The 48,333-nt window shown below is 53.6% G+C and carries 38 protein-coding genes and 2 pseudogenes; 23 read left to right on the forward strand and 17 right to left on the reverse strand.

Annotated elements, in window-relative coordinates; translation table 11 throughout:
* From J4D97_RS20475 to J4D97_RS20485, 3 genes and pseudogenes are all read right to left on the reverse strand, one after another.
* Positions 1 to 229, reverse strand: a pseudogene (locus J4D97_RS20475) (NrfD/PsrC family molybdoenzyme membrane anchor subunit); the annotation flags it as partial.
* Between the two features lie 81 nt (positions 230 to 310).
* On the reverse strand, positions 311 to 3,346 hold the full coding sequence (locus J4D97_RS20480) for a TAT-variant-translocated molybdopterin oxidoreductase (RefSeq protein WP_208309195.1): 3,036 nt from the start codon (positions 3,344 to 3,346) through the stop codon (positions 311 to 313).
* A 140-nt stretch (positions 3,347 to 3,486) separates the two neighbouring features.
* On the reverse strand, positions 3,487 to 4,836 hold the full coding sequence (locus tag J4D97_RS20485; protein WP_208309196.1) for a cytochrome c3 family protein: 1,350 nt from the start codon (positions 4,834 to 4,836) through the stop codon (positions 3,487 to 3,489).
* Between the two features lie 382 nt (positions 4,837 to 5,218).
* On the opposite strand from J4D97_RS20485, the gene rpsF reads away from it, so the two are divergent.
* The 4 genes from rpsF to J4D97_RS20505 all read left to right on the forward strand — a co-directional run bounded on the left by rpsF (position 5,219) and on the right by J4D97_RS20505 (position 8,812).
* Positions 5,219 to 5,593, forward strand: coding sequence for a 30S ribosomal protein S6 (gene rpsF, locus J4D97_RS20490; RefSeq protein ID WP_185281020.1), 375 nt, complete (start codon positions 5,219 to 5,221; stop codon positions 5,591 to 5,593).
* A gap of 4 nt (positions 5,594 to 5,597) precedes the next feature.
* Positions 5,598 to 5,849 (forward strand): 30S ribosomal protein S18, encoded by a 252-nt coding sequence (rpsR, locus tag J4D97_RS20495; protein ID WP_185281021.1) that lies wholly within the window; start codon positions 5,598 to 5,600, stop codon positions 5,847 to 5,849.
* Positions 5,850 to 5,960: 111 nt separating this feature from the next.
* On the forward strand, positions 5,961 to 6,404 hold the full coding sequence (gene rplI, locus J4D97_RS20500; RefSeq protein WP_185281022.1) for a 50S ribosomal protein L9: 444 nt from the start codon (positions 5,961 to 5,963) through the stop codon (positions 6,402 to 6,404).
* Positions 6,405 to 6,646: 242 nt separating this feature from the next.
* Positions 6,647 to 8,812, forward strand: a complete 2,166-nt coding sequence (locus J4D97_RS20505) for a GSCFA domain-containing protein (RefSeq protein WP_208309197.1) — start codon at positions 6,647 to 6,649, stop codon at positions 8,810 to 8,812.
* Positions 8,813 to 8,877: 65 nt separating this feature from the next.
* Here J4D97_RS20505 and J4D97_RS20510 read toward each other — a convergent pair whose 3' ends face one another.
* Complete coding sequence (locus J4D97_RS20510) at positions 8,878 to 9,756, reverse strand: ferritin-like domain-containing protein (RefSeq protein WP_208309198.1); 879 nt, start codon at positions 9,754 to 9,756, stop codon at positions 8,878 to 8,880.
* 48 nt (positions 9,757 to 9,804) lie between these two features.
* Entirely contained in the window at positions 9,805 to 10,569 is a 765-nt protein-coding gene (locus J4D97_RS20515; protein WP_243900439.1) for a ferritin-like domain-containing protein, read from the reverse strand.
* Between the two features lie 360 nt (positions 10,570 to 10,929).
* Between J4D97_RS20515 and priA the strand changes: the two genes are divergently transcribed.
* A complete protein-coding gene (gene priA, locus J4D97_RS20520; protein ID WP_208309199.1) occupies positions 10,930 to 13,470 on the forward strand; it encodes a replication restart helicase PriA in 2,541 nt (846 codons plus the stop codon).
* A 656-nt stretch (positions 13,471 to 14,126) separates the two neighbouring features.
* On the opposite strand, the gene J4D97_RS20525 is transcribed toward priA, so the two are convergent.
* On the reverse strand, positions 14,127 to 14,696 hold the full coding sequence (locus J4D97_RS20525; protein WP_208309200.1) for a hypothetical protein: 570 nt from the start codon (positions 14,694 to 14,696) through the stop codon (positions 14,127 to 14,129).
* A 369-nt stretch (positions 14,697 to 15,065) separates the two neighbouring features.
* Between J4D97_RS20525 and J4D97_RS20530 the strand changes: the two genes are divergently transcribed.
* From J4D97_RS20530 to J4D97_RS20540, 3 genes are all read left to right on the forward strand, one after another.
* Positions 15,066 to 15,854, forward strand: a complete 789-nt coding sequence (locus J4D97_RS20530) for a class I SAM-dependent methyltransferase (RefSeq protein ID WP_243900440.1) — start codon at positions 15,066 to 15,068, stop codon at positions 15,852 to 15,854.
* 99 nt (positions 15,855 to 15,953) lie between these two features.
* Positions 15,954 to 17,198, forward strand: a complete 1,245-nt coding sequence (locus tag J4D97_RS20535) for an S-adenosylmethionine:tRNA ribosyltransferase-isomerase (protein ID WP_208309201.1) — start codon at positions 15,954 to 15,956, stop codon at positions 17,196 to 17,198.
* A gap of 95 nt (positions 17,199 to 17,293) precedes the next feature.
* Positions 17,294 to 17,707 (forward strand): hypothetical protein, encoded by a 414-nt coding sequence (locus J4D97_RS20540; RefSeq protein ID WP_185281028.1) that lies wholly within the window; start codon positions 17,294 to 17,296, stop codon positions 17,705 to 17,707.
* A gap of 90 nt (positions 17,708 to 17,797) precedes the next feature.
* On the opposite strand, the gene J4D97_RS20545 is transcribed toward J4D97_RS20540, so the two are convergent.
* Both J4D97_RS20545 and J4D97_RS20550 read right to left on the reverse strand, forming a co-directional pair.
* Positions 17,798 to 20,386 (reverse strand): M14 family zinc carboxypeptidase, encoded by a 2,589-nt coding sequence (locus tag J4D97_RS20545; RefSeq protein WP_208309202.1) that lies wholly within the window; start codon positions 20,384 to 20,386, stop codon positions 17,798 to 17,800.
* A gap of 239 nt (positions 20,387 to 20,625) precedes the next feature.
* Positions 20,626 to 20,907 (reverse strand): hypothetical protein, encoded by a 282-nt coding sequence (locus J4D97_RS20550; protein WP_208309203.1) that lies wholly within the window; start codon positions 20,905 to 20,907, stop codon positions 20,626 to 20,628.
* A 166-nt stretch (positions 20,908 to 21,073) separates the two neighbouring features.
* Between J4D97_RS20550 and J4D97_RS20555 the strand changes: the two genes are divergently transcribed.
* Positions 21,074 to 21,550: a hypothetical protein gene (locus J4D97_RS20555; protein ID WP_208309204.1), complete on the forward strand. Its 477-nt coding sequence runs from the start codon at positions 21,074 to 21,076 to the stop codon at positions 21,548 to 21,550.
* Between the two features lie 119 nt (positions 21,551 to 21,669).
* On the opposite strand, the gene J4D97_RS20560 is transcribed toward J4D97_RS20555, so the two are convergent.
* Both J4D97_RS20560 and J4D97_RS20565 read right to left on the reverse strand, forming a co-directional pair.
* Positions 21,670 to 23,151, reverse strand: a complete 1,482-nt coding sequence (locus tag J4D97_RS20560) for a SusD/RagB family nutrient-binding outer membrane lipoprotein (RefSeq protein WP_208309205.1) — start codon at positions 23,149 to 23,151, stop codon at positions 21,670 to 21,672.
* Positions 23,152 to 23,173: 22 nt separating this feature from the next.
* Positions 23,174 to 26,308 carry a SusC/RagA family TonB-linked outer membrane protein gene (locus J4D97_RS20565; RefSeq protein WP_208309206.1) on the reverse strand — a complete coding sequence of 1,045 codons (3,135 nt, stop codon included), beginning with the start codon at positions 26,306 to 26,308 and terminating at the stop codon, positions 23,174 to 23,176.
* A gap of 422 nt (positions 26,309 to 26,730) precedes the next feature.
* Between J4D97_RS20565 and J4D97_RS20570 the strand changes: the two genes are divergently transcribed.
* Both J4D97_RS20570 and mltG read left to right on the forward strand, forming a co-directional pair.
* On the forward strand, positions 26,731 to 27,903 hold the full coding sequence (locus J4D97_RS20570; RefSeq protein ID WP_208309207.1) for a ribonuclease D: 1,173 nt from the start codon (positions 26,731 to 26,733) through the stop codon (positions 27,901 to 27,903).
* Positions 27,904 to 27,995: 92 nt separating this feature from the next.
* Entirely contained in the window at positions 27,996 to 29,060 is a 1,065-nt protein-coding gene (mltG, locus tag J4D97_RS20575) for an endolytic transglycosylase MltG (RefSeq protein WP_208309208.1), read from the forward strand.
* A gap of 186 nt (positions 29,061 to 29,246) precedes the next feature.
* On the opposite strand, the gene J4D97_RS20580 is transcribed toward mltG, so the two are convergent.
* Positions 29,247 to 30,764 carry a hypothetical protein gene (locus tag J4D97_RS20580; RefSeq protein ID WP_208309209.1) on the reverse strand — a complete coding sequence of 506 codons (1,518 nt, stop codon included), beginning with the start codon at positions 30,762 to 30,764 and terminating at the stop codon, positions 29,247 to 29,249.
* Between the two features lie 64 nt (positions 30,765 to 30,828).
* On the opposite strand from J4D97_RS20580, the gene dtd reads away from it, so the two are divergent.
* Both dtd and J4D97_RS20590 read left to right on the forward strand, forming a co-directional pair.
* A complete protein-coding gene (gene dtd / locus J4D97_RS20585) occupies positions 30,829 to 31,269 on the forward strand; it encodes a D-aminoacyl-tRNA deacylase (protein ID WP_185281036.1) in 441 nt (146 codons plus the stop codon).
* 95 nt (positions 31,270 to 31,364) lie between these two features.
* Positions 31,365 to 31,691, forward strand: coding sequence for a nucleotide pyrophosphohydrolase (locus tag J4D97_RS20590; RefSeq protein ID WP_208309210.1), 327 nt, complete (start codon positions 31,365 to 31,367; stop codon positions 31,689 to 31,691).
* Positions 31,692 to 31,830: 139 nt separating this feature from the next.
* Here the strand turns inward: J4D97_RS20590 and J4D97_RS20595 are convergent, their stop codons facing one another.
* Positions 31,831 to 32,544, reverse strand: a complete 714-nt coding sequence (locus J4D97_RS20595; RefSeq protein WP_208309211.1) for a 2-phosphosulfolactate phosphatase — start codon at positions 32,542 to 32,544, stop codon at positions 31,831 to 31,833.
* 106 nt (positions 32,545 to 32,650) lie between these two features.
* Complete coding sequence (gene gcvT / locus J4D97_RS20600; protein WP_208309212.1) at positions 32,651 to 33,754, reverse strand: glycine cleavage system aminomethyltransferase GcvT; 1,104 nt, start codon at positions 33,752 to 33,754, stop codon at positions 32,651 to 32,653.
* A gap of 200 nt (positions 33,755 to 33,954) precedes the next feature.
* On the opposite strand from gcvT, the gene J4D97_RS20605 reads away from it, so the two are divergent.
* Together J4D97_RS20605 and J4D97_RS20610 are read left to right on the forward strand one after the other, a co-directional pair.
* Positions 33,955 to 35,493, forward strand: coding sequence for a sensor histidine kinase (locus J4D97_RS20605; protein ID WP_208309213.1), 1,539 nt, complete (start codon positions 33,955 to 33,957; stop codon positions 35,491 to 35,493).
* Between the two features lie 56 nt (positions 35,494 to 35,549).
* Positions 35,550 to 35,993, forward strand: coding sequence for a response regulator (locus J4D97_RS20610; RefSeq protein ID WP_185281040.1), 444 nt, complete (start codon positions 35,550 to 35,552; stop codon positions 35,991 to 35,993).
* Between the two features lie 157 nt (positions 35,994 to 36,150).
* On the opposite strand, the gene J4D97_RS20615 is transcribed toward J4D97_RS20610, so the two are convergent.
* Positions 36,151 to 36,726, reverse strand: coding sequence for a ribonuclease HII (locus tag J4D97_RS20615; RefSeq protein WP_208309214.1), 576 nt, complete (start codon positions 36,724 to 36,726; stop codon positions 36,151 to 36,153).
* Between the two features lie 102 nt (positions 36,727 to 36,828).
* Positions 36,829 to 37,092, reverse strand: a complete 264-nt coding sequence (locus J4D97_RS20620; RefSeq protein ID WP_185281042.1) for a hypothetical protein — start codon at positions 37,090 to 37,092, stop codon at positions 36,829 to 36,831.
* Between the two features lie 388 nt (positions 37,093 to 37,480).
* Here J4D97_RS20620 and J4D97_RS20625 point away from each other — a divergent pair, with 388 nt between their 5' ends.
* From J4D97_RS20625 to prfB, 8 genes are all read left to right on the forward strand, one after another.
* Entirely contained in the window at positions 37,481 to 38,068 is a 588-nt protein-coding gene (locus J4D97_RS20625) for an NUDIX domain-containing protein (protein ID WP_185281043.1), read from the forward strand.
* A 96-nt stretch (positions 38,069 to 38,164) separates the two neighbouring features.
* Positions 38,165 to 39,022, forward strand: coding sequence for a lysophospholipid acyltransferase family protein (locus J4D97_RS20630; protein ID WP_208309215.1), 858 nt, complete (start codon positions 38,165 to 38,167; stop codon positions 39,020 to 39,022).
* Positions 39,023 to 39,087: 65 nt separating this feature from the next.
* On the forward strand, positions 39,088 to 39,375 hold the full coding sequence (gene gatC / locus J4D97_RS20635; RefSeq protein WP_185281045.1) for an Asp-tRNA(Asn)/Glu-tRNA(Gln) amidotransferase subunit GatC: 288 nt from the start codon (positions 39,088 to 39,090) through the stop codon (positions 39,373 to 39,375).
* Positions 39,376 to 39,490: 115 nt separating this feature from the next.
* Positions 39,491 to 42,523, forward strand: a complete 3,033-nt coding sequence (locus tag J4D97_RS20640) for a hypothetical protein (protein WP_208309216.1) — start codon at positions 39,491 to 39,493, stop codon at positions 42,521 to 42,523.
* 11 nt (positions 42,524 to 42,534) lie between these two features.
* Positions 42,535 to 43,251, forward strand: coding sequence for an ABC transporter ATP-binding protein (locus J4D97_RS20645; RefSeq protein ID WP_243900441.1), 717 nt, complete (start codon positions 42,535 to 42,537; stop codon positions 43,249 to 43,251).
* Between the two features lie 74 nt (positions 43,252 to 43,325).
* Positions 43,326 to 43,874, forward strand: coding sequence for a cob(I)yrinic acid a,c-diamide adenosyltransferase (locus tag J4D97_RS20650; protein ID WP_208309217.1), 549 nt, complete (start codon positions 43,326 to 43,328; stop codon positions 43,872 to 43,874).
* 44 nt (positions 43,875 to 43,918) lie between these two features.
* Complete coding sequence (locus J4D97_RS20655; protein WP_208309218.1) at positions 43,919 to 44,983, forward strand: branched-chain amino acid aminotransferase; 1,065 nt, start codon at positions 43,919 to 43,921, stop codon at positions 44,981 to 44,983.
* 171 nt (positions 44,984 to 45,154) lie between these two features.
* A protein-coding gene (prfB, locus tag J4D97_RS20660) for a peptide chain release factor 2 (protein ID WP_185281049.1) occupies positions 45,155 to 46,232 on the forward strand; the annotation gives its coding sequence in 2 pieces (ribosomal slippage) (positions 45,155 to 45,205 and positions 45,207 to 46,232; 1,077 coding nt in all).
* Positions 46,233 to 46,314: 82 nt separating this feature from the next.
* On the opposite strand, the gene J4D97_RS20665 is transcribed toward prfB, so the two are convergent.
* Positions 46,315 to 47,760: a SusD/RagB family nutrient-binding outer membrane lipoprotein gene (locus J4D97_RS20665; RefSeq protein WP_208309219.1), complete on the reverse strand. Its 1,446-nt coding sequence runs from the start codon at positions 47,758 to 47,760 to the stop codon at positions 46,315 to 46,317.
* An 8-nt stretch (positions 47,761 to 47,768) separates the two neighbouring features.
* Positions 47,769 to 48,333: pseudogene (locus tag J4D97_RS20670) on the reverse strand (hypothetical protein); the annotation flags it as partial.

Raw genomic sequence — 48,333 nt, forward strand, 5'->3', positions numbered from 1 at the left:
CCCAGGCCCAGCCAACGGTTTTATTGAGGCCCCATTCCCCGATACCATACCACAGGGTGCGGTATACAGAGTAGAGAAATACACCAAGGAAGAATAGAGCAACGGCCAGGGCCGCCATCCACCGAATATTCGGCTTGGCTTCTACCTGCCGGCACACGTCCTGCGTGATGTCGTGGTACGTTTTCCCCCCGGTTACGAGCGGCTCCCGTACAGGCGATACGTGCTGCATAGTGGTTTATTTAAAGGAAGTGGCAGGAAGCAGGAAGCTTGTAACGTTTGTTAGCAAACTACCTATTCCTATTCTCAATGGCTAGATCACAAATTCATTTCCGTTCTCCACGTTCCGGATCTTGGTCAGGTACGTGATATTCGGCTGCACGTTGATCTGGTCGAGGACATGGAAAGCCCGTTCGCCGTCTTCACGACGCAGGAGCTTCGAAATCCGCGACTCCGGGTCACGCATATCACCGAATACGATGGCTTCAGTGGGGCAAGACTGAGCGCAAGCCGACACAATTTCACCGTCCTTCGGACGACGCTTCTGCTTCTTCGCTTCCAGCTTACCCAGCTGAATACGCTGCACGCAGAGCGAACATTTCTCCATTACACCGCGGGCCCGAACTGTTACGTCAGGGTTGAGAACCATACGGCCAAGGTCAGTAAACATGTGGCCGTTCACGTTTTCAAACTTCTCGTTGGTGTAGTAAGAGAACCAGTTGAAACGACGCACTTTATATGGGCAGTTGTTTGCGCAATAACGCGTACCTACGCAACGGTTATAGGTCATCTGGTTGAGGCCTTCCGAGCTGTGGGTAGTAGCTAGTACTGGGCAAACCGTTTCACAAGGAGCGTGGTTGCAGTGCTGGCACATCAGCGGCTGGAAAATCACTTTCGGATTTTCAGCCGGATTTTCCATTGCAGCGTATGTGGCCAGCTTACCTTCCGTCTCGAACTCGTCACGGTGGTGGTCGGAGCTGTAGTAACGGTCGATGCGCATCCAGTGCATCTCGCGGCGGTTGATTACCTCTTGTTTGCCTACTACAGCTACGTTGTTTTCGGCCTGACACCCAATCACACACGAGCCACAGCCAATGCACGAGTTGAGGTCGACAGCCATACCCCAGTGGTGGTTTTTGTACTCATAGTCCTGCCACAGCGATACACGGGCGGGAGCTTCCAAACCATCAGGGGTAGCTACTTTTTCGTACTCGGTTACCTCTTTCGGATTCTCGATGTACTTCGCCAGAGTTGCTTCCTGCACCACGGCCTTGCGGTCCATGATGGTGTGGTGCGTCTGGGTCTGAGCGATTGGCTCGTTAGCGCCGGTTTTATCTAGTTTAGCAGTGGTAGCATACACGATGCTGTTGCCAACCATTGTGGCTAATGGTAATACGTTGGCCCCTACCCCGTCGCCTACTTTACCAGTTTGCTTACGGCCATAGCCAACGGCAATAGCTACAGTGCCTTTTGCCTGGCCTGGCTGTATCAGTAGTGGCAGTTCCACCGACTTGCCGTTGGCGGCAGTCACTTTCAGTACATCACCTTGCTCCCAGTCATTAGCTTTTGCCATGTCGTAAGGCACGCATACATAGTTGCCCCACGTGGCTTTAGAAACTGGATCGGGTAGCTCTTGCAGCCATGGGTTGTTGGCTTCTGAGCCATTACCAATGCCTACTTTCTCGTACAGAACCAGTTCCACTTCGCCTGATTTTGTTGGCGCACTCAGCGCAGCAGCAGCAGAACCAGCATCCACAGCAGTAGTAGGAGCAGTTGCGGGCGAAGCAGTGCCCATTACTACCCCATCGTGTACGGCTTTGTCCCAAGCGGCTTGGAAGCCACTAGCTCCTAACACACCGCTCCATTGAGCACGCAGATAGTCGTAGTAGCTTGTGTTGTTACCTGCCCAAGTCAGTAAGCTTTCTTGCGCCTGGCGAGTGGCAAACAACGGCGAAATAGCAGGCTGAGCCAAGCTCAGATAGCCGCGCTTCGGCTCATAATCATTCCACGACTCTAGGTAATGATGGTCGGGAGCAGCGTATTTGCATAAAGAACCGGTTTCGTCGAGACGGTCGTTGAGCGAAATCGTTAGGGGTAGACCAGGCAGAGCTGAGGCAATGTCCGCCCCCATGGGATGATCGTAGACCGGGTTGGCGTTGTAGAAAATAACAGCACCGATGCTCTTGTTCTTGATATCGTTTACCAGTTGCGTCATACGGGCATCGCTGCCCTGACGAACCAGTGAAGGATTAGCCAGATCAACCGTGGTGCCTACGTTACCGAGCGACTGGTTGATAGCTGCTACCAGCGCCTGTACGTTTGCATCGTTGGAACCCGACACAACAAGGCTACGGCCGCGGTTTGCCTTCAGTTCGTTAGCGGCCTTAGTGAGAGTAGCGTTCTTATATGAACCGTCACCACCACCTACTACTGCGTTGTACAGTGCCAAAGCTACTGCACCCATTTCAGAAGGTTTCACTGGCACGCGCGTGTCGGCATTGGCACCCGTCAACGACATTGTCGTTTCAAACTGATAGTGCCGCGACATCGTTTTCTTGTCGCTCGATACTTTGCGCGTGGTAGCATACTGCTTAGCAAATTCCACCGGCGACAGCCAAGTGCCAAGGAAATCGGCGCCAAGGCTTACGATTACATTGGCCTGACTGAAATTATAGCTCGGCAACACACCGCCATTTGCTTGCAACAAGCCGCTAGCCGAAACTACGTCGTACTGCACGTGCTCCGTGTTGGGGTAGCGCGATGCAAACTCAGCAATAACTTTCTTGGTCGAAGGGCTGATGATTGTGGGCGACACGATAGCAATACGACCGGCTTGAGCCAGTTTCGTGCGGATTTCGCTGTCTACTCGATTTTTATCAGCCTTCTTACGGTCGATGGTAAAATGCTGTAAACGAGCACCGTCGTACAGACTCAGCACCGACGCCTGGGCACGGGCCGATAGGCCACCACGCGTGATCGGCGATTCAGGGTTGCCTTCCAACTTGATTGGTCGACCGTCGCGGGTCTTTACCAATACGCTGTTGTAGTCCTGACCCGTGAAGTAGGTAGAAGCGTAGAAGTTAGCAATGCCAGGGTCTACTTCCTGTGGCTTATTCAGGTACGGAATAGCCTTGCGAACCGGGGTTTCGCAGCTGGCGAGGGTAGCGGCAGCAATACCGAAACCCATCAGTTTGAGGAAGTCGCGGCGCGGGGCTACCGCAGCGTCGGAAGAGCCATAGGTTTCTTTCACCGGTAGGAAGTCCGCGAATTCTGTCAACGCGTTCTTCACAAACTCCGGCGAGCTCTCCAGTTCCTCAATTCCCTTCCAGTACTTAGGCGACTCTTGCATTTGTGTATGGGGACTTAGGGTCTTGAAGACTGGAGTCGTGATGTTGACTCCACATTATCTTCAAGTAAGGCTTATTTAATATCTTTTGGTTGTCGCGGAGTTTGACCGTTAAGAATAAGGTTTCCTCCGAGACGTACAATTTAGTAGTGGCACTTCGAGCACTCGGTACCACCGTTCGATGACACCGTGAAAGGCACAGCACTGTTCTTGGTGTCGTGCAGCTTCACGAGGTTATCGTAGTATGCGTTGCCCTTCGTGTTGAGAGGCGTCTCGCGGTGGCAGTTGATGCACCAGCCCATGGTTAGAGCAGAATACTGATATACTACATCCATGTTCTGGATCGGACCGTGACAGGTCTGGCACTCCAGGCCGCCCACTTGGGTGTGCTGCGAGTGGTTGAAGTAGGCCAAATCCGGCAGGTTGTGAATGCGTACCCACTGGATAGGCTGCTTGCGCTCGATAGCCCGGTAGATTTTCTTGATTTCCGGCGATTCTGTCTTGATCTGCGAGTGGCAGTTCATACAGATGTTAGGCGACGGAATGTTGGCCGATTTGCTCTTGTATACCGACGTGTGGCAATAAGCACAGTTGATCTGGTTTTCACCGGCGTGCAGTTTGTGCGAGAAAGCGATAGGCTGCGTAGGCTGGTAGCCTTGTGTCAAGCCAATGCCCATAGCCGCCTGTACTGATTCATAGAGCACGACTAAGATGAACACTGTTACAGCAATGCCACGTACAGCTCCCGACTTGTAAATTTTCGAAAAGTCGTAACGCTGATTGAGTTGCTCTACGTCGCGGCCGCTGAGGTCTTTGCGACCACGCAGCACATCCTTCATTAGGTTGGCAATGATAACCAGTGTCACTACCAGTACAATCAGTACTACTACCAACACAATCATCAGTAGGTCGATATACTGACCAGCTTCGGTGCTGCCTTGAGCGTTGGTAGGAGCTGCACCATCAGTTCCAGCTGTTGCTCCTGGTGCTGGGGTAGGATTAGCGCTACCTTCCTGCGAAACAGTGTAGGCTATAATTGACTTAATCTCATCATCCGACAAGGCAAAGCTGGGCATTTGCTGCTTGCCATACTCATTGAAGAGTTTCACAGCATATGCGTCGCCGCTGGCAACTACTTTGCTGGAGTTTTTAATCCATGGAATGATCCAGGACATCGGACGACGCTTAGTGATGCCTGCTAGCGCAGGACCTACCACTTTTTCGTTGACAGCGTGGCACTGGGCGCAGTTACCTTTAAACAAAGCATCGCCAGCCTGAATGGCAGCAGCATCGCCTCCGCCAGCGGCAGGGGCAGCACCTTCCGCAGCAGCGGGGGCACCATCGGCGCCGGCAGTGGCGCCGGGCGTTACACCTTCTTTGCTAACCGCTGGCGCGGAGCCAACCTCTTGCGCCAGAGACTGGCCCACGGTGGCAACCGTCAGGAAAAGAGCAAGAAGCAGTTTGGGGAGAGTACGAAATCGGATGCTATCCATAGCACAAATTGACTGGGAAGAAAGAAACGCAGGCGTGCATCAAGGCCACAAATGTAGGTTGGGAATCGCAGACAACAAACCAGAAGAGGCGAAAATTAGCCCTCGTTAGCTTGGTTAGAAAGATTCTAAACTACCTCACATTCTAGTAGTTATACTTATATAATATTATATACACTACTAAGTAGCTGTTACTTAGCAGAGTTATATTGATTCCTATACTTAACTTAAAGCATGTTTCGGAAGGACAGGCAAATTCTGACGCACAGTCAGTTAAGTCTTATCCTTCCGCAATAAATAATAACTAGGTCGTAGGCATCGGGCAAGAAAAAGCGTATCTTTGCCGCCTCATTTAGTTTTCACACACAATTTTCACCCCGTCGTAATGGAAGTAAGAAATTACGAGACGGTCTTCATTTTGACTCCCGTACTGAACGAGAGCCAAGTGCAAGAGACGGTCGAGAAGTTCACCCAGGTGCTTAAGGAAAATAGCGCCGACATTATCAATCAGGAAAGCTGGGGCCTGCGCAAGTTGGCCTACCCTATCCAGAAGAAATCAACCGGTTATTATTTCCTGGTTGAGTTCACTGGTGAGGGCAACATCGTGGATACGCTGGAGCTGGCGTTCCGTCGTGACGAGCGCATTATCCGGTTCTTGACCACTGTGCTGGATAAGCACGCTGTGTCTTACAACCAGCGCCGCCGCAATGGCGAGATGAATCAGCAGAAAGCCAAACAACAATCGGAAGCCGCCGCCTAGTATCATGAGCCTAGCCAACGAAAGAATCCACAAGCAGGAGCAGCGTAAGAAATACTGCCGCTTCAAGAAAAACGGCATCAAGTATGTCGATTACAAGGACCCGAACTTCCTGCTGAAGTTTGTGAACGAGCAGGGCCGCGTGCTGCCCCGCCGCATCACTGGTACCAGCCTGAAGTTTCAGCGCAAGGTAGCCCAGGCCGTAGCTAAAGCTCGTCACTTGGCGCTGATGCCGTACGTAACCGATTCGTTAAAATAGTTTCTAGTTATTGGTTTTTTGTTTTTGGTTACTTGGCCGTTTCCTCTATTCACTAGAAATTGAGGAGACCACCAAGAAACCAAAAACCAACAACCAGAAACCAACAAAGTCATGGAAGTAATTCTGAAAGACCACGTAAAGGGTCTGGGCGAGAAGAACGACATCGTAACGGTGAAGGCCGGTTACGGTCGTAACTACCTGCTGCCCCAGGGTCTGGCTATTCTGGCCGACAAATCGAACAAGAAAATCGTAGCTGAGAACGTACGTCAGGCTGCGCACAAAGCCGATAAGATTCAGGGCGACGCTCAAGCCATTGCCGACAAAATTGGTGATATGGTGCTGGAAATTCCAGCGAAAGTGGGCGAAACCGGCAAGATCTTCGGTCGCGTAACCACGCTTCAGTTGGCTGACGCACTAGCTAACAAGGGCATTGAGGTAGACCGCAAGCGTATTTCGTTTGACCAAGAGCCTTCGACGGCTGGCGAGTATACCGCTACCTTGAACTTGCACAAAGAAGTGAAGCACCAGGTTCGCTTCAACGTAGTAGCTGAGTAAGCAACTACTTTTTAACTAAGAAAGCCCGACTGCTTTGGTAGTCGGGCTTTTTCGTTGCTGATAGAACACCTTTCTGGCCAACATGCGCTACCCTCCGTATTAGCTAACTCGTTTATATAAGCAATTTACTCCCATCTTTGTCCATGAGTGCTTTGTTTTTGAAGTTGCCGCGCTTCGGTGGCGCGCGATTCAGGAGCGGCGCAGCGTATTTGTTGGCCGGCTATCGGTCCTAGCTTCCTTGCATGTTTCGTACTGAAATTCCTCTTACTCCTTATCCGCAGCAGCTGCCACACGCAGCACGGGTGCTGACGGTGGGTTCCTGCTTCGCAGAGACAATTGGCGCGCGCCTGACCGAGAATAAGGTCGCGGCCGTTGTGAATCCCTTCGGCACCGTGTTTAATCCGCTCACGGCTTGCCAGTTGCTGCGTGCAGCGGCTGGTGAGGATATGGATTGGCAACAGCACTTAGTAGAAGCCCGCGGCCGCTGGCAGAGCTACGACCTGCACGCTACCCTTGGCGCCGATTCGCCGGTGACGTTATTACAGCAGATTCAAGAGCTAGTGCAGCAAACCGGCGAATTCCTGCGCACCGCCGATGTGGTGATGCTGACGCTGGGTACCGCATTTGTCTACCGGCTGCGCGCTACAGGCGAGTTGGTTAGCAATTGCCACAAAATTCCGGCAGATCAGTTTGAGAAGGAATTGTTGACACCGGACGAAATCATCAACGCCGTAGCGGAAACCCACGCCTACTTACGGCGTCATAATCCGAAGCTGCGATTTATCTTGACGGTAAGTCCCGTACGCCATTTGAAGGATACACTCCCTCTGAATGCTGTCAGCAAATCAGCTCTTCGATTGGCTTGCCATTACTTGAGCGAGCTGTTACCCGATGTATCGTATTTCCCGGCTTATGAGTTGCTGCTAGACGATCTACGTGACTATCGTTTCTATGCCGATGATATGCTGCACCCTTCCGTGGTGGCACAAGATTACATCTGGGAGCGGTTTACGCGTACGTATTTCGATGCGGCGTTTGGTCGCTTCAAAAAGGAGTGGCATTCTGTACAGCAGGCGTTACATCATAAGCCGCTGTATGCAGGCGCTCCTGAGCATCGCCAGTTTTTAGAAAGTACGCTGGAGCGCCTGCGGCGTCTGGGCCAGCAAGTTGATGTAACAACTGAGATAGAAGCCGTAGAGCAGCAATTAGCAGCGCTACCTATCCCTTCTGTGCCAGAACCGGAGCCAGAGTCGGATGACGATGAGGAACGAATTGATATTGGCGAGTATGCTGAGCAAACTCCCGCAGTTGCCACGGAATTAGCGTTGGCGTCTATTACGGAAGAGGAGGTTGCTTACTCAGAGGAAGCACTGGCCGACCTGCCTGCTACACCTGTGGTAGAAGAAGCTGAGCAGGTTGTGGATGAAGCAGTTACTCAACTTCCCAAGAAAAAACGACGGAGCCGAGGCGGAGCCAAGCGCACGGCCCGCAAACGTGCTGCGCTAGAGGCTTTAGCAGCCCAGGAGGCGGGCTCGGCGGAGCCCAATGAAGATGCAGAAATAGCTGTTGAAGCTGATCTACGTCCTTCCGTTGAGGTAGTTGACGAGCAATCTACAATAGTAGAACAGTCTGTGGAGGAATCCGTTGAAGAAGCAGCGGATGCAGAGGATGTTGATATTGTGCCAAAGCCCCGCAAGGGCCGTACAGCTGGTCAGATATTGGCCGACAAGAAAAAGGCACGGCGCTCGGGTAAAAACCGTGGCCGCCAACTGGCACCTCTCTACGCTACCCCGGAAAACGCCTCCACAGAGCTCCCCGAGACAGCTCCTGAATTGATTCAGAGCGAAGCCTCGGACCCAATAGTTACAGAAACAGCTTCTGCGCCCTCCCCTACCCTGCTACCAGCTGAAGAGGAAGCACCTGTTGCCGCTGTCTCAGCTGTTACTGCTACTACTGAGCCAGAGCCAACTGTACCAACGCCAACGCCTGAGCCATCTGCGCCGCCAATGGAGCTTCCGGAGGTTGCCCCCGTGGCCGATGATGAGGCCGTTTCTACCCTGTCAGCCGATACTGAAGCAACGCCTACCCACAAAGCTGCTAAGCCTAAAGCACCAGCTAAGCCAAGGGCTTCCCGCAGCAAAAAAACGACTGTCACTCCGGCGCCGGTTGATACGACTGCACCGGAACCGGCTGCAACGCCTACCCCTACTGCATCCAAGCCGAGGGCACCCCGGAAGAAAGCTGTTAAGGCTTCTACCCCACCAGCTTCCGATACGGCACCGCAGCCGACTGTGGAGCCAACCACTGAAACTGCGCCCACAACGGAACCCACACCTACGACGCCTAAACGCCGCAGTAGGCCGCCGCGCAAAAAGCCAGCAGCACCCGACGATACGTCGGCTACCTAGGATAGTAAAAATAAAAAGGGGCAGCCGATAAGGCTGCCCCTTTTTTCTTCGCTTAAACCTGAGTGCTATTTGAGGAAGTTGCTAGCAATATTGAGTACGGTAGCCATATCCAGCGGCTCGTCGAATGCCTCGGAGGCTTGGTCGGCTGTCACGTTGGGGATAGACGTGAGGTCGATACCGGCTTGCGTGACGTTCGCTTCGGAGGGGAACATGTCGGCTGGCATGCCGGGGCCGTATACGGGAGCCGTTACGCTAGGCAAGGGACCTCCGCCGTCATTACCGGTAATCCAGCTCTTGGGTAGGCCGTTGGCCTGCGTACCTCCGCGGCGCATGGTGCGGATGTGCGAGGCATGACGGGCTTCTACAGAGTGAATGTTTAGAGCAGCTTCGAGCACCGTATTATTTTCGATCAGCAGCGGAGCGCCGCCTTTGTAAGCGCGCACGCCAGTGTCTTCGAAAGCCTGCGCCAGCGCCAGGAAGTTCTGCCGGTAGCGGAACACTTCTGAAATCAAGGGAGCACGTGTGCCGCCTTTAGAGCCCGTGAAATCAAAATCGTTGGCGCTGAGCGGTGCAATGGCGCTGCTACCCAACACGGTCTTGAGGAAGTTGACGTGCTTCATCTCGTCGTCGCGGATAATCGTGATGGCGGCAAGATCGGCCTGCACAAACAGATTACGCGTCTTCACGCCCATATCGTAAAAGTAGTATTCCAGGTATTCCAGCGTGAGGGCGAAGTTCAGAACGTCGGTTACCTGCTTGCTCAGGCCCGAAGACTGCCCGTAGGCTTTCTGGAACATAGAACCCATGGCCAACGGCACAGCGGCTGTGGCCAGCTTTTTACCGAAACCAGCAAAGTGCTTGAAAACCTGACGACGCTGGTCGAGCCGCTCATAGACTTCCGGGTCTACCTTCTCGATTTCGGCGAGTATGTTGAGAATATTCATGGAGTAGTGGTTTACAAAACAGAAAGATGTGAGAATGTTAGGTGATGCTTATTCTGTGGGCAGATTGCTCACATTCAGCTTCGAGCCTTCTTTGAGGAAATTGTTGGCCACTGCCACTACTTGGGCGGGCATCATTGATTTCTCCAGAGCGTTGGTCTGGTCTACCACATCAGGACCCACAAAGGTGTTGTACTCCAAGAAGTCGCGGACAATAGCAGCGTGGCGCGCTTCTACCGATACAATCTTGCCGGCAATGGTCAGGTAAGCAGGGTTTTTGATAAGTTTACCAGCGCCGTTGTACGCGGCTACCCCCAAGTCTTCGAAGGCTTTGGCTACGCTCAATACCCCGTTCTTGGTACGGAAATCAATACTGGAAAAATCTACCTCCAGGTCTTTAATAGGGGTAGCACCAGCGGCCGTAATGGCCATCTTGAAAAATTCCCGGTGAATACGCTCATGCGCCTCAATATCGCGCAGGAATACTCTCTGTGGGGCCGATGTACTGTTGTAATATTGGGTTTGCAATACTTGTGCGTAGAAAGCAGCCTCAAGCTGCTCCAAGGCATACGCATAATTCAGAATACCTACGTCGCCGCTACCTACATCTACCATATTAGCCATATCAGCGGCGGTGGCACTGGCGCTTTGTGTCTGCGACATGTCCTCCATCACGTCGTTGCAGCCAGCTAATGCCAGACCGCCTACTGCCAAGCCCAGACCTGTATAGCGCAGAAAGTTACGCCGCTCCAAAGGCATCTTCAGCCCTTCACTAAGACCTTTCGCCTCAGTGTCATTGTGCATCACTTTAGACATATTATTTTGGGTTAAAAGGTGAGAATACAAAGCTTACGCAAACCATTGCGGAACTGGATTTACCCCTTTTTCTCAATTATCTATAATACCCGAATTATGCACACAACCAACAGGATTATAATAAGTTGACATGCTTTTTACAAGACAAAAGGGCGTTTTCCACGAATTCAATTCTGGAAGAAAAGCCTTTAAATTCAACCTGGTAAAGCCGACACATTGCGGAGCTTACTAGGCTGAGTTACTATATGCATCACCTACACTCCACTGTTGGGCTAAACTCAGCGTGTCGGCAACCACGCGCCCGCGAAACGGTTATCTTTGTAGTCCGCTTTTTGACTTTCGCCTGATAGCTTCCTTCTTTTGAGCCTTTCGTTTGATTTTGTGCAGCCGGAGCCGGTGGCCACCGACCGCGTCACGCTATTCGCGGACGTGATTTTGCCCCTTCCTCTGCCCAAACTATATACCTACCGCGTACCCTATGAGCTGAATGACCACGTAGTCATTGGCGGGCGCGTGATTGTGCAGTTCGGCGCTAAGAAAACGCTGAGCTGCATTGTAGCCGCCGTACACGAAACGCCGCCGAAGGAGTACCAGGCGAAGTACATTCTGGAATTCATCGACGATGCGCCAGTAGTGACGCAGCCACAGTTGAAGCTGTTTCGCTGGATGGCTGATTACTACATGTGCACGTTGGGCGAGGTGATTAATGCTGCCCTACCCGCCGCGCTCAAGCTTAGCTCTGAGAGCCGCATTCAGTTTCACCCCGCCTTTGGGGTCGAGGAAAATCCCTACCCACTCAGTGAGCAAGAGGAACGCATTGTAGAGGCCTTGCGTACGGGCGAGGAGGGTAAGTCGATGACGTTTACAGAGGTAGGCGAGCTACTCGGCATTAGTTCGTTTCACCGTGTTATCAAGTCGCTGATGCAGAAGGAAGTTATCTTTCTGTTTGAGCACTTGAGCGATAAGTACTCGCCGAAAGTGGTGAAGAAAGTGCGGCTGGCGCATACGTTTGTGGCCGAAGCGGCACTAGAAGAACTGTTTCAGCGGCTGGCAACGAAGCCCAAGCAGTTGGATGTGCTGATGCGCTTTTTGCAGAAAGTGCCTATCTATCAGAACGAGCACGCCAACCACCAGGGAATTGAGAAAGCCTACCTTTCCAGCGCCCCGCACCTGTCGGCCTCGGCCGTGAATACGCTGATTAAAAACGGTATCCTAGAGCAGTTCGACGTGATTGTGTCGCGCTTTCCGCTGGACCATACGGCTGAAACCCGCCTGAACTTTACTCTGAGTGAAGCGCAAAACACGGCCCGCGGGGAGATTCTGCAACAGTTTGCCGAGAAAGACATTGTACTGCTGCACGGCGTGACAGGCGCAGGCAAAACCGAAATCTACATTGACCTCATTCAGCAGGCCATGCAGGGTGGCGGACAGGTGCTCTATCTGCTACCCGAGATTGCCCTCACGGCCCAGATCGTAACGCGCTTGATGCGGGTGTTTGGTACTAGGCTGGGCGTGTATCACTCCAAATTCTCCGACAACGAGCGGGTAGAGGTATGGAACGGCGTGCTGTCGGGGCGGTTTCAGGTGGTGGTAGGAGTGCGCTCGGCCGTGTTCCTACCCTTCGACAATCTGGCGCTAGTGATTGTGGATGAGGAACACGAATCGAGCTACAAGCAGTATGACCCAGCGCCGCGCTATAATGCCCGCGAAGTGGCCCTGATGATGGCCAATTTTCAGGGCGCCAAAACCTTACTGGGCTCGGCTACTCCTGCTGTGGAAACCTATTACCAGACCCGCGCTGGTCGCTATGGCTTAGTGGAGCTTACCAAGCGCTATGGTGAGGCCGGCCTACCCGAGATTGAGCTGGTAGACACCCGCAAAAGCCGGGAGCAGAAAACCATGCTCAACCATTTCACGCCGGAGCTGATGCAGGAGATGGAGCGCAAGCTGGGCGCGCAGGAGCAGGTGATTCTGTTTCAGAACCGGCGCGGCTACTCGCCCTTCATCAACTGCCTCGACTGCGGCTGGATACCCAAATGCAAGAGCTGCGCCGTGAGCCTGAGCTACCACAAGCATGTGCACGAGCTGCGCTGCCACTACTGCGGCTACCACGAGCGTATGCCGGTGGAGTGCCCGGCCTGCGGCTCACGCAACCTCAAAACGGTAGGCTTCGGCACCGAAAAGCTGGAAGACGACCTAAAAATCATGCTACCCGAGGCCCAGGTGCAGCGCATGGACCTGGATACGACTCGCGCTAAAAATTCCTACCAGCAGATTATCAGCGACTTCGAACAGCAGAAAACCAACATCCTGGTAGGCACTCAGATGGTAACGAAAGGGTTGGACTTTGCCAACGTGAGCTTAGTGGGCATCATCAATGCCGACAGTATCATTCACTACCCCGATTTTCGGGCGCATGAGCGGGCCTACCAGATGTTTGTGCAGGTGAGTGGTAGGGCCGGCCGCAAGGGGAAGAAAGGCAAGGTAATTATTCAGACCGGCGACCCATTACAGGTGATTTTCGATAAGGTGATTCGCAACGATTACTTGGAGTTCTACGAGTACGAAATCACGCAGCGACGCGAGCATGGCTACCCGCCGTTCATGCGCGTGATTCGCCTAACGGTGAAACACGTAGATCAACTCCTGTCTGAGCAGGCGGCTATTCTACTCACGCAGGAATTGGTGGACCGTCTGGGCCGTGAGGCCGTGTTGGGGCCGGAAGCGCCGTACATCTTCCGTATTCGTAACTTCTACTTACAGGAAATTACCATCAAGCTCAGCCGAGAGCATACGGTACTGAAATCGGCCAAAAGTGATATTCGCGACGCCATCAACATCGTGAAGGACCAAAAGGAGTTCAAGCAAGCTCGCATTGCGGCCGATGTGGACCCGATGTAGGAGGTAGCTTAGCTCCTACCCTGCGCTCGGCGCTGGTCTTCGCGTAGCCGCCGCACACGACCATTTTTACCTTGGGCAAACAGTAGTGCAATACCAACAAGTAGCGCTATCAGGCCTGTAGTACCAATAATCAATCCCCCTAGACCGCCCCATGGCGTACTAGAATTTGCAGATTTCCCTGCTTGCACCAAGCGTACTACCCCTATACTAGCAACAACTGCTCCCGTAACGTTAACTATTGTGGTGTTACGGTCGGGCTTGCCGTATGCTCGCAACGGGTTATCTGGATAAGTGATTGTAGGAGCTGGCTTTCGGATCATAGTCGAATCCAACGATTGCTCTATAACGGCACTATCGCGCTGTTCCGACAAGGTCACAGAAGTGGGTGCACTAGATGTCAGCGTGTCCGTAGGTTTTGTATAGATGGAAGACGAAGTAGGCAGTGTTCCTACCCGGCTGCTCCGGCAATTCACTGTACTCATTAACAGTACAGTCATGAACAAATAAAAAAGGACACGCATAAATTGAAGTAATAGTAGATGACACCATAACGCCTAATGCTCTCTAAGTAAAGGATGTATATTGGTATATAAAAACAGCAAGCCCCAATCAGTAATTGATTGGGGCTTGCTGTTTTAGATCTATTTGTCTTGAGCTTACGCCATATCGAGTAGACCCAATACGATGAATACAATACCCACGATGGCAATAATACCACCCAGTACACCGAAAATGCCGCTGATGAAGGACAGTAAGCTCACTAGCAAACCAACCAGCACCAGGATAATACCTGTGCGGATGTTACCATCCAAGCGGTTGGTTTCAGCAGTTTCACTCTTCTGCTTCACTTGCATTTTGCTGGCTACTTTTTGGGCCTGCTTGGCTACCTTGTTCACCAATGCTTTCTGCATCAGATTCAATTTAGGTGCTTTGGCGGGCTTGGCAGCGGGTGCAGGCTGAGCCACTGGTACCGGTGCAACTGCTACAGCGGGGGCAGATGCAACTACGGGAGTTTCAGTAGCTACGGATGCTGCTTCAGGTGCAGTAGCAACGGCTGTAGGAGCTTCAGCTACTGGTTTGGGCGCCGTTACGGTATACTGCGTACCGTGGTAAGCCGACGTTTTAGGCAACATAGCGTACTCAGCGCGGTTGCAGCTTGTGAGAGCAGTAGCAGTTACCAGCAAGGCAACAAAGCCACGTTGCAGAGAGAGAAGTTGTTTTTTCATACAGGCAAAGGTAGAATGAATATCGCCCTATACGAATAAAGTGCTGCTTAGGGTAAATTTTCAGCAGATTTAAATCTTAATAGTGCGGTGGACATATACAACTAGTTGCCATTCGTTAGCCAAAGCACATTCTTTTCATGGCTGTTCTTATATTTTTTTCTGGTTGCCATCGTTAAGTCTTTATCACCATAGCTGATTCACACACAGGATTAAAGCGTGCGGCATGTGATGGAGAGGATGTAACCGTCGAGCTGCTATGGGCGAGTAGATCGGCTTTTTCAGCGTAATTCAAGTAATACATTGTCTCGGCAGAACGCTTCTCAACTGCCAGTCGTTTTGGAGGCTATTCCCACCAATTTATTTGACTTTATGTCTTTATCTGCTCTTCCTACACGGTGGTTGCTGCCTATGTGCGGCAGTGTTCTTCTGTTGGGTGCCTGCACGCAGCTGCCCACTGAAAGCGTCAATACCACGAGCCTAACTGCGGAACGCCATACCTTGGTGGCACCCGACACTACGGGCTACGAGTTTCGGCCAGCCGCCGACCCCAATGGCATCAGTAAATATTACCAAGGCCGGCAGATTGCCCACGTAATGGGTCACGAGGGCGCTGACTGGCTGGAGCGCCCCGACCGCAACCAGGAGGAAGGCACAGATATTTTACTGCGGGAGCTACAGCTAAAGCCTACCGACGTGGTGGCTGACCTAGGGGCCGGTACGGGCTACTTTACTTTTCGAATGGCGCCACTGGTGCCGCAGGGAAAAGTGCTGGCTGTGGATATTCAGCCCGAAATGCTGGCTGCTATTCAACAAAACAAAGTCAAACAACATGTTACCAACGTGGAAGCTGTGAAAGGCACCACGCAAAATCCCAATCTCCCTGCTAATCAGGTTGATCTGGTGCTGCTTGTGGATGCCTACCACGAGTTCGACTATCCACGTGAGATGATGCGTGCCGTCCGCGCCTCACTTACTCCAACGGGTAGGGTGGCTTTAGTGGAGTACCGTGCCGAGGACCCAAGCGTGCCCATCAAGCGCTTACATAAGCTCAGCATCGACCAGGCCCGTAAGGAGATGGCAGCAGTAGGTCTAGAGTTTGTAGAAAGCGTGGAAGCGTTGCCTCAGCAACATTTAATGTTTTTTAGAAGAGCGAAATAGTTGATGCGCAAGCCACTATAGCTGCACGCACAGTGCTTGAGTGGTAGTAGCCATTTGCATAGCATTGCTCGTAGTCACCTGATTGCAGACCTTTGCAGGATGTCCGCTGTCCCTACCCCTGATCCACGCCAGCTTTCCATTCAGGATTTCACCTATCAGCTGCCACCGGAGCGTATTGCGCCGGAGCCCCTCGCGCACCGCGACCAGTCGTGCCTGCTGGTGTACCGCCAGGGCAACATCACTGACCAACGCTTTCACGCCCTACCCGCCGAATTGCCTGCCGATTCGCTGTTGGTCTTCAATGATACCAAGGTAGTGCGGGCCCGCCTGTTTGCGCACAAGCCCACAGGTGGGGTGGTCGAGCTGTTTTGTCTGGAGCCGGTAGCTCCGCACCGCGCCATTGAGCCCGCCATGCAGCAAACCGGCAGTTGCGTCTGGAAATGCTTAGTAGGCAACGGCAAACGCTGGAAATCCGGACCAGTGCAGGTGGAGTTTCAGGTAAATGGCGAAACGGCGGTGCTTATGGCCGAGCGGCAGGAGGTAGCAGAGGGCTACTCGTTGATTGCTTTTCGCTGGACGCCCCCTACCCTACCCTTTGCCGAGGTGTTGCGTGCGGCCGGCCATTTGCCGCTGCCGCCCTACCTTAATCGCGCCGATACGGACCTCGATGCCGTGCGCTACCAGACGGTGTATGCTGCCCATGAAGGGGCCGTGGCGGCCCCCACTGCCGGCCTGCATTTCTCCGATGCAGTGCTGGCTGAGCTAGATGCACGCGGCATTCAGCGGGCCACCGTAACGCTGCATGTGGGCGCGGGCACCTTCCAGCCGGTGAAGGCCGATCACATGGCCGACCATCCCATGCACGCCGAGCCTATCAGTGTGGAGCGCGACTTTCTCCACCAGCTGCTTGCGCACGCGCCGCGGCCGGTTATTGCGGTGGGCACCACTAGCTTGCGCACCTTGGAAAGCCTATTCTGGCTGGGTGCGCAACTGGTGCGCCAGCCAGAGGCGGCTTCGGCGGCGTTGCACCTCACGCAATGGGAGCCGTACCAACCTGTGCCTACCCCTACCCTAGAAGAAACCGTGCGCGCGCTGCTCGCCTACCTCGACCAGCACCAGACCGATACCCTGCACGCTACTACCCAGCTGCTGATTGCACCGGGCTATACGTTCCGGTTGGTACAAGGTCTTATCACCAATTTTCATCAGCCAGAAAGTACCCTGCTACTTCTGGTAGCTGCCCTGCTGGGTCCTGACTGGCGACGCGTCTACGAACATGCCCTAGCCCACGACTACCGTTTCCTGAGCTACGGCGACAGTTCGCTGCTGCTGCCAAATGCCTGAGCTAGCCGTGTAGTAGTGGGAAGATTGCACGCAAAAGGCAACCATTTTCGCACGAATCGTATAGAGAGGAGACATCTTTTTTTCCCTCTGACATCATGAAAAAGTTTCTTTTGCTCATAGCTACCGTGGCCCTTTCATCGGCCGCTTTTGCCCAGACTACCACTCAAACCACTACTACGGAAGACCGCTCCAAAGCTGGTGAAGTGATTCACGACGCGAAGGAAGGCGTAGAAACCGGTGCCAAGAAAACCGGTCATGTCGTGAAGAAGGGAGCCAAGGCAACGGGTAATGCCGTGGAAACCGGCGCTGAAGCTACCGGCGACTTCGCCAAAAAAGCTGCTCGCAAGACCAAGCATGGCGTGAAAAAAGGCGCTAAGGCAACGGGTAATGCTGTAGAAACCGGTGCTGAAGCTACCGGTGATTTCACTAAAAAAGCTGCTCGCAAGACCAAGCGTGGCGTGAAAAAAGGCGCCAATGCGGTAGGTAATAAAGCCGAAGAAGTATTTTAATTGCTTCCGTGCTTACAAGAAAGCACAGCTAAATAAAAAGAGCCCCACCAACTATTTGGTGGGGCTCTTTTCTGCTTTTTGATTATCTCTTTATTGTCCAACCAGGAAAACGGCGTTGCTGAATAGTAGCTTGCCACCTTGCCAGAAAGCCCGGAACAGCGGATTATCAGCCATGTACACCACTTGGCCCCTACCCATCTCCTGGGTGCCCAGCACAAAAGTATCAACCAGCTGACGGCGGGCCTGCACGCCCGTGAAACCAGCCGCATAGCTGTTTTTCTTGAGCACACCCACATTCCAGCCCCCATCGCTCAGAAAACGGTAGTTGAGCGGGTTGCGAACAAGGGCGAAGTACGAAGAACCGTAGCCAAAAGCTAGCGGATGCGTGTTGTCGAGCTGCACGCGGTAGACGCTACCTTGCACCTGTTCCTGCAATTGCGTGCGCTCGGCATCAGCATAGCGACGGAGCTGTTGGTAGGGGTCGCCTTTTTTTGTGGCGGCGCTGTCAGCAGGCTTTGTTTTCAGGAGGAAATCTTTCTTATCAGCTAAAAAACGGGCGGCTCCTTCTAAGGCAATCAGTTTACCGCCGGCGCGCACCCAGGTTTTCAGCGCTTCCAAGCCATGGTCAGAATACACATCGGAGTAGTTGCCGTCGGGCAGAATTAGCACGTCGAATTTCTGCAGGGGTACGCTGTTGATGTAGCTGGTACCTAGCACCGTGAGAGGGTAGTGAATTTGCTGCTCGAAGAAATGCCACACCTCTCCAAAGGCACCGGAGCTTACACCTTCGCCAGCCAGCACGCCCACAGTAGGCTGACCTACATAACGCACCGAGCTGGAGCCCAAGTCGCTGCCAGTGGTAGAAAAGCCAGTTTGCACAGCCTGCACGGCCACGCCCGCCGAATCGGCTTGCGCCCGTACCACTTGGTCGAGCTTGGGCCCCATGGCTTCGTTGCCGGCTTGGGTAATTACCAGCGTGCCAGGCGCATATTGTTGGCCGGCCGCCTCGAAAGCTTTTTCGGCTACCCGTACCTTCACCTTGGCTTGCAGCAGTTGACTCAGAAACTGCACGTCGTGCTGGTTGGTCCAGCGACTGAGGTAGGCGTAGGGCTTATCTGTTGTAGGTTCTGAAGTACCGGTTGCGCGTTGCGGAGTCTTCTGCTCTGGCGACTTAGAACTCACCTCTGACAGCTGACTTTTCAAAGCGTACCCCTTCAAGCCAAATGAGTAGGGCAAAGCCCACGCTGTAATATCATACGTGAGTGAGTCCTCCAACGCTGGCTGAGGCTCAAACAGCACTTTCACTAGTGTCGATTTGGGCTGATACATGTTGATAACCACATCCCGCGGCTGCACTTCCATCACTTCTTCCTTACCCGTATCGTAGCTGTAGCCGCGCACACGCGCCCGGCGGCTGGCGTAGCCATATTGGATTTGCTGGCGCTCTAAGTACTCCGTGAGGGCGCGAAGTTGAGCAGGGTCGGAGGAGCTAGCCATCACGAAGGTTTTGTACACGCCGCGGGGCTTGGTGCGACCGTCCGTAAAGTACTGCTGAAACTCACTGAGCAGCTTATCATGACGCTCGGCTGCAGCCTGAATGGTAGCGCGGCTGGCCGCGTGGTGGTGGCTGATGCGCTGCGTGAGCGTGAGCGTGTCGCCCTCGGCGCGGGCAATGCGCACGCCGGCCCTACCCGAGCCGCCCTGCTCGTAGGTCATGCCAATAGCGCCGTTGAAGCTCGGCCACGTGTCGCCGTAGGTAGGCGCAAACAGGTCGTACACCTCGCGGGTGAAGTAGAGCCAGTTGTTTTTATCGAACACCTGGCGGTTGTAGTCGCCAATGGCATTCTGCATCTGCCGCTGCCACTTAGTAATATCTTCGTGAAACGGCTTAGCCGCCGGCGAGAAGTAGTAGGGATTGTCGACGCCCATCTCGTGAAAATCGGCGTGCACCTGTGGTAGCCATTGCGTGTAGAGCGCAATGCGTTGGCGGCTTTCCTGCTGGGTTTGCCAGGCCCAGTCGCGGTTCAGGTCGAAGTAATAGTGGTTCGGGCGGCCGCCGGGCCACGGCTCTCGGTGCTCCCAGGCGTAGGGCGATGCGTTGGCGGGTTGTCCGGCCACGCGGTTGTACCAATCTACGTATCGGTCGTGGCCGTCGGGGTTCACGCAAGGGTCAACTAACACTACCGTATTTTGCAGCCACTGCTGCATCTGCTGGTCCTGCGGGTTGGCCAAGTCGTAGAGCACCTGCATCACCGCCTCCGACGACACTGCCTCGTTGCCATGCACGTTGTAGCTCAGCCATACAATACCCGGCTGGGCAGCGTCGGTTGCGCCCTCGGCCAAACCAGCCCGGCGCAGATTACTCTGCCGGATAGCATCCAGGCGTTGTAGATTGGCTGTTGAAGCCACCTGCACCACTTCCAGCGGACGATGCTCGTAGGTGCTACCGTATTGTTGCAAGCGCATCCCATTGGGCGTATGCGCTACCACATGCGCTACATAGCGCAATAGCTGCGCGTGGGGCGTGAAGCGTGAGCCCAGCGGATATCCTAGGAACTGCGAGGGTGTAAGTAGTGGCCCCTCGGCCGGAGCAGCAGGCAGTTGAGCGTAGCTGGCAGTGCTGGTTAGCAACAGAAAACTTAACAGCCAGCTAAGCGATGAAGAGAAGAATTTTGCCATTGAAAAAGAATAGATAGGCCGGTAAAGCGGTTCGGAGAATCGAATATAGCGTTGGCGGCACTCTTTCGGTGTCAAGTCTCCAAACAGCCTTGCCTTGTAAAAGCAAACAAGCCGATTTCCTACCCCAATACAGAGGTAGGAAATCGGCTTGTTTATAGGTTTAGGCCTTACGCACTCGCTCAACTGTGCTAAGTGATTGCGTAAGGCCTAAGGTTATGCTGTACAGATGAAACTATCGGCTATTCGACAAACATAGCCGGTGCAATACTGTCAACCGTTACAGCCGAAGGGCCTTTTTCCCGAATCTCGTAGAGTGCGTTTTCCATAATGCCCCGCCCCAGCAGGCTTAGCCCCGCGTTGAATACCCCCAGTGCTAACGTACCAGCACCTACCCATTGCGCGGTAGGAGCTTCATCGTCTTTCATTTTAGAGGCCCATTGTATCAGACAGCTACCGAAGCCCACTACCAGTAAGCCAGCCGGAGCGAAAAGCAACCATTTCTTCTTGTGCGTCATGTACATAGGATGTGTGAGTGAACGAAAAGCCAGCCGCTATTGCGTGATACAGGCAGCCTGTTGCGGCCAGCAACCTAGTAGCAATCGTATCTTTGGGCATTGGGGTTACATGTCCGCGCTCTTTTGGCAACTACCTGTTCAGCTCCGCTCCTCGTTTTTCCCTACCCTCTCTATGAGTGCTACCACCTACGACCAGCTTCTGCACCAGGCCTTCCCCGACCCTGCCGATGCCACCCGCTACCTCAGCAAGCCTACCTTAGCCGCCTACCAGGACCTGGAGCGTGCCAGTCGGCCCGAGCTTTCCTTCCGCTTCGAGCGGGTGCGTCTGGCCGTGGCCATGGCCCTGATGAAGCTGCTGGCCGACCTAGGCGACCACGCAGACTGCCGTGCCGTGCTGGACTTAATGCACCGCGCCCTACGCGCCGGCTCCACCAAAGAAATCGACGCTATTGTCACCAAAGAAGGCAAACTGTTCGACCGGCTCTACTCCAACCTCTACGTGAATGAGCAGGGCGAGCAACTGCTCAACCTCTTCGGCGAGACACTGGAAGTAGATTCTGTTGCTGGCATGGACGAGCTAATGGCGGAAGCGCTGAAATTAGCGCGGGAGCTGGATTTCACGCAGGAGGAAGACGAGGATGAGGCTTAATTACTTTTAATGTTGTCCTTTTTAAGAAAAGGCATACTGCCCCTGAAACTCTAAGTGGTAGAATAATAGAAAAGCCTAGTCGGAATGACTAGGCTTTTCTATTATTCTACCACTTAGAGTTAATCTTCTGTACCATCATCCCACCATACTCCACTGGCAAGAGGTACATTCGGAACATTATCACCGTTTGTATCTATCTCACTTTGTGGATAGGGGAAGCGACGAGGTGCTGGCCCTTTAGGATTATTTAACACTGGAAAGCCAGTACGCCGGTAGTCATTATAAGACTCAATTGACATATAAGGAAAAGCAGCTACATATTTCTGCGTAATGATGTCCCGCAATGTCAGATTGCTAGCTCCCATAAATACCTTCGCCCGGAAAGCAATGACGTTTGCATTTGTTGATGTGGAGTTTGTATAAGTACTCCCACCCTTAGCATTCAGGTCAGCATTTACACCTGCCACGTATGCATCATATGCCGCAGTTGCATTTCCCTTACGCAGTTGCGCTTCCGCCTCAATGAACTTCAATTCAGCATAAGTCATCAGAGGTTGAGCTGATGTTGCATCTACGATGTTCGTTGAAATCCGTGAATATGTAGTACCCCCTTGGTCAGCTATAGCCGTACCATTAGGAGCAGCGACGCGTGGATTGCTTGCATTACGTCCAACCGGGTCAACCAAGAACGGAATACGCGGATCATCATCAGCCGTCACAGTAGGTGTGCCATTTTGCAGAATAGAGTAGAATGTAGCACTCACCGCAAAGTGGCCCCGGTCATTTTGTTCTTGGTACCATGGATTCTGACCAATGGCAGCAGTAGTATACTTTGTGAAAGTGAAGTTGTCCGCAGGTGATGCAAAACCTTGTGCGGCAGCTGCCAGAGCCTTATCGGCAGAACCAGCAGGGTCGCGTTTACTTAAATGGTTATAGTAGCGAGCCTTTAAAGAGTACGCTACCTTCTTCCATTTTGCCGCATCGCCTCCATAGAACAGATCTGCGTTGGTTGGGCTTTTCGACGATGTTTTATCAAGGTCGGCAATAGCATCAGTCAATAGGTCATCAATAACGGTATAGATGTCCTGCTGCTTATCATATACTGGCTTCAGTAGCGCATCTCCCTGTAGCGCTTCGCTATATGGAATACGACCAAACAAATCAGTTGTAATTCCTAACGTGTATGCCTTCAGCACCTTGGCAATGCCTACATAGCGCCAAGCGCCTGCTTCGCTACCGCCATCCGAGCCTTTCTGAATGATTAAGTTCAGATCAACTAATTCACCAGCATAGATATCATTCCAGTTGTTGCTGGTTGTATTGTTAGTGAATGAGCCAACAGCCCGCTTATCTAGGTTTTCAAACTGCGCGTGCACACCCGTAGTGTGCTCTACAAACACAGAAGAAATCCATGCTAAATCTGTTCCTGAAATACCAAATGCGGCATCAACCTCTACTTGTGGCAGCAATAGCTGCACTGGTGAGTCAGTCGGTGTATTTGGATTAGTATCAATCTCATCGAGCTTATCCTCTGTACACGCACCTACACCAAACACCAATCCTAATGCAAGCAGGAAAGGAGTATATTTTATTGTTTTCATTATTGAAGGTCTTTGCAATTTTCTAGAATGTAGCGCGCAAACCAATACCGTAGCTTTTCACTTGCGGTAAAGCCACATATTCTAACCCTTGGAAGTTAGAAGCGCCACCAATGTTCGTCTCAGGATCGAAATTAGGATACTTCGTGATCAAGAACAGGTTACGCCCTGTGAGGGTCAACGATACGTTGCTAAGCACCTTTGTCTTACTTACAACGGAGGTAGGCAGCGAATAGGCCAAAGACAATTCGCGCAAACGCACAAAATCTGTCTTAAATACGCTTGCCTCATCAATACCATCATTTACTAGCTGCCAATAGGTTTGGTCGCGCTTGATAGCAATATCGTTAGAAACATAGGTAGGATTACCTTGTGCATCAGTACCGGATTCCTTCACGCCAGGAAAGATGTAGTCTGAAGTACGATCTTCAGTCGCTTTGTCCATGCCATAGAGACGAGCTAGGCGCGTGTTACCAGCATATGCCTGTCCACCACGCCGTACATCCACTTGAGCAGTTAGCGTTATTCCTTTGAAGGTAAAATTATTGGTTACCCCTACTTCAAATTTTGGCTGTACTTGGCCAATTACACCAAGTTGTTCATCTGCCTGCGGATAGCCATCGGCATCAACTACAATCTGGCCGTTGCTATTACGCAAATAGCGCGTCCCAAATATTACGGGATAAGCATTTCCGGCTTGTGCACGAATGTTAGGCTCAGTGAAACCACCCAAGAATATATTGTCTACTCCCTCAGCTAGTTCCAGCACTTTGTTGCGATAAGCAGTAAAGTTGGCTGTCAGATTCCAGTTGAAGCCGTTATCTGTGCGCACTGGCGTAATACCCAATACAAGTTCATTACCCAAGGTACGAAGCTTACCAGCATTTACATATCGTGAGGTATACCCAATTGATGGAGCTGAAGGAGCGGCAAAAATTTGGTTATTAGCATTCTGGATAAAGAATGTATAATCAAATGTTAGGCGGTTGTTGAAGAAGCGGAGATCAGCGCCAAATTCAGTCGTGCTAACGTTAACAGGTTTCAACTGATTGGTGTACAGCACATCTGACAAAGACAGAGCCGTTAGCCCTTGGAAAGGAAATGTAATGCCATCCGATAGATAGCCACTACCTGCACCACCACGCACAAAGCGGGGCTGTGTTAAATAGGTTGCATCAGGTGCTTGTGCCGTTTCGGCGTAAGAGGCACGCAGTTTAGCAAACGTTACAACGTTTTGTGGAACAGAAACAGCTTCTGTAATTACAAAGCCTAAGCCTACTGAAGGATAGAAAATTGTTCTATTGCCGTTTGGCAGGTTTGAGATAAAGTCTTCACGCCCTGAAGCGTTCAGATAAATCATCTCTTTCCACGAAGCAGCTAAGTTACCGTAGAATCCAACGGTACGCTTACGGGTAATATATTCCGTTGTAGTCTGTGTAGTTGTATTGTCGATGTTCTGTAAGCCACCGATAGTTACCCCTTGGCCTAACATGTTCTGATACCGATTACGGATATCATAGAATTCATTACCAAGCAATACATTCAGGTTAATGTCATCAGTCAAATCTTTATTGAAGACCAAGTTGGCGTTAGAGTTCAACTGATTTTGTGTAACTGTATAGTCACGTACTTGACCACCTGAAGGAACAGCAGTACGCCCTCCCGTATTACCAGAGCCTAGATCATAAAATTCTTTCCCCTCTGTAGTATAGAAATCTTCGCCTACGCGATAGTTGAGCGTCAACCAGTTTGTGAACTTATAACTAGCGTTAGCACTACCAAACATACGGTTTGTTTGCTCACTAAATGAGTTATGTGCTAGTGCCCAACGAGGGTTGTCAAAAGAACCACGATAGTTAATCTGCTGATTTGGGTTATTGGGGTCTTCGAAAGGGATTCCCCACAAATCATAGCTACGCGGAGCATAATAAGTAGTAAACAGTGGATTCGATAGATTCGACCCGTTAGGCAATTTACTTACTTGTAGGTTAGTATAGTTCGCTGTAGCACCAATAGTAAACTTATCCGATACTTTGAAATCTCCCCCTACTTTAGCACTGTAGCGGTCCATACCAGTAGTAGGAATAACACCTATTTGCTTTGTATAACCTAAGCCAACACCGTAATTGCCAAAATCGCCGCTACCTGTCAAATCAACAGCATTATTGATTGTATGGCCTGTACGGAAAAAGGGCTCTACGTTATCATACACTCTACCAGGCACAATTGCCTTACCGCCTTTATCCAGCACTGCAGGATCGAGTTCTGTTATTCTTGGTCCCCAAGAAGTAGAAGTATTTTGGTTAAAAATACCGTTACTACCTTGTGCCCAAGTATTTTGCAGTTTAGGAAAACGGCTGGCATAGTCTAAAGTGTAGTCAGAAGTATAGGACAATTGGGCCTTTTTACCTACGCCTTTACCACGCTTTGTAGTAATAACTACTACGCCGTTTGCTGCGCGGTTACCATACAAAGCAGCAGCGGCGCCGCCTTTGAGCACTGATATAGATTCTATATCGCTAGGATTGATATCAAGTGCTCGGCTAGAGTAGTCTGTATCGCCTACCCCACCACCAAAATCAGCTTGGCTTTCAATGGGTAATCCATCTACTACATATAAAGGCTGATTATTTCCTGTAAGGAAGCGGCTACCACGAATCGTGATTAGTGATGAAGAGCCTGGCATACCACTGGACTGACGCACTATAACGCCTGCTACCTTGCCTTGAAGTGCATTAGTTACGTTTGGCTGGGCAACTTTCGTGATTTGCTCACCTTGTACTTCTTGTACAGTGTACGTAAGCGCTTTGGTCTCACGCTCAATACCAAATGCTGTTACAACTACTTCATTTAATTGTTTTGTATCAGGCGCAAGTGCCACGTTAATTTGATTTTCCTCGCCGAATGCACGTTCAATCTGAATATAGCCAATAGAGCTAAATACTAGTGTACCTGCAGATTGTGTAACTGAGAGGGTATAGGTACCATCAGCATTGGTTGAAACGCCATTCGACGTGCCTTTCAACAAGACAGTTACGCCAGGTAACCCATCCCCTGTTTGTCTATCTGTTACTCGTCCTGATATGCTTCTGCTTTGTGCCGAAGCATATTGCAAAAGAGTTATCATGAGTAGTAAACTCATGAGTAATGTTTTTTTCATTGGAAAAAAGAAAAGTTAAAAAAATGGAAAGAAATCATCTAACGAGGCTATTCTATAGTGTAGACTGCTTACGTCATACACTTTTAGCGAAAAATATACAGTCTAAACTTTCTCAGCTCTACCTACTAACATTCAACTTTTACTACCGAAGGTCGTCCTGCTTAAGTTAGTCTTAAGAGCAACATGAAGCGGATACCGTAGTGTCATAGCCTTTGAACAGTATCGCTATTTATTTTTAACTAAAAGTAAGAATAATTCATTAAACACTCAGTATTTTTCATTTATTTTATAGCATATAATAACCCTCTTAGTACTGTTGTGTATCGATATGCAAACTAACAGTTTTGATTTGTACTATTCCTATTACCCTAATCTTTTATCTACTTTAGAGTCTATATTGCGTTTTCTGTTAGTACTACTCAATGCCTTCCATTCAATACCTCACTGCAGCCACCGAGGTGCAACAGTGCGCCGCCACGCTCCATAATCAGCCTCGCATTGCCATCGACTTAGAGTTTGACGACATGCGCCACCGCTACGGTCGCAATCTGGCGCTGATTCAGCTGTTTGATGGCCGCACCGTCTACCTCATCGACCCATTGCCGCTCACCAACCCGGCGCACGAGCTAGAACCGATTTGGGAGCTACTGCGCGACCCGGCCGTAGAAAAGGTGTTTCACAGCTGCAAGTCGGATATTCTGCTGCTTGATGAGCTGTACGGCGTGCATGTGCGCCACATCACCGACACCAGCGTACAGTACACACTACTCGCCGAGGCAGATAACAATATTTCCCTGGGCCGATTGATTCAGAGCGAGTTGGGCATTGAGGTGGACAAGGGTGAGCAAAAATCGAACTGGTTGAAGCGGCCGCTTACAGAAGCTCAGAAGCAGTATGCTGCCAACGACGTGCTGTACCTGTTCGAGCTGGCCGACCGCCTGCGCGACAAGCTGGCAGTGCTAGACCGCACACATTGGGCCGATGAGGAAAATGCAGCGCTAGAAGACGTACGCTACACCCGCGACGAGCGGCCCTACCTACGCATGGCCGGCAAATACCGCATCCTGCCGCCCGAAATGCCCCTATTTCGCGACCTATATATGCTACGCGACCAGGTAGCCCGGCAAATCGACCGGCCACCTTACATGGTATTTGCCAACGACCGCCTCGCCGAGCTGGCCCGTGATACGCCCCGCACGCTGGAGGAATGGAAAGCCGCCCGAGGCTTACACCCCGAGCTGAAGCGCACGCCCTACCTCGACCAACTGGCCGGCTTCCTACCCGACGTATTTGTGCCAGTGCCTGAGCCAACCCTACCACCCGAGCAGCGGCGCTTCCCGTTTCGGCGGCGTTTGAGTGGGGAGAAAGCCGCCCGCGCCGATGCCCGCGAGCAGTTGCTATTACAGTTAAAAACGTTCATTACGGAGGATATCAACGGCTACGTAGCGAACCTTGTGCTCTCGAACCGGCTGATATCGGACATCATTGAGCAAGGCGCTGAACAGGCCCTTCGGCCGTGGCAACAGGCCATTCTGCGCGATACGGCGGTGCAACATCAGCTGTCATACGACAGCATTGCTCCCCCTTTTCAATAAGCATCTCGGCAGCCAAAGCACATCAAGAGCCTCTGCCCCTCTCTTATAAAGCCCGGCGCGAACCGGGCTTTTTGTGTTTTATCTTTGTGTTGATGACAGAAACTTCTCCTTCTGCCCGTTTGCGCTGGTGGGTAGTATTAACGTTGCTTGGCGTGGGACTAGTGCTGGGACTAGCGGGTAGCTACGCGTGGTGGCGGGTGTGGCGCAAGCCCAACGTGGTAGCTTCGCCGCTAGGGCCGGCCTACCTCTATATCCGTACGGGCAGCTCGTTTGCAACAGTACTGGATACGCTGCGGCGGCAGGAACTGCTGCACGAGCCTGCCACGTTTGCTTGGCTGGCCCGACGGCGCGGCTACCCGGCGCAAATCCGCCCCGGCCGCTACCGCCTCGATTTTGGTCTTGGCAACGATGCTTTGCTCGACAAGCTTCTACGAGGAGAGCAAGACACTGTTGATTTTCAGCTGAACGCCTTCAAGTACAAACCCCAGCTAGTTCGGCAAATAGCGCGGCAGTTGGAAGCTGATTCCACGACGCTTCGGCAATTGCTGCAAGACAACAAGTGGCTACAGCGACAGTATCAGCTTGATACTACCACTGTGCTAACCCTGTTTTTACCCGGCCCTTATCGGCTGGTTTGGAATACCTCGGCGCAGCAGTTTATGGACTCGGCAGCGGCTACGCACCGGCAGTTCTGGACCGCCCAACGGCGTCAGCAGGCCGACTCGCTGGGCCTGTCGCCTACCCAGGTACACGTGTTGGCCAGTATTGTGCAGCGCGAAACTGCCATGCCGCAGGACAAACCCATTATTGCTGGGGTGTACCTCAACCGCCTGCGCCGCCACATGCGTCTGCAAGCCGACCCTACCCTACTTTGGGCCATCGGCAACTTTGGAGTGAAGCGGGTGCTGAATAAGGATAAGCTGGTCGATTCGCCTTACAATACCTACAAGCACGCGGGCCTGCCGCCCGGCCCCATTACCTCCACCAACCGCCAGAGCCTGGATGCCGTGCTGCGCCCTGCCGCGCACCAATACCTCTTTTTCTGCGCCCGCCCCGACCGAAGCGGCTATTCCGATTTCGCCGAAACCTTCGCGGAGCATAAAAAGAATGCTCGCCGCTACCAGCACACGCTGGATAGCCTGAAGATTATGCGGTAAAAGAATACATGTGTAAAAGGATGCCCTCGCTCGGATCTGCCGAATGAGGCCTACGCTTGAATAACTGCGCCCCGAATCTAGCCGCGCCGCCTGTATAAAACTAACCCAACTTTAAGCAGACGCACGTAGCAAAGATGCTTGAGTATAGTTCTGACTTGGAACAGCTAAGCGAGGACGTATATCGTGTCACTGGTTCAATTCAAATACCGCCAGTTGTACCGTGTCTTGGGCGGCGGCTTGTTGGCGGCGCATGGTTTCAGGGTAGTCAATACCGCTGAACTCGGAGTGCTCCAGAAAGAGTAGTGGTGCTGTGAGCAATGGTTCGCGCCATGTGATTAACGGCTGCTGACGCCGCAACGAATCGAAGTGCGCAATACCTGTGACGCGCCAATAAGCATCGAGCACTACGTACTGGTAGTGACGTTTACGCAGGGTAGGCAGTTGCTTTTCGTCTGTGATACTCCTTAAGGAATCGGGGGCAAGGTAGGGCGCCAAGGAAAGCCCCACGGTGCTCACGGTTTTGTGGCTGTGGTGTGCTTGGAGCCATTGCGCTACTGCTGGGTAATTGGTACCAGTGTAAGCATAGATTTCTTGCTGAATATGGATCATGTTACCCAACACCGCCACGCCTACAACCACCGTTAGCCAACCCAGGCGCTGTCGTAGTACATGACGTAGCACCAAGAAGCCCAACGCCGCAAAAAGTCCGTAGGCGAATAGCAGGCCTCGCGGGGCTTTCAGCAGCAGCGAAAAGCCACCAAGAAAGCAGTACGACCACACAGCAAGGTAGAAAACTGCATTAGGACGCTGCCAGCCAGCGCGCAGCACTCGCCAAAATATCAGCGGGAAAGCCAGCAGCCCCAGCCACTGCACCGGCGACTCAAACGCCACGAGATAGTGCGGGTAGTACAGCAAATCGAGGCGAAAGTTACCGGCCCGACCCGCCGCGTTACTGGCCGACGGAAACAGAATACCGTAGTATGTAGCAGGCCAACGCCACCACTGTAGGCCACCTACCCAGCCCACTAGCCCCAACACCAGGTAGGGCGCCGACAGCACCAGCAGCACACGGCCGGCGTTGCTTGGTTGACGCAACAGCCCATCAGCGGCTCGCCATTCCAGTACAAGCAGAATGGGTAGGCAGAACAAGAATTTATAGTTGAAGCACAGCCCCAGCGCTAACCATCCGGTAGCTGTTAGTAGGGTGCGGCGAGAAGGGCGTTGTATCCGTTGGTAGTACGCATGTAGCAGGCCTGCGAAGGCGAGCAGCATCACCGAGTTCATGGTGAAGTCGCGGGCGGCGAAGGTGAGGAAGGTGCTGGTGCCGATGAGCAGCGTGAGCAGCGCCGTTTCGGGCGGGCGCAGCCGCACCATGTGGCCCACCACGGCAGCCAGCGTGTCTACCGCCAGCGTCGACAGCAGAACATTCAGGTATAGATACCAGTGAAAATCGGGTTGGAGTGCCGCCACGGGCGCAAAGAGCAGATAGAAGCCGGGGCTGGCGTGGTAGAACAAATGGTGCAGGTCGCCACGGACCAGCTCCTGCACAATCTGCCAGTTGCGCACCGAGTCGTAGTCGGGTAGCGCCATGCTGGCTAGGCCGGGCAAACGCACAGCGGCTACCAGCACCCACGCGGGCAGTAGCCACGCCAGCGTGGCTGTTCGGGATGGATTGTCGTATTTCGCGGGAGTAAAATCAGCCATGCCGAAGTGGGTACTCCGCGAAGTACGACATCTGCCGGCACATCATTCCTTGTTTACCCTGCTTATGCGCGTTGTAGTACAGCGGGTCCGTGAGGCTCGCGTAACCGTAGAAGGTCGCCTGACTGGCGAGATTGGCCCCGGCCTACTGGTGCTGGCAGGCTTTGCTCCCACCGACTCAGCCCCTACCCTGGACTGGATGGCCCGCAAGCTGATTCAGCTCCGTATTTTCGCCGACGACGAAGGCAAGATGAACCGCTCGGTGCAGGATGTGAGCGGGCAAGTGCTGGTTGTCAGCCAGTTTACGCTGCTGGCCGATGCCAGCAAAGGCACACGCCCCAGCTACGTGGGTGCTGCGCCGCCGGCCGTGGCCGTGCCGCTCTACGAGCAGTTTGTGCAGCTACTTACTACCCTGCTGGGCCAGCCCGTGCCTACCGGCGAGTTCGGCGCCGATATGCAGGTAGCGCTGGTGAACGACGGGCCGGTGACGATTGTGCTGGAACGGTGAGATAGTGAAGTTGACGTTCTAACGTCGAGGTTTGCGCAACTTGCATCATTAGAAGGTCAAACCCACCATTTCACAACTTCACCAACTCACCAATCATGACTATCGAAGAAGCCCAGCAAACCGTAGATCAGTGGATTCAAACTACTGGTGTCCGTTACTTTAACGAGCTAACCAATATGGCCATGCTGACGGAAGAGGTAGGCGAAGTGGCCCGCATCGTTGCTCGGCAATACGGCGAGCAGTCGTTTAAAGAATCCGATAAGGACAAGGTGCTAGCCGATGAGTTGGCCGATGTATTATTCGTGGTTATCTGTCTGGCCAACCAAACAGGCGTCAATCTAACCGAAGCGTTGCAACGCAATCTGGCTAAGAAAACGCAGCGGGATGCTACTCGTCATAAGGAAAATGAGAAGTTGAAATAGAGTTGTGAATGAAAAAGACGCGTGTCATCCTGAGCAGAGCGAAGGACCTTCTCACGCGTGAACGATGGACGCAACAACGACTCGTTTTGGCGTGAGAAGGTCCTTCGCTCTGCTCAGGATGACAGACGTTTTCAATACCTCACAACTTCACAATTTTTCCTTCCCGCCACACCGGTACCAAGTCATATTCATCCTGGCGCACGCAGAATTCCATGTCTTTGTGAGCTTCGAGGCGGTTGAGGCGGCGCACGTGGGCCGATTTCAGGAGGTAGGCGGCTACGTCGGGGCTGGCTTTTTCCCAGAGGTCGAGGGCGGCCAGGGTCGCGTCAGAACTGATTACGTCGAAGTCTGGGGCGAGGCGGGCAGCTAGAGCGCCACCGAACAGCGTGTCTTCGAGACAAAAATGACCTTTCCAGCCGGCGCATACCACGATTACATCCCTACCCTGCTGGCGTAGAAAATCGGCCACGGCTCCCAGGTTCAGGAAAGCCCCCACCACTACCTCATCGGCCGCGCGCGACAGGTGCATGGCGCGGGTGCCGTTGGTGGTGGTGATGGCCACGTTGCGGCCTTGCACCGGCACTACCCCATCAAGGTAGCCGAAGGGCGAGTTGCCAAGATCTACCCCTTCTGCCTGCACACCGTCGCGCTCGGCGGCAGTCAGGTAGTTATCGGCGGCCAGCGCCCGGCACTCCGCCAGCGTCTCGACTGGCACCAAATGCGCAACGCCCTGCGCCAGCGCCGTAACGATGCTCGAGGTAGCACGCAAAATATCTACCACCACGGCTATGCGCCCACGTAAATCGTAGAGTGGCAGCAGGTCAGGCGAAAAACAAATATCCAGAGTCGGCATAGAAATAAGCACCTTGCAGGCGCCCAATAGTCGTGAAGGCAGTATAAAAACAACAGGGGTAGGGATGCCGATAAGCTGTCCCTACCCCCATCCATCTAATTAATGCTTATGCTTCTGTGCCCGACACAAAAGGCAGTTTGGTAACGGTAGCTGGCAGTTGCTTGCCACGCACCAACACAAAAACCTGACTACCGGGCTGGCTGTAGGCAGTCTGCACGTAGCCTAGCCCTACCCCTTTGCTAAGCGAGGGTGACTGAGTGCCCGACGTTACCTCCCCAATTTTCTCGCCCGCCTCATTCACCAGCTCGTAGTGGCTGCGCGGAATGCCGGGGCCGTCCATCACAAAGCCCACCAGCTTGCGTGTCACGCCTTCGGCTTTCTGCTGTTTCAGGGCATTGGCGTTGGTGAAGTCTTTGGTGAACTTGGTAATCCACCCCAAGCCGGCTTCCAGAGGCGAAGTTTCGTCGGTGATGTCGTTGCCGTAGAGGCAGTAGCCCATTTCCAGGCGCAGCGTGTCGCGGGCGCCCAGGCCGATGGGCTTGATGCCGTACTCCTGCCCGGCTTCCATCACCGCTTCCCACACGTGTTGAGCATACTCGTTAGGCACATACAGCTCGAAGCCGCCCGCACCCGTGTAGCCCGTAGCCGAGAGAATAACACCGGGCGCACCAGCCAATGTGCCCTGCACAAAGGAGTAGTAAGGAATGCTGGCCAGGTCGGTGTCGGTGAGAGACTGGAGCGCCGCAGCAGCCTTAGGGCCTTGCACGGCAAACAGGCTCCACTGCTCCGACTGGTTTTCCAGCTCCGCGCCCTCTGTGTTGCGCGCCGAAATCCAGGCCCAGTCCTTGTCGATGTTGCCCGCGTTTACCACCAGCAGGTAGTCTTCGTCGGCTAGCTTATACACCAACAGGTCGTCTACGATGCCGCCTTCCTCGTTGGGCAGGCAGGAGTATTGCGCTTTGCCGTCCTGGAGCTTGCTGGCGTCGTTGGTGGTGACGCGCTGGATGAGGTCGAGAGCCTGCGGGCCACGCACCCGGAATTCGCCCATGTGCGACACGTCGAAAATGCCCACACCCCGGCGCACGGTCCGGTGTTCTTCGAGGTCGGAAGAGTAGCGCACGGGCATGTTGAAGCCCGCGAAGGGCACCATTTTGGCACCCAACTGCTGGTGCACATCGTTCAGGGCAACGGTCTTGAGAGCTTCGCTCATGGAGAAAACAAGAAGAAGGATGGAAAGACGAACCTTGGCCAGCCAGGGCCAGACGCGGGCAAAAGTAGCCAATTCCAGTCGGTGGGCCGCACCTGTTCGTATCCTGCTATCTTTGAAGTTCACCCGCTGGCAGCGCGCCGCCGAAGAAATTGCGGCTCGATTTTTTAGCTGCCTCAGCGGTCCGATTGTTCGTGGTATTCATGAAACTGAAACTTTCCACTAAGCTCTTCGCTGGTTTTATTGTGGTGATGCTGCTGTTTGCGGTGGTCGTGGCCGTCAATTATCAGCTCTCGCGCAATGTGCTGCGCAACTCACAGCGCGTCGAGAAATCGCAGCGCATCACAGCCGAGGCCACCTTGCTGCTGCGCAGTATTGTGGATATGGAATCGGGCTTCCGGGGCTACCTGCTGATCGGCAACGAAAGAATGTTGGAGTCTTACTACAAAGGCGAGCGAGATTTGCTGGGGCGCTTCCTGCGCCTGCGGAGTCAACTGGAAACTGGCTCTCCCCAGCAAGGACGTATTGAGCGGGCGCAGCACTTGTACCAGCAGTGGGCCGACTACTCGCACATGCTGGTAAGCGAGAAGCGCGAGGCACACCGCCGCAACGCCGACCAGCTGCTGTTACTTGAAATGCCCCACGGCAACTTGATGACGAACCTGACGGGCAAACAGCTGGTCGATCAGATTAGGGTACTCTTCGAAAAATTCGATCAGCAGGAGTTTGACAGCCGCGCCAAGCAACGCGTGAAGCTCGCGGAAAGCATCCAGCAAGCCCGCATCTTATCCATCGCTATTTCGGTGTTAGCGGGTGTGCTGAGCTTGCTGTGGGCCTCTTATATTGTACGGCAGATTTCGGGGCGCATTGGCAGCATGGTGCAGCTAGCCCGCCGGATTGCCAGCGGCGACTACAGCACTGGCCTGCGCGACACCCAGCGCGATGAGCTAAGCGAGCTGGCGCAGTCGCTGAACCGTATGGCCCGCACCATCGATACTAACATCACACAGCTGGCCCGCCGCAACGAGGAGCTCGACCAGTTCGCTTACGTAGTATCGCACGACTTGAAAGCGCCTCTGCGCGGCATTGAAAGCGCCTCCCGCTGGATTGAAGAAGACATGGCCGAAGAGCTTCCTCCCCACATCCAAGAGTTTTTGGCGCTGATGCGTACCCGCGTGCACCGCATGGAACACCTCATTACGGGTATCTTGGATCTGGCGCGAATTGGCCGGGTGCAGCAGCCCGAGGAGTGGGTAGATGTGCGGGAACTGCTCAACGAAATCGTGGATTCGCTGGCCCCACCGACCGGTTTTCAGGTGGAGCTTCCCACTTTCCTACCTACTTTCGTTACTAGCCGCGTGCCGCTTCAGCAGGTATTCACCAACCTGATCAGCAACGCCCTGAAGTACCACGACCATCCGGCCACTGGTCATGTCCGCATCAGCATACAGGAAAATCGCAAGCAATATATTTTTGCCATAGCCGACGATGGCCCCGGTATTGCGCCAGAGTACCACGAGCGGATTTTCGTCATTTTTCAGACCCTCACCGAGCGCGATACCCTAGAAAGCACCGGCGTGGGGCTGGCTATTGTGAAAAAGATTGTGGAGCGCCACGGTGGCACCATTCGGGTAGAATCGGCAGAGGAGGCAGGCGCTACCTTTATTTTCAGCTGGGCCAAGCAAACGCTCACCAGCGACCTGCCGGCGCTATCCACCAACTTAGTTAATCCAAACGCCTGACCTACCGTATTAAGCATAGTCACCCACCGGCTCTATTGCTCAGTACTTTGTTTCTTATGTCTGCCGATCCTACCCCCAGTATCCTGTTGGTTGAAGATGACCAACTTGATATTATGAATGTCCAGCGCGAATTGCGCAAACACAATGTAGCCGTGCCGCTGCACATTGCCCGCAACGGCCGCGAGGCACTCAATATGTTGCGCGGTGAGAGCGGCGAATCTCGCATCGAAAAGCCCAGCGTCGTTATTCTAGACATCAACATGCCCCGCATGAACGGGCTGGAGATGCTGCAAGAACTCCGCTCCGACCCCGAGTTTGTAGGTCTCAACGTATTTATCACTACTACCTCCGACCTGGAAACTGACCGCCTGAAGGCCCAGAATTTGGCCGTAAGTGGCTACATTATCAAGCCCCTTAGCTTCGATAAGTTCGGCGAAGGCGCCACTACTATCGACGGTTTCAGTTTGTTCCTCGATTTGCTGCGCCTGAAAGATCAGTAGGCAACGAGTTGCTAGTTATTCGTGAAATACGCTTGTCATCCAGAGTGCAACGAAGGACCTTATGTCAGTTGAACGACTGGCGTAATAAAGACTTATTCGCGCATGAGAAGGTCCTTCGCTGCACTCTGGATGACAAGCGTATTTCACGAATAACTAATTAAAGCAATCGAAAGCCGAGCCGGTGATGCTCGCAAGGACCGTGCGTCCGAATGGCCTCCCGGTGCTTGGGGGTAGGGTAACCCGCGTTCTGCTCCCATCCATAATACGGATATGCCTCCGCCAGCGCCCGCATGCGCTCATCCCGAAACGTTTTGGCCAGTACCGATGCCGCGGCAATGTTCCGGTACAGGGCGTCGCCGCCAATGATGCAGGCGTGTTCTAGGCCAGGGTAGGGCCGGAAACGGTTGCCATCGACCAACAAAAAATCGGGCGTGATGGGCAGTTGCTGCACAGCGCGGTGCATGGCTAAGTAGCTGGCCTGCGCAATATTTATTTCACCTATTTCAGTAGGCGAGGCTTCGGCCACGGCCCAGGCAATGGCCTCACGGCAGATGTCGGCGCGCACCTGCTCGCGGCGGCGGGCAGTCATTTGCTTGGAATCGTTGAGGTAGGGCGCGTGAAAATCGGGTGGCAATATGACGGCGGCGGCAAAGACTGGCCCGGCCAGACAGCCCCGACCGGCCTCATCGAGGCCAGCCTCGTGTAGGTGCGTGGTGTAGGAAGTAAGCAGCATAATGGGTGCAAACGTACGCAACACCTCCACATAAAACGGCCCGGCTGGCAGCTTCTGTGCTACCAGCCGGGCCGTTGATCAGCCTATTGAACGAGGCCTCGTTTATTTGTGGTCACCGGCATTGCTGCCAATCACATCGGAGTCGTCCTGACCGCGAACAAAACCCTGACTATCGCGCGGCGCAATAGAAGCGTCCACGTTATCTTGCTCGTCTTCGGTCATGTATTCGTTGGTGGTCGGGCCGAGGCCGCCGTTTTTCTTAGCTAGTTCGGCTTCCGCTTGCGCGTGGTGCAGGTTGAACAGTGGGTCGCCTTCTTTCGGCAGGTCTGTTTTAGCTTGATTATTCTTTTTAGGGTCGTTAGCCATAGAGCGAAAAGGGGCAGCCGGGGTGTGAACGACTGCCTGCTCTTATCTGATACGGCAGCTATGCGCCGGAGGTTAGCGGTTACCGCATACGAAAAAAGGCCATTGCGTACCGCAATGGCCTTTCCAAACGTTGTTCGGGGTTAAAATCATCCACCCTATTCCTTTCGCCGAACAACGCACACAGGCAGAACCTTCCTTTCCACTATCCTGACCTGTGTTATTTAATTTTATTAAGACAAAGCTACCAAATAGCGGTGAATAATGCTACTTAAACTGGACTACTGACCTACTTCTGTCGACCAATGAATACTTCTGGCCGACCAGCAGTTGCTACCGGAGTAAGCGGGTAATCGTATTTTTGCCTAGTCCTTCCTTCATTTCTCTTCCTATGACCTCTATTCCGGCCGCTGATTTTGATGAAACCCGCAACCCCTGGCAAGTGCTAAGCACCGCCATGCAGTACCAGAACCCCTGGATCAGGGTGCGCGAGGACCAGGTACTGAACCCGGCCGGCAACCCAGGCATCTACGGGGTAGTATCGATGAAAAACAAAGCTTTGGGCATTGTGCCTATTGATGCGCAGGGCTACACGTGGCTGGTAGGGCAGTACCGATACACGCTGAACGAGTACAGCTGGGAAATTCCGATGGGCGGTGGCCCTGTGGAGCTGGATATTCTGGAATCGGCGCAGCGGGAGCTGCGCGAGGAAACGGGCTTCACGGCGCGCCGCTGGACCAACATTGCCCGCCTGCATACCTCCAACTCCGTAACCGATGAGGAAGGCTTCGTTTTTCTGGCCGAGGACCTGGTGCCCGGTGAGGTAGAGCCCGAAGAAACCGAAGAGCTGCGCCTATGGCACCTACCCTTGGCAGAAGCTGTTGAGATGGTAATGCAAAACCGCATTACCGATGCCATTAGCGTGGCCGGTTTGCTGAAGGCCGAGCGGGTGCTGGCCAGCCGGCAGCAGCCGGGGTAGGCTCTTCGGCTTCACCGTTGCTTTAGAAATCTCTGCGTATGCTTGCGGTGCCTTTCTTGGGTACTGTGTTTGTTTCGCCTTCCAGTTTGCTTGTATATGCGTCAGCTACTGCGTTTTATTGGTCAACGAATCTATACTACTTGGTGCACGTTCTGGTTTGTATCGCCATTTTTCTATACCTACCCTCTGCAATGGGTACTGGCGCGTAAGCCTAGCCGGCACCCCTGGCTACACAAAGTCAACCGGTTCTGGTCATCGTCGGCAATTTTCATGTGGGGTATGCCGGTAAGCATCGTGCGCAAAAACCAGCCGCCCCTTGGTCAGCCTTGCGTGTACGTGGCCAACCACAGTTCCTACATTGATATTCCGTTGCTGTTCAGCACCCTTCCGGGCTTCCTGAACATTATTGGCAAAGACACACTGGCGAAAACACCGCTTTGGGGACCGATTTTCGGCAGCGCCTACATCACCGTGAATCGCAACAGTGCCGTAAGCCGGGGCCGCTCGATGGTGCTGGCCAAGCAGAGCCTGGCGGCGGGGCGCTCGGTGGTGATTTTTCCGGAAGGCACTATTTCTGAGAAGCCCGGCGAGCAGATGGTGCCTTTTAAAGACGGCGCTTTCCAGTTGGCTATTGCCGCCGGCGTACCGCTGGTGCCCGTATCGATGCCGCTGAACCACCGCTTCATGCCCGATATAAGTGGCCTGCGCATCCGCTACACGCCCTTGCGTATCGTACTGCACGAGCCCATCCCGACGCACAATCTCACGATGGCCGACGTGCCCGCCCTGAAACAACGTGCGCACGATCTCATCGCCAGCGAGTTTCAGCCCGAAGCGGCCGGGGTGCCACCGGCCTTTACTTGGCGCCCTACCCCACCCGCTACCCAAGCCGTGGAGCAGAAGACCGAGCAACACAGCAACGACCGGGCAGAACTAAGTCTGCCGAATTCGTAATTTTGAAGGTGGGCGGTCAACTCCGTTGGCTGCCCACCTTTTCCCTACCCTAACGCCCCTTTGCTTTGAGCACTGATATCAACACCCTGCGCCAGTTGGCCCACCTCTCTCGCCTCGAGTTCGACGCCACTAAAGAGCAAGAAATGCTGGGCGCCCTCAACGAGATTCTGGATTGGGTGGATCAGCTCCGCCAACTCGATACCAGCAACGTGGCCCCGCTGGTGCACTTATCGCAGGAAATCAATGTATTGCGCCCCGATGAAGCGCATAATACCGTAAGCCACCAGGAGGGTCTACGCAACGCCCCACGCAAGGATTCCGACTATTTCCGCGTACCCAAAGTTCTGGATTAACTCGCGTTATTTTTAGCTGTCAGGTGGCAGTTATCTGTTGTTAGTGAATCACTTAGAACACTAACAACGGATAACCTACCACTTGACAACTAGTTAGCTTTTGAATAATTAGTTAGTGCCGACTTCTGCTCCTTCTATCTCGCCGCATCGTTGGAGCCCCTGGCTGCTAGGTCCGGCGCTGCTTGCTGTGCTGGCCGTAGGGCTGGCCCTTTTTCATTACTTCACAGGGGCACAGTACACGCTGCCGCTCCAGCCGGTTACGCAGTTCAAGCCCCTACCCCTCACCCTCGACACAGTGCGGGTAGGGCTGGCGGGCCTTCCTGTGCGGGCCAACGCCTACTTGCTCACTCAAACCCATGATGTGGCGGGCCCCTTCGTGCGGCCGGTGGCGGCTATAGCTTTTCTGGCCGTGCTGGCGGGTAGTCTCATCTATTTCCTCGCTACCATCACGGCGTTCGGCCGGCCGGCTTTTGTGGTGGCAATGGCCTCGGTGTTTTTCCTGCTGATGTCGCTGAGCCCCGATTTGCTGGGGATATTTGATGCGCAACGGCAATATTTTCTGGTGCTAGCCCTGGTAGCACTGGGGCTTCCGGCGTATGCTTTCCACGCCTTTTGGCCTACGGTACCGCGTTGGCAACGACTGGGAGCATTTGCGGTGCTGGTAACTGGCCTGAGCGCGCTGCTGTTCGTGCGCAGCTCCTACCCTACCGACATCACGGCGTTGCAATTGGCTACCTACGCTACCCGCGGTGGCGCCGTAGCCGTGGCCTTGGTGGTGCTCTGGCTCGGCTTCGAGAATGTTCATGGCTTGCTGTGGGTAGGGACGATGAGCGAGCAGCCGCGCTATCGCCTTGGGCGCCTGCCGCTGTTGGCGCTCAGCATTTTGTACCTCACGCTGCTATTCCTGTACTACTGGCGCAACGGCGTGGTGCAGCTAACTGATACTCTTCGCTTAGATCCGCTGCTGTTTCTATTGCCCGCCGCGTTGGTGGGCTGGTTGGGGCTACGCCATCGTGCTTCTACCTATAACGAGTGGCTACCCTACGCCACGGGTATGGCCCCTATCTACCTCACGCTGTTGGCCATTGCGGCCGCCACGCTGGGCTACGCGCTGGCTACCCTAAACGACCCATTGCTGGAAGCTGCCCGGCAGTTCACGGCGCTGGCTTTTCTGGGATGCGGTGGAGGCTTCCTATTATATCTGATCTTCAACTTTGGACCGCTCATCAAGCAGCGGCTTTCGGTGTACCGGGTGGTCTACCAGCCGCGCCGCCTGCCGTTCTACGTGGTCTATATCATGGGCGTAGGCCTGCTACTGATTACCGGCTTGCGCACGCATTTCTTTGTACTGGATCAGGTAGAAGCAGGCTTTTACAACAATTTAGGTGATGTGACCCGCCTCCAGAGCGAGCAGCAGCCCGAAGTAACACCCATTGCTTTATTGGCCGAACGCTACTACGCCGAAAGCGACATGCTGGACCGCTTCAATCACAAAGCCAGTTGGGGACGGGCGGCACTCTACCGCTTCCGGTTTCAGCGCCAGAATGAAATCAACGCATTACGCCGCGCCCTGAGCCGGGCACCCTCGCCACGGCTGTCGTTACGACTGGCAGCACTCTACAACGAGCCAGCCGACTTCTTCGACCGCCAACAGGCCTTGCGCGATGGGTTGCAGGCAACGCCCAACAATGCGTTCCTGGCCAGCGACATGGCGCAGCTCTACTCCCGTTCTACCCTTACCGACTCGGTGGATTACTATCTGCGTCGAGCCGAAGAAGATGCGCCTACCAATGAGGCCGTACGCACCAACCGCCTCGCTTTCCTGATTCAGCAAGACCTGACCGCTGCCCAGCAATGGGCTACCGACCATGCCGCCAGCGGCGAGCAACCCGCCTTGCAGAGCAATGAGTTGCTGCTGGCTCGGATAACCGGGCAGCCCGCGCCGGCGGTACCTCAGTTGAAGGCAGGCGAAGGTTTGTCGCTACCAACTTTCGCTCGGCTCTACCACCTAGCGCTGGCCCGCGCCACGGCCCGCGACACCAGTTTGCTCCCTACCCTGCGGCAGCTGCGCCAAGAGCCCATCGACAGCGCCTACCACGAGCAGCTAAGCTTTCTGCTGGCGCTTACCCAGCACTACGGCGGCCGACTTGCGGCGGCTCAGGCTACCCTGCAACCGCTCACGCTCGGCACCAATGCCAGCGCTGCCTACTACCAAAACCTGATGGGCACTTGGTTGCTACAGCAGCAACTATACGCCCGCGCCGAGCACCTGTTCACGACGGCGCAGGTGAATGGCTATCCCGATGCGCGGGTAGGGCGCGCCTATGCTTTCACGCTGAATGGAGAACCCGACTGGGGCCGCACGTCCCTACCCGCACCAGACAGCATCGATTATGCCGGCCGTCTGCTACGCCAAGTACTCACGCTCTCCTACCCCGCCGACTACGCTACTGCGCCCGATTCTATAAAGGCCCAGTTCTTGGTGGTGCAAGGCAATACACTACCGCCTGCGCAGTGGCTGCCAGCAGCCGCTGCCCTACCCGCCCCCGTACGCACAGAGGCCTTGCTGGCTCAGTTGCCCCGCGCCATCGACGCCGGACAGTTGGCAGCAGCCCGGCAGGTGGTGGAACAATTCGCCCTACCTTCCGCCACCAAAACCCGCACTGCTTCGCGTTGGAATGTGGTGCGCGGCGAGTTGTACCTGGCTGAGCTACGCTGGACCGATTTGCAAAAGCTGGTGTCTACTGGCTATTTCACGGCAGCCGATCAGCCTAACTACCTAACTTACCAAGCGCTGCTGGCAGCACATACGCAACCGTCCACTGCCGGCAAGCAATTTGCGGCCTTGCTGCGAGAAGCACCATTCGAGCCGGAAGCCGTACTCGCAGCTGCCGACTTCTACACCAACCAGAAAAAGTATCAGCAGGCCTACGATGCGTTAGTGCGCGGCCTGGAGTATGCCCCCAACTCGCCCCAGCTACTACGAGCCTATGTGTTGGCGACTATTCCCGTAGGGCTGACCACTTACGCTACTGATCCGCTCAACCAGCTACGTGCGTTGCTTTCCCCCCCCGAATACGCTACCTTTCTTGCGCAGTACGAAGCTCGTCGTTCGGCTATAATTGCCGCCACGGAATCCTGGAACTAACCTACTTGGCCATGCAGCAGCCCATCATCGAAACCACCAACATATCCAAAGTATACCGCATGGGCATGGAGGAGATTCATGCGCTGCAATCCGTGTCCATTAGCATCAACCGGGGTGAGTACGTGGCGTTTATGGGCCCGTCGGGTTCCGGAAAGTCTACGCTGATGAATATTGTGGGCTGCCTGGATACGCCTTCTGGTGGAAAATACGTGCTGAATAATCACGATGTCAGTCATATGTCGGACAACCAGTTGGCTGACGTGCGCAACCGTGAAATCGGGTTTGTATTCCAGTCATTCAACTTGCTACCCCGCGCTACTGCCCTCGATAATGTGGCCCTACCCCTTATTTACGCCGGCTACGGTAAGAGCGAGCGGCAAGAGCGTGCCCGCGAGGCCCTGCGCAGCGTGGGTCTGGCCGAACGCGCCCTGCACCGCCCCAACGAACTGAGTGGCGGCCAGCGCCAGCGCGTAGCCATCGCCCGCGCCCTCGTCAACGACCCCAGCATCATTCTGGCCGACGAACCCACTGGCGCCCTCGACTCCAAAACCAGTCACGAGATTATGGACTTGTTCGAGGCGCTGTACGCGAAAGGCAACACCATCATCATGGTCACGCACGAGGAAGATATTGCCAACTACGCCCACCGCGTAGTACGCCTGCGCGACGGCCTGATTGAGTCCGACATCATCAACGAGCACGTGACAACGCACGTACTGAATGGGTAAATGAGTGCGTGGTTGACTGACGAGAACACCCAATTTCTCAACCACGCATCCATTCATTCACTCATCCCTACCCCATGAAAATCTACACCAAAACCGGCGACCAAGGCCTGACTTCTCTCATTGGTGGCACGCGCGTGCCGAAGTCCAGCCTCCGCATTGATTGCTACGGGACGGTGGATGAGCTAAACGCCTACATTGGCCTGCTGCGCGACCAGGACGTGAACGGCAGCCGCCGCGGCTTGCTGAAAGAAATTCAAGACCGGTTGTTCACCATGGGTGCTTCGCTGGCTTCGGATCCCGAGAAATCGAAGATGAAGATTCCAGATTTACACGCCGAAGACGTGGCGCTGCTGGAGCAGGAAATGGACCGTATGAATGCCGGCTTGCCCGAGTTGCGCGAGTTCATCCTACCCGGCGGGCATCCATCAGTTTCGGTGTCGCACGTAGCGCGCTGCGTCTGCCGCCGCGCCGAGCGTCTGGTCATTCACCTGCGCGAAGAGTCTTTTGTGGCTGATTTAGTCATTGTCTACCTGAACCGTCTGTCTGACTACCTGTTTGTACTGGGCCGTCAGATGGCCCACGACCTCGGCGCGGAGGAAGTGACCTGGAAACCCCGCCTCTAACGTCGCTTAAGCTGCCACCCAACTTTACTCTTTTTGGTTTTTTTATGTCTCTTACCCTCGACATTCCCACCCAACGCACAACAGCCTCTACCCTTCCGCAAGTAGACCTGAGCCGTCTTGAATTCGGCCAGACTTTTTCTGACCATATGCTGGTGGTGGACTACCGCGACGGGAGCTGGCAGCAGCCGCGCATCGTACCCTACGGCCCTATTGAAGTAAGCCCTGCCAACTCGGCGCTGCACTATGGTCAAGCCATTTTTGAGGGTATGAAAGCCTATAAGAATACCGAAGGCAACATCACCCTATTTCGGCCACTCGATAACCTGCGCCGCCTCAACCTGTCGGCTGAGCGTATGTGCATGCCCGCCGTACCCGAGGAGATATTCATGCAGGGGCTCCTTCAGTTAATTCGTCTGGATGGGGAGTGGGTACCTAGCGCCCCTGGCACCTCACTCTATATTCGCCCCTTCATGTTTGCCACCGATGGCATGTTGGGCGTTCGGCCATCCAGCACCTACCGGTTCATCATTATCACCTGCCCAGTAGCTTCCTTTTTTAACAAGCCGCTACGCGTGCGGTTCGAGGAGAAATATGTGCGCTCCGCGGAGGGCGGCGCGGGCTTCGCCAAAAACGCCGGCAACTATGGCGCGGCCATGTACCCTACTAAGCTGGCCCAGCAGGATGGCTATAACCAGCTCCTGTGGACCGATGCTTCAGAGCACCGCTTCATTGAAGAATCTGGCACTATGAACGTGATGTTTGTGGTAGATGGTCGTTTGATTACGCCCGCGGTCAGCTCGTCTATTCTAGACGGCATTACCCGCAAAAGCGTACTCCAACTAGCCCACGATTGGGGAATGACCGTAGAGGAACGTAAAGTATCTTCCGTGGAGATTCTAGAGGCGCAGGCTAATGGCACGCTTCAGGAAGCCTTTGGGGTAGGCACGGCTGTCACTATCGCACCCATAGCCGTGATAGGCTACCGCGGCCAGGACTACGAGCTGCCGGACCTCACAGACGACTCGTTTGCGCGTCGGGTTAGCGCCGCTCTCACCGATATCCGGGTAGGCACTGCTCCCGATGAGCATAGCTGGATGGTGAGCGTATAAGCAGATCAGCTACAGCAAGCTCGGCTTCGCAACGGGTACCAAAGTCATCCTCTGACTTTATCTACTCGTTACGAAGCCGAGCTTTGCATTTAGTGGCTCTCACGCCTCCTACCTCCTACACTCGGTAATCCTACCGACCTTTGTTTATTCATCATTTAATATTCCCCCGTAATGACGCAAGATCAGGTGAAGGAATTGAAGGGCCGTGCTGAGGCCCTGAGGAGGTATCTTTGACTACGATGCCCGCAAAGCGCAAATAGAAGAAACGGAACAGCGCACCCTCGCCCCCGATTTCTGGGACGATTCTAAACAGGCAGAACTCACGCTTAAGGAAATCAAGAGCCAGAAATTCTGGACCGATGATTACGAAACCGTAGAGCAGCATATTGCCGACGTAGAGGTGCTCTTTGATTTCTACCGCGAAGGCGAAGCCACCGAGGCCGAACTCCAACAGGAATTCGCAGTGGCCCAAAAAGCCGTAGAAGATCTGGAGTTCAAGCGCATGCTGTCTGAGGAGGAAGACCAGCTCTCAGCCATCGTAGAAATCAACCCCGGTGCCGGCGGCACCGAAAGCCAGGACTGGGCCGAGATGCTGATGCGCATGTACATCATGTGGGGCGAGAAGCACAATTTCACGGTGAAGCAGCTCAGCTACCAGCCCGGCGAAGGTGCCGGCATCAAATCAGCTTCCCTGGAAATCACCGGCGACTTTGCTTACGGCTACCTAAAAGGCGAAAGTGGCGTGCACCGCCTCGTACGTATCTCTCCCTTCGATAGCAGCGGCCGCCGCCACACATCGTTTGCATCCATCTACGCCTACCCTGTCGTCGACGATACCATCGATATCCAGATCAACCCTGGCGACATTACCTGGGACACGTTCCGAGCTGGTGGCGCTGGTGGGCAGAACGTAAATAAGGTAGAAACTGCCGTACGCCTCACGCATGCACCCTCTGGCATCATCATCGCCGTGCAGATTGAGCGCAGCCAGCTCATGAACAAAGAACACGCGCTACGCATGCTCAAATCGCGCCTCTATCAGCAAGAACTAGACAAGCGCAACGAGGAACGCGCCAAAATCGAAGCAGGCAAAAAACGCATCGATTTCGGCTCACAGATCCGCAACTACGTGCTCCATCCCTACAAGCTCATTAAAGACCTCCGCACTGGCGTGGAGCGCACTGACGTACAAGCTGTATTGGATGGGGACTTAGACGAGTATATCAAGGCGTATCTGATGCAGGGATAAGTTGAATCACCTTGATAAATAGGCCATTAAAAGAAGAGGCGAACCAGAAATCTGGTTCGCCTCTTCTTTTAGAATGATAAAATTATTGTCTGAATTTGTCCCAAAACAAAGCAGTAGTTACTTGGTCACCGCCGATAGCAGCGGCAGCAGCGGAGTAATTAGCGCCGTTTACGCTTTGCTCTGCAATAGGATATGTATATCGTAGTGGAATATCACTAACAGCCGTTGACGGCTTAGTTAGTTTTGGACTATCCAATCTACGCCACTCCTTATAAGCTTCGGTCGGCTGATTATAGAGAGCAATCCACTTTTGCACACCTATCTTTTCTTTATAGGTAGCACCCGGAGCAGTAGCATAAGCAACTGATGGCTGCGACAGATATGTGTTTGCTGCGGCATCAGTACCTCCCCACTCTAGAATTGACGCTTTAACAGCTGCATTATAATGCTCCTCAACGGTTCCACCTACACTGTAACCTCGAGCAACCGCTTCCGCCAACATAAACTCAACCTGAGCATATGACATAACTACTCCGGGTAGTGTAGGCTCCTTCAACTTATTGCCGGGCGTAGAGAAATCTGTGTAGGCGTTCGTAACTCCATACTCACCGCCCGTATAGGTTGTACCTCCTTCTATTACTGGGTTGAAATACTGGCTTAGCCGAGGATCTTGCAGGTCTTTTAACTTGTTGATGAAAAAGCTAGTCCCCACAAAGTCATTACGTCCGCTTCTTACTAAGTCCTCAAACAAAGGATTTGTATTGGGAAAGGTAGATAGGAAAGCTAGATCAACATTATCAGCATTGGAGGCCAGAACTTTACCAGATACAGAAGCTGCCATTGTCTTTGCTTGCGCATCGTTCACGTCCGCTATGGTGAGAGCCATACGAAGCTTCAAAGAGTTAGCGAACTTGATCCACAGACCTGTATCTCCATTGTTGAGCAAATCCGCACTTCCTAAGCCAGTAGCATTCGGTTTGAACTGTGCAATAGCGGCATCCAACCGTTTGATTAAATCATCATAGATGGCTTTTTGGTCATCATATGCTGGCTGAGGATTAGAGATATCAAGCGCTTGGGTATAAGGTACATTTCCGAATGTTTCTACAAGCGTAGCCCAAGTAAAAATTTCTAATACTTCTGCACTAGCCAGTTGATTCGCCTTCACGTCATCACTGATAGTGACATCCGTTTCAATGTTCCTTTTTGCCTCTTTTAAATCAAGCAGGACGTCTCGGTACAACGGATTCCAATAGTTAGTATTGATGCTCCGTGTATTAATCTGATAACGGCTCTCCTGTGGGTAATCAGTAGCGGCCCAGTATTGTACATAGTACCGAAACGGATTCGCGTTAATATTAGCGCTGTTAATAGTCCTAACTAAATTACGCTCAGCATTAGAGACAAATGTAGTACCCGGCGCAGTGGTTGGGCTTTTTGGATCTACGTTATAATCATCTAGCGAATCGACGCATGAAGTAGCCAAGAGCATCGATAGGCCTAGACCAAGTAAAAGCTGCTTTTTCATATCAGAAATTAGAAACTGAGTTTGACGTTCACACCAAGCGTACGAACGGAGGGATAGGCCCCTGTAGAATATCCTAGACCGTAGTTACCGGAGCTAACAGCGTCTTCAGGATCAGCGTCAGGCAAGTTTTTGTGTATAATCCACAGATTACGGCCAACGATAGAAACTTCAGCTCCCTTTACTGGCCCCCACTTTGAAACAAACGACTGTGGAATAGCATAGTTCAAGGCTAGTTCCCGCAACTTCACGAAACTCGCATCATACACAAAAGCTGCTGAGGGGTTAACCGTAGTGCCATAAGCGGTGTAGCCTTCTGTCGTACTATTATCAGCCCGCACTGTATTGGGGGTACCATCTTCTTGAACACCAGGAAAAATGATTCCGCCACCATTCGCGATGGTATTGCGCGAAGGGTTTCCTAAGTCGTTTAGACCTGCCGTTTCGTCGGGTAAACCAGTGTCTAGGCCGTATGCCCGGTCAAGAGAGAATACCTGCCCGCTTATGCGATTATAGCCCGAACCCACAATAGTGCCTTTCTGGTCAAAATAGCCAAGTGACAACCGGTAGCGGTTC

The sequence above is a fragment of the Hymenobacter defluvii genome (assembly GCF_017589435.1).
GTDB lineage: Bacteria > Bacteroidota > Bacteroidia > Cytophagales > Hymenobacteraceae > Hymenobacter > Hymenobacter profundi.

Coding starts and splice junctions, on each gene's coding strand:
- mltG (WP_208309208.1), top strand. CDS start 27,996: ATGACAGAAACTTCTCCTTCTGCCCGTTTGCGCTGGTGGGTAGTATTA.
- J4D97_RS20515 (WP_243900439.1), bottom strand. CDS start 10,569: ATGTCTAAAGTGATGCACAATGACACTGAGGCGAAAGGTCTTAGTGAA.
- J4D97_RS20610 (WP_185281040.1), top strand. CDS start 35,550: ATGTCTGCCGATCCTACCCCCAGTATCCTGTTGGTTGAAGATGACCAA.
- J4D97_RS20650 (WP_208309217.1), top strand. CDS start 43,326: ATGAAAATCTACACCAAAACCGGCGACCAAGGCCTGACTTCTCTCATT.
- J4D97_RS20630 (WP_208309215.1), top strand. CDS start 38,165: ATGCGTCAGCTACTGCGTTTTATTGGTCAACGAATCTATACTACTTGG.
- J4D97_RS20620 (WP_185281042.1), bottom strand. CDS start 37,092: ATGGCTAACGACCCTAAAAAGAATAATCAAGCTAAAACAGACCTGCCG.
- J4D97_RS20510 (WP_208309198.1), bottom strand. CDS start 9,756: ATGAATATTCTCAACATACTCGCCGAAATCGAGAAGGTAGACCCGGAA.
- J4D97_RS20540 (WP_185281028.1), top strand. CDS start 17,294: ATGAAAAAGTTTCTTTTGCTCATAGCTACCGTGGCCCTTTCATCGGCC.
- J4D97_RS20485 (WP_208309196.1), bottom strand. CDS start 4,836: ATGGATAGCATCCGATTTCGTACTCTCCCCAAACTGCTTCTTGCTCTT.
- J4D97_RS20625 (WP_185281043.1), top strand. CDS start 37,481: ATGACCTCTATTCCGGCCGCTGATTTTGATGAAACCCGCAACCCCTGG.
- J4D97_RS20535 (WP_208309201.1), top strand. CDS start 15,954: ATGTCCGCTGTCCCTACCCCTGATCCACGCCAGCTTTCCATTCAGGAT.
- rpsF (WP_185281020.1), top strand. CDS start 5,219: ATGGAAGTAAGAAATTACGAGACGGTCTTCATTTTGACTCCCGTACTG.
- J4D97_RS20530 (WP_243900440.1), top strand. CDS start 15,066: ATGTCTTTATCTGCTCTTCCTACACGGTGGTTGCTGCCTATGTGCGGC.
- J4D97_RS20480 (WP_208309195.1), bottom strand. CDS start 3,346: ATGCAAGAGTCGCCTAAGTACTGGAAGGGAATTGAGGAACTGGAGAGC.
- J4D97_RS20615 (WP_208309214.1), bottom strand. CDS start 36,726: ATGCTGCTTACTTCCTACACCACGCACCTACACGAGGCTGGCCTCGAT.
- J4D97_RS20525 (WP_208309200.1), bottom strand. CDS start 14,696: ATGAAAAAACAACTTCTCTCTCTGCAACGTGGCTTTGTTGCCTTGCTG.
- J4D97_RS20605 (WP_208309213.1), top strand. CDS start 33,955: ATGAAACTGAAACTTTCCACTAAGCTCTTCGCTGGTTTTATTGTGGTG.
- J4D97_RS20655 (WP_208309218.1), top strand. CDS start 43,919: ATGTCTCTTACCCTCGACATTCCCACCCAACGCACAACAGCCTCTACC.
- J4D97_RS20645 (WP_243900441.1), top strand. CDS start 42,535: ATGCAGCAGCCCATCATCGAAACCACCAACATATCCAAAGTATACCGC.
- J4D97_RS20545 (WP_208309202.1), bottom strand. CDS start 20,386: ATGGCAAAATTCTTCTCTTCATCGCTTAGCTGGCTGTTAAGTTTTCTG.
- gcvT (WP_208309212.1), bottom strand. CDS start 33,754: ATGAGCGAAGCTCTCAAGACCGTTGCCCTGAACGATGTGCACCAGCAG.
- rplI (WP_185281022.1), top strand. CDS start 5,961: ATGGAAGTAATTCTGAAAGACCACGTAAAGGGTCTGGGCGAGAAGAAC.
- J4D97_RS20555 (WP_208309204.1), top strand. CDS start 21,074: ATGAGTGCTACCACCTACGACCAGCTTCTGCACCAGGCCTTCCCCGAC.
- rpsR (WP_185281021.1), top strand. CDS start 5,598: ATGAGCCTAGCCAACGAAAGAATCCACAAGCAGGAGCAGCGTAAGAAA.
- J4D97_RS20580 (WP_208309209.1), bottom strand. CDS start 30,764: ATGGCTGATTTTACTCCCGCGAAATACGACAATCCATCCCGAACAGCC.
- J4D97_RS20570 (WP_208309207.1), top strand. CDS start 26,731: ATGCCTTCCATTCAATACCTCACTGCAGCCACCGAGGTGCAACAGTGC.
- dtd (WP_185281036.1), top strand. CDS start 30,829: ATGCGCGTTGTAGTACAGCGGGTCCGTGAGGCTCGCGTAACCGTAGAA.
- J4D97_RS20590 (WP_208309210.1), top strand. CDS start 31,365: ATGACTATCGAAGAAGCCCAGCAAACCGTAGATCAGTGGATTCAAACT.
- J4D97_RS20550 (WP_208309203.1), bottom strand. CDS start 20,907: ATGTACATGACGCACAAGAAGAAATGGTTGCTTTTCGCTCCGGCTGGC.
- J4D97_RS20665 (WP_208309219.1), bottom strand. CDS start 47,760: ATGAAAAAGCAGCTTTTACTTGGTCTAGGCCTATCGATGCTCTTGGCT.
- J4D97_RS20560 (WP_208309205.1), bottom strand. CDS start 23,151: ATGAAAACAATAAAATATACTCCTTTCCTGCTTGCATTAGGATTGGTG.
- J4D97_RS20565 (WP_208309206.1), bottom strand. CDS start 26,308: ATGAAAAAAACATTACTCATGAGTTTACTACTCATGATAACTCTTTTG.
- J4D97_RS20505 (WP_208309197.1), top strand. CDS start 6,647: ATGTTTCGTACTGAAATTCCTCTTACTCCTTATCCGCAGCAGCTGCCA.
- J4D97_RS20595 (WP_208309211.1), bottom strand. CDS start 32,544: ATGCCGACTCTGGATATTTGTTTTTCGCCTGACCTGCTGCCACTCTAC.